General features: G+C 64.7%; 54 protein-coding genes and 1 riboswitch (2 of these 55 only partly in view). Of the genes, 24 read left to right on the forward strand and 30 right to left on the reverse strand.

All coding sequences use genetic code 11. From position 1 onward, the window contains the following. The 4 genes from ACK28C_RS01780 to ACK28C_RS01795 all read left to right on the forward strand — a co-directional run. Positions 1-634: the 3' portion of a carbon-nitrogen family hydrolase gene (locus ACK28C_RS01780; protein ID WP_015555844.1), read on the forward strand. It extends 200 nt beyond the left edge of the window; 634 of the gene's 834 nt are visible here — the last part of the coding sequence; its start codon lies off the left edge, out of view; it ends in the stop codon at positions 632-634. A 111-nt stretch (positions 635-745) separates the two neighbouring features. Then, a complete protein-coding gene (locus tag ACK28C_RS01785) occupies positions 746-1,882 on the forward strand; it encodes a M20 family metallopeptidase (protein ID WP_015555843.1) in 1,137 nt (378 codons plus the stop codon). Positions 1,883-1,924: 42 nt separating this feature from the next. Then, positions 1,925-2,767 (forward strand): serine hydrolase, encoded by an 843-nt coding sequence (locus tag ACK28C_RS01790; RefSeq protein WP_015555842.1) that lies wholly within the window; start codon positions 1,925-1,927, stop codon positions 2,765-2,767. 76 nt (positions 2,768-2,843) lie between these two features. After that, a complete protein-coding gene (locus tag ACK28C_RS01795; protein ID WP_015555841.1) occupies positions 2,844-3,944 on the forward strand; it encodes a mandelate racemase/muconate lactonizing enzyme family protein in 1,101 nt (366 codons plus the stop codon). A gap of 728 nt (positions 3,945-4,672) precedes the next feature. Here ACK28C_RS01795 and ACK28C_RS01800 read toward each other — a convergent pair. The 6 genes from ACK28C_RS01800 to ACK28C_RS01825 form a co-directional block, all read right to left on the reverse strand. Next, the gene (locus ACK28C_RS01800; protein ID WP_015555840.1) at positions 4,673-5,701 is read right to left on the reverse strand and encodes a DnaJ domain-containing protein; all 1,029 of its coding nucleotides are present in this window, start codon (positions 5,699-5,701) and stop codon (positions 4,673-4,675) included. A 70-nt stretch (positions 5,702-5,771) separates the two neighbouring features. Then, entirely contained in the window at positions 5,772-7,319 is a 1,548-nt protein-coding gene (locus ACK28C_RS01805) for an Hsp70 family protein (RefSeq protein ID WP_208872489.1), read from the reverse strand. After that, positions 7,316-8,638: a MiaB/RimO family radical SAM methylthiotransferase gene (locus tag ACK28C_RS01810; RefSeq protein ID WP_208872488.1), complete on the reverse strand. Its 1,323-nt coding sequence runs from the start codon at positions 8,636-8,638 to the stop codon at positions 7,316-7,318. Before ACK28C_RS01810 ends, ACK28C_RS01805 begins: the two co-directional genes overlap by 4 nt. 5 nt (positions 8,639-8,643) lie before the next feature. Next, a complete protein-coding gene (locus ACK28C_RS01815) occupies positions 8,644-9,558 on the reverse strand; it encodes a 50S ribosomal protein L11 methyltransferase (RefSeq protein WP_208872487.1) in 915 nt (304 codons plus the stop codon). Positions 9,559-9,719: 161 nt separating this feature from the next. Beyond that, the gene (locus tag ACK28C_RS01820; RefSeq protein WP_015555838.1) at positions 9,720-10,439 is read right to left on the reverse strand and encodes a phosphatase; all 720 of its coding nucleotides are present in this window, start codon (positions 10,437-10,439) and stop codon (positions 9,720-9,722) included. 232 nt (positions 10,440-10,671) lie between these two features. Continuing rightward, on the reverse strand, positions 10,672-10,959 hold the full coding sequence (locus ACK28C_RS01825; RefSeq protein ID WP_409152372.1) for a hypothetical protein: 288 nt from the start codon (positions 10,957-10,959) through the stop codon (positions 10,672-10,674). Between the two features lie 886 nt (positions 10,960-11,845). On the opposite strand from ACK28C_RS01825, the gene ACK28C_RS01830 reads away from it, so the two are divergent. Then, on the forward strand, positions 11,846-13,369 hold the full coding sequence (locus ACK28C_RS01830; protein ID WP_409152373.1) for a hypothetical protein: 1,524 nt from the start codon (positions 11,846-11,848) through the stop codon (positions 13,367-13,369). A 658-nt stretch (positions 13,370-14,027) separates the two neighbouring features. Here ACK28C_RS01830 and thpR read toward each other — a convergent pair. The 11 genes from thpR to purE form a co-directional block, all read right to left on the reverse strand. Continuing rightward, positions 14,028-14,615, reverse strand: a complete 588-nt coding sequence (thpR, locus tag ACK28C_RS01835) for an RNA 2',3'-cyclic phosphodiesterase (protein ID WP_015555835.1) — start codon at positions 14,613-14,615, stop codon at positions 14,028-14,030. Then, the gene (locus tag ACK28C_RS01840) at positions 14,593-15,270 is read right to left on the reverse strand and encodes an HAD family hydrolase (protein WP_409152374.1); all 678 of its coding nucleotides are present in this window, start codon (positions 15,268-15,270) and stop codon (positions 14,593-14,595) included. The genes thpR and ACK28C_RS01840 overlap by 23 nt, the downstream gene beginning before the upstream one ends. A gap of 75 nt (positions 15,271-15,345) precedes the next feature. Further along, positions 15,346-16,791: an amidophosphoribosyltransferase gene (purF, locus tag ACK28C_RS01845; RefSeq protein WP_208873928.1), complete on the reverse strand. Its 1,446-nt coding sequence runs from the start codon at positions 16,789-16,791 to the stop codon at positions 15,346-15,348. 69 nt (positions 16,792-16,860) lie between these two features. Further along, complete coding sequence (gene purC / locus ACK28C_RS01850) at positions 16,861-17,565, reverse strand: phosphoribosylaminoimidazolesuccinocarboxamide synthase (protein ID WP_015555837.1); 705 nt, start codon at positions 17,563-17,565, stop codon at positions 16,861-16,863. A gap of 122 nt (positions 17,566-17,687) precedes the next feature. After that, a complete protein-coding gene (locus ACK28C_RS01855) occupies positions 17,688-19,358 on the reverse strand; it encodes a phosphoribosylformylglycinamidine synthase subunit PurQ (RefSeq protein ID WP_409152376.1) in 1,671 nt (556 codons plus the stop codon). 35 nt (positions 19,359-19,393) lie between these two features. Beyond that, the gene (locus ACK28C_RS01860) at positions 19,394-21,415 is read right to left on the reverse strand and encodes an AIR synthase-related protein (RefSeq protein ID WP_409152377.1); all 2,022 of its coding nucleotides are present in this window, start codon (positions 21,413-21,415) and stop codon (positions 19,394-19,396) included. A gap of 51 nt (positions 21,416-21,466) precedes the next feature. Then, positions 21,467-22,747, reverse strand: coding sequence for a phosphoribosylamine--glycine ligase (purD, locus tag ACK28C_RS01865; protein WP_409152378.1), 1,281 nt, complete (start codon positions 22,745-22,747; stop codon positions 21,467-21,469). A 57-nt stretch (positions 22,748-22,804) separates the two neighbouring features. Then, positions 22,805-23,992, reverse strand: a complete 1,188-nt coding sequence (locus tag ACK28C_RS01870) for a phosphoribosylaminoimidazolecarboxamide formyltransferase (protein ID WP_409152379.1) — start codon at positions 23,990-23,992, stop codon at positions 22,805-22,807. Further along, positions 23,989-25,302 (reverse strand): phosphoribosylglycinamide formyltransferase, encoded by a 1,314-nt coding sequence (gene purN / locus ACK28C_RS01875; RefSeq protein WP_208873411.1) that lies wholly within the window; start codon positions 25,300-25,302, stop codon positions 23,989-23,991. Before purN ends, ACK28C_RS01870 begins: the two co-directional genes overlap by 4 nt. Continuing rightward, on the reverse strand, positions 25,296-26,321 hold the full coding sequence (purM, locus tag ACK28C_RS01880; RefSeq protein ID WP_409152380.1) for a phosphoribosylformylglycinamidine cyclo-ligase: 1,026 nt from the start codon (positions 26,319-26,321) through the stop codon (positions 25,296-25,298). Before purM ends, purN begins: the two co-directional genes overlap by 7 nt. Further along, complete coding sequence (purE, locus tag ACK28C_RS01885; protein ID WP_409152381.1) at positions 26,318-26,818, reverse strand: 5-(carboxyamino)imidazole ribonucleotide mutase; 501 nt, start codon at positions 26,816-26,818, stop codon at positions 26,318-26,320. The genes purM and purE overlap by 4 nt, the downstream gene beginning before the upstream one ends. A 305-nt stretch (positions 26,819-27,123) precedes the next feature. On the opposite strand from purE, the gene ACK28C_RS01890 reads away from it, so the two are divergent. After that, positions 27,124-27,852, forward strand: a complete 729-nt coding sequence (locus tag ACK28C_RS01890) for a tellurite resistance TerB family protein (RefSeq protein ID WP_409152383.1) — start codon at positions 27,124-27,126, stop codon at positions 27,850-27,852. Between the two features lie 236 nt (positions 27,853-28,088). Here the strand turns inward: ACK28C_RS01890 and ACK28C_RS01895 are convergent, their stop codons facing one another. The 3 genes from ACK28C_RS01895 to ACK28C_RS01905 form a co-directional block, all read right to left on the reverse strand. Continuing rightward, positions 28,089-28,517, reverse strand: coding sequence for a VOC family protein (locus ACK28C_RS01895; RefSeq protein ID WP_208873409.1), 429 nt, complete (start codon positions 28,515-28,517; stop codon positions 28,089-28,091). Between the two features lie 231 nt (positions 28,518-28,748). Further along, positions 28,749-29,363, reverse strand: coding sequence for a 4Fe-4S binding protein (locus tag ACK28C_RS01900; RefSeq protein WP_409152384.1), 615 nt, complete (start codon positions 29,361-29,363; stop codon positions 28,749-28,751). 48 nt (positions 29,364-29,411) lie between these two features. After that, positions 29,412-29,744 carry a winged helix-turn-helix transcriptional regulator gene (locus tag ACK28C_RS01905; protein WP_409152385.1) on the reverse strand — a complete coding sequence of 111 codons (333 nt, stop codon included), beginning with the start codon at positions 29,742-29,744 and terminating at the stop codon, positions 29,412-29,414. A 314-nt stretch (positions 29,745-30,058) separates the two neighbouring features. Between ACK28C_RS01905 and acgA the strand changes: the two genes are divergently transcribed. The 4 genes from acgA to ACK28C_RS01925 all read left to right on the forward strand — a co-directional run bounded on the left by acgA (position 30,059) and on the right by ACK28C_RS01925 (position 33,041). Continuing rightward, positions 30,059-30,271 carry an ACGX-repeat peptide gene (acgA, locus tag ACK28C_RS01910; protein WP_208873403.1) on the forward strand — a complete coding sequence of 71 codons (213 nt, stop codon included), beginning with the start codon at positions 30,059-30,061 and terminating at the stop codon, positions 30,269-30,271. A gap of 111 nt (positions 30,272-30,382) precedes the next feature. After that, entirely contained in the window at positions 30,383-31,459 is a 1,077-nt protein-coding gene (gene acgM / locus ACK28C_RS01915) for a radical SAM/SPASM domain protein, ACGX system (protein ID WP_015556769.1), read from the forward strand. 3 nt (positions 31,460-31,462) lie between these two features. Further along, the gene (locus tag ACK28C_RS01920) at positions 31,463-32,074 is read left to right on the forward strand and encodes a 4Fe-4S binding protein (protein WP_015556768.1); all 612 of its coding nucleotides are present in this window, start codon (positions 31,463-31,465) and stop codon (positions 32,072-32,074) included. Positions 32,075-32,084: 10 nt separating this feature from the next. Beyond that, positions 32,085-33,041, forward strand: coding sequence for an alcohol dehydrogenase catalytic domain-containing protein (locus ACK28C_RS01925; protein ID WP_015556767.1), 957 nt, complete (start codon positions 32,085-32,087; stop codon positions 33,039-33,041). A 159-nt stretch (positions 33,042-33,200) separates the two neighbouring features. On the opposite strand, the gene ACK28C_RS01930 is transcribed toward ACK28C_RS01925, so the two are convergent. Beyond that, positions 33,201-33,488 carry a DUF6506 family protein gene (locus ACK28C_RS01930; RefSeq protein ID WP_015556766.1) on the reverse strand — a complete coding sequence of 96 codons (288 nt, stop codon included), beginning with the start codon at positions 33,486-33,488 and terminating at the stop codon, positions 33,201-33,203. A 276-nt stretch (positions 33,489-33,764) separates the two neighbouring features. On the opposite strand from ACK28C_RS01930, the gene ACK28C_RS01935 reads away from it, so the two are divergent. The 4 genes from ACK28C_RS01935 (at position 33,765) to ACK28C_RS01950 (ending at position 35,453) form a co-directional block, all read left to right on the forward strand. Beyond that, complete coding sequence (locus tag ACK28C_RS01935) at positions 33,765-33,980, forward strand: hypothetical protein (RefSeq protein ID WP_208873401.1); 216 nt, start codon at positions 33,765-33,767, stop codon at positions 33,978-33,980. Positions 33,981-34,053: 73 nt separating this feature from the next. Further along, positions 34,054-34,419, forward strand: a complete 366-nt coding sequence (locus ACK28C_RS01940; protein ID WP_015556765.1) for a nucleotidyltransferase family protein — start codon at positions 34,054-34,056, stop codon at positions 34,417-34,419. Beyond that, on the forward strand, positions 34,406-35,110 hold the full coding sequence (locus ACK28C_RS01945; protein ID WP_015556764.1) for a DUF86 domain-containing protein: 705 nt from the start codon (positions 34,406-34,408) through the stop codon (positions 35,108-35,110). The genes ACK28C_RS01940 and ACK28C_RS01945 overlap by 14 nt, the downstream gene beginning before the upstream one ends. A 4-nt stretch (positions 35,111-35,114) precedes the next feature. Continuing rightward, positions 35,115-35,453 carry a hypothetical protein gene (locus tag ACK28C_RS01950; RefSeq protein ID WP_208873399.1) on the forward strand — a complete coding sequence of 113 codons (339 nt, stop codon included), beginning with the start codon at positions 35,115-35,117 and terminating at the stop codon, positions 35,451-35,453. A 161-nt stretch (positions 35,454-35,614) separates the two neighbouring features. Here the strand turns inward: ACK28C_RS01950 and guaA are convergent, their stop codons facing one another. Continuing rightward, complete coding sequence (guaA, locus tag ACK28C_RS01955; protein WP_208873397.1) at positions 35,615-37,141, reverse strand: glutamine-hydrolyzing GMP synthase; 1,527 nt, start codon at positions 37,139-37,141, stop codon at positions 35,615-35,617. Between the two features lie 384 nt (positions 37,142-37,525). Beyond that, a riboswitch (glycine riboswitch) is annotated at positions 37,526-37,625 on the forward strand. A gap of 88 nt (positions 37,626-37,713) precedes the next feature. Here guaA and ACK28C_RS01960 point away from each other — a divergent pair. From ACK28C_RS01960 to ACK28C_RS02005, 10 genes are all read left to right on the forward strand, one after another. Next, the gene (locus ACK28C_RS01960; protein WP_015556763.1) at positions 37,714-38,160 is read left to right on the forward strand and encodes a GrdX family protein; all 447 of its coding nucleotides are present in this window, start codon (positions 37,714-37,716) and stop codon (positions 38,158-38,160) included. Positions 38,161-38,166: 6 nt separating this feature from the next. Further along, entirely contained in the window at positions 38,167-38,499 is a 333-nt protein-coding gene (locus ACK28C_RS01965; RefSeq protein WP_015556762.1) for a co-chaperone YbbN, read from the forward strand. A 163-nt stretch (positions 38,500-38,662) separates the two neighbouring features. Then, positions 38,663-39,955 carry a glycine/sarcosine/betaine reductase component B subunit gene (locus tag ACK28C_RS01970; RefSeq protein ID WP_015556761.1) on the forward strand — a complete coding sequence of 431 codons (1,293 nt, stop codon included), beginning with the start codon at positions 38,663-38,665 and terminating at the stop codon, positions 39,953-39,955. Positions 39,956-40,021: 66 nt separating this feature from the next. Further along, positions 40,022-40,498 carry a glycine/sarcosine/betaine reductase complex selenoprotein A gene (grdA, locus tag ACK28C_RS01975; RefSeq protein WP_409152386.1) on the forward strand — a complete coding sequence of 159 codons (477 nt, stop codon included), beginning with the start codon at positions 40,022-40,024 and terminating at the stop codon, positions 40,496-40,498. Between the two features lie 123 nt (positions 40,499-40,621). Continuing rightward, positions 40,622-41,098: a glycine/sarcosine/betaine reductase complex selenoprotein A gene (grdA, locus tag ACK28C_RS01980; protein ID WP_409152387.1), complete on the forward strand. Its 477-nt coding sequence runs from the start codon at positions 40,622-40,624 to the stop codon at positions 41,096-41,098. A gap of 89 nt (positions 41,099-41,187) precedes the next feature. Continuing rightward, positions 41,188-42,492: a glycine reductase complex selenoprotein B gene (gene grdB / locus ACK28C_RS01985; RefSeq protein ID WP_208873395.1), complete on the forward strand. Its 1,305-nt coding sequence runs from the start codon at positions 41,188-41,190 to the stop codon at positions 42,490-42,492. 163 nt (positions 42,493-42,655) lie between these two features. Then, positions 42,656-44,197, forward strand: coding sequence for a glycine/sarcosine/betaine reductase complex component C subunit beta (gene grdC, locus ACK28C_RS01990; protein WP_208873393.1), 1,542 nt, complete (start codon positions 42,656-42,658; stop codon positions 44,195-44,197). Positions 44,198-44,210: 13 nt separating this feature from the next. Continuing rightward, on the forward strand, positions 44,211-45,359 hold the full coding sequence (grdD, locus tag ACK28C_RS01995) for a glycine/sarcosine/betaine reductase complex component C subunit alpha (protein WP_015556758.1): 1,149 nt from the start codon (positions 44,211-44,213) through the stop codon (positions 45,357-45,359). Positions 45,360-45,481: 122 nt separating this feature from the next. Beyond that, a complete protein-coding gene (locus ACK28C_RS02000; RefSeq protein WP_208873391.1) occupies positions 45,482-46,597 on the forward strand; it encodes an FAD:protein FMN transferase in 1,116 nt (371 codons plus the stop codon). A 49-nt stretch (positions 46,598-46,646) separates the two neighbouring features. After that, on the forward strand, positions 46,647-47,804 hold the full coding sequence (locus ACK28C_RS02005; RefSeq protein ID WP_015556757.1) for an MFS transporter: 1,158 nt from the start codon (positions 46,647-46,649) through the stop codon (positions 47,802-47,804). Positions 47,805-47,888: 84 nt separating this feature from the next. On the opposite strand, the gene ACK28C_RS02010 is transcribed toward ACK28C_RS02005, so the two are convergent. The 8 genes from ACK28C_RS02010 to ACK28C_RS02045 all read right to left on the reverse strand — a co-directional run. Continuing rightward, positions 47,889-49,280 carry a methyl-accepting chemotaxis protein gene (locus ACK28C_RS02010; RefSeq protein WP_015556756.1) on the reverse strand — a complete coding sequence of 464 codons (1,392 nt, stop codon included), beginning with the start codon at positions 49,278-49,280 and terminating at the stop codon, positions 47,889-47,891. Positions 49,281-49,450: 170 nt separating this feature from the next. Continuing rightward, positions 49,451-50,527 (reverse strand): succinylglutamate desuccinylase/aspartoacylase family protein, encoded by a 1,077-nt coding sequence (locus ACK28C_RS02015; RefSeq protein WP_015556755.1) that lies wholly within the window; start codon positions 50,525-50,527, stop codon positions 49,451-49,453. Position 50,528: 1 nt separating this feature from the next. After that, a complete protein-coding gene (locus ACK28C_RS02020; RefSeq protein ID WP_015556754.1) occupies positions 50,529-51,656 on the reverse strand; it encodes a hypothetical protein in 1,128 nt (375 codons plus the stop codon). A 56-nt stretch (positions 51,657-51,712) separates the two neighbouring features. Next, positions 51,713-53,497 carry a gamma-glutamyltransferase family protein gene (locus tag ACK28C_RS02025; protein ID WP_409152388.1) on the reverse strand — a complete coding sequence of 595 codons (1,785 nt, stop codon included), beginning with the start codon at positions 53,495-53,497 and terminating at the stop codon, positions 51,713-51,715. A gap of 104 nt (positions 53,498-53,601) precedes the next feature. Then, positions 53,602-54,756: a succinylglutamate desuccinylase/aspartoacylase family protein gene (locus ACK28C_RS02030; RefSeq protein WP_015556753.1), complete on the reverse strand. Its 1,155-nt coding sequence runs from the start codon at positions 54,754-54,756 to the stop codon at positions 53,602-53,604. 17 nt (positions 54,757-54,773) lie between these two features. After that, positions 54,774-54,917 (reverse strand): hypothetical protein, encoded by a 144-nt coding sequence (locus ACK28C_RS02035; RefSeq protein WP_015556752.1) that lies wholly within the window; start codon positions 54,915-54,917, stop codon positions 54,774-54,776. A gap of 13 nt (positions 54,918-54,930) precedes the next feature. Beyond that, complete coding sequence (locus ACK28C_RS02040; protein WP_015556751.1) at positions 54,931-56,223, reverse strand: TRAP transporter large permease subunit; 1,293 nt, start codon at positions 56,221-56,223, stop codon at positions 54,931-54,933. A 12-nt stretch (positions 56,224-56,235) separates the two neighbouring features. Further along, positions 56,236-56,611: the 3' portion of a DUF6305 family protein gene (locus ACK28C_RS02045; RefSeq protein ID WP_208873389.1), read on the reverse strand. 170 nt of this gene lie beyond the right edge of the window; only the last 376 of its 546 coding nucleotides appear in the window; the start codon falls outside the window, past its right edge; the stop codon is at positions 56,236-56,238.

Consider the following 56,611-nt stretch of genomic DNA (forward strand, 5'->3'; position numbering starts at 1 on the left):
CCCTACTGTCACAATGTGCAAGGGGTTGGCCAGGGAATACAAGGTCTGGCTCGTTGCCGGCTCGGCAAGCATCCTGCACAGGGATGGCAAGATGCGCAACACCACGTACCTCATCGACCGCGAAGGCGAGATCGTCGGCGATTACAGCAAGATGCACCTTTACAGCGACATGGATGAGGACGTCCCCTTCGAGCACGGAGACAAGATCGAGGTTTACGACACAGAACTTGGCCGCCTTGGAATGATGATATGCTATGACATACGCTTCTGCGAATTGTCGCGCACATACGCGCTCAAGAAAGCCGATGTGCTTGTCGTGGCGTCCGATTTTCCCAATCCACGCGTCAACCACTGGCGCACGCTTCTCATGGCTCGTGCCATTGAGAATCAAATGTTCGTCGTGGCGTGCAACCGCGTAGGGTCGAGCCCGATGGGGACGTACTGCGGACACTCCATCATCATCGACCCATGGGGAGACGTCATCGCTGAGGGCAGCGACGGAGAAGAGATCGTCACAGGGTCCATCGACTACACGAAGACGCGTGAGGTGCGCGACCTCATCCACATGTTCCGCGACCGCCAGCCCCACCTGTACGGCGACACCCTGTTAAGGCCACAGGCTCAACTTCCGTAGAAGAAGGGGCAAAACTTCCATAGTCAACGGCCGTTATGGTGCGGATGGCTGTTCCTTCAGGTCACGGCAGCCATCCGCTTATCTCAAAGCCACGTAAGGGGCGGACTGAACATGAAAACCGACGTCTCCAAGTACCTTACCCTGCGACGCGACATCCATCGCCACCCGGAGCTCAGCAATCATGAGGTGGAGACAACGCGCCGTATCAGGGAATTTCTGGCTCTCGACGGGCTGGAACTTCGTCCGATAGGCGGCCTGAACGGTGGGTTTGTGAACGTCAACACGGGCATGGAAAAAACGCTCTGCATGAGGGCCGATATTGACGCACTGCCGCTACACGAGGAGACGGGCGTATCCTTCGCCTCCGAGAACAACGGCGTAATGCATGCGTGCGGACACGACATGCACACAGCCATAGCCGCTGCCATCGCGTGCGAACTCCACAAGGTCAGGGAGCTGCTGAAGTGCAATATCGTCGTCCTGTTTCAACCGGCAGAGGAGAACAACCCGGATGGTGGCGCAAAACCGGTCGTCGAAGCGGGGTTCCTTGAAGATCAACACGTCGATGAGGTCTACGGACTTCACATGTGGCCACAGCTACCCGTCGGCGACATAGAGGTGTGCCCTGGCCCCATCATGGCAGCCTCCGACAGATTCAGCGTCAGAATAACAGGTCGTACAGCCCACGCCGCCGAGCCGCACCTCGGAGTGGACGCGATCGCAATAGGCATGGACATCTACTGCGCACTCGTGCAGAAACTTCGTCGGGAGGTAAGCCCCTGCGACTCTATGACGATCTCGATCGGATCGTTCAAAACCAGCGGCCGCTACAACATTATATGCCCTGAAGCCGTGCTCGAAGGGACGATACGTACCACGTCGGACGGCACGCGCGCCTTTCTCCCAAAAAGAATCGCCGAGCTTTCGTCCACCATAGCCTCATCTTACGGCGGTAGTGCCGATACAAATGTAAATAGAGGCTATGGTATCGTAGTCAACGACGTCGATTTGTTCAGGCGTTTCTCCACTTGCGCAGTGAAGACGCTCGGGCCGGAACACGTCCACACCAATATACGCCCAAGCCTTATCGCCGAGGACTTTTACTATTACGGCAAACGTGTCCCGTCGCTTTACTTTCACCTCGGCTGTCAGTCCGAGTATTCGCTCCACAGCAATCGCTTCCTCCCGAAAGAAGAAGCGCTGACGGTTGCCGTCGATCTCATGACGGACTATTTCCTATCTCAGTAAGAATGTTACTTCTAGAAGAATTTTGAAAGGAGGCTATCCCGCATGGCGGACAATACCGTCAGAAAAATTCCGTGTCGAGAAATTTACGAACGCATCGCAAAACTGGACGCATTCACGGGACTGTACGTCGAAGCCATAGAATCCGGGGAGGTTGTGGAGATCAATCCCAACCGCGCACTGTGCTCGGCCAGCATCATCAAACTGCCCATCCTGGCGCTTGCGCTTAAAGACGTCGGGGAAGGCAGGCTGGATTGGAAGAAGACGTATCAAATTGCCTCCGCAAACAGGGTCGGGGGCACAGGCGTCCTGCGGGAGCTCGACGAAATTCGGGAGGCCTCGCTTGAAAAGCTGGCTTTCCTGATGATTGCGTTAAGCGATAATATCGCAGCAAATCAGGTCATTGACCTCATCAGCATGGACAGGATAACGCCGTTCTGCCGCAGCCTTGGCTACACGAACACGCGCTGCGAACGCAAACAGCTGGATATGCAGGCCATCAGAGAAGGTCGCAACAATTACACAAGCGCAGGGGATGCCGGCAGGATGCTTTCGGCCGTGGCGCGAGGGGAGCTGGTCAATCCGGTCGCTTCAAGGCTCATCCACAGCATCATGTCAAGGCAGATGTGCCGCAACAAACTCCCAGCCAAGATACCGGCTATCGCATACTGGGCGGTGCAAGATGGCATGACTCTCCCCGCCGGTTCCGTGCTGGCTGCGAACAAGACTGGCGAACTTTTGGACGTCCAGCACGACGCCGGCATCTTCACGCTGCCGGACGGTCGGCGCTACGTCATCGCCATGCTCACCGGCGAGGTCAAAGACGCGAATGACGCCGTTAACGCGATTGCCGACGTATCCAGAATAGTCTACGACGCCATGAAATAGAAAGCCGCCGACTTCCATTGCAAGGGAACAACATGCCCCTCTTTGACATAACTCATTCTGCGAGGAGATGGAAAACATGAGCAAAATCAAGAACGTCAAGGTGAAGGTCGTCAAAGTGCCTCTCAAAACGACTTGGCAGACGTCCCTTTATGCGACCAGCACACGCGCGCACTGCGTTGTCAAAATAGAGACCGAGGACGGCATCGATGGATACGGCGAGGCATCGCCAGCCGCAGCCTTCATGGGTGAAACGGCCTACACAATGGAGGTCATTATCGCAAAGTACTTCAAGCCGATGCTCATAGGCAAGAGCGTGCTGGATATCTCCGGCATAAACGATACGATGGATCGAATTTTCTCCGGCAACACGTCCGCGAAAGCAGCGATCGATATCGCGTTGCACGACGCAGCCGGAAAGGCTCTGAAAGTCCCAGTTTACGTGCTATTAGGCGGCAAGTGCAGGGATAGTTTTGATCTTGCATGGTCCATGGGTTTTAAAGAATTTGACAAGTCAGTTGACGAGGCACGGGAGTACGTAAAAAAGGGCTTCAAGGTGATGAAACTGAAGGTGGGGAAGGGCGTGGAAGAAGATGCCAAACTCGTCGGCAGACTCCGCGAAACGTTCGGCCCCAATGTGCCGATCCGCCTTGACGCCAATCAGGGATTCACGCCAGGCGATGCGATTGCGTTGATGCACCGCGTGGTTGAATTCAATCCGGAATGTTTTGAGCAACCCGTGCCGAAGTGGAATTACGAGGGAATGCGCCACGTACGCGAGCACTCGTGCGGCGTGAGAATCATGGCCGACGAATCCATTTCGTCACTTCATGACGTGATGAACGTCATCAAGAACGGTTGTGCGGATTTTTTCAACATCAAGGTCGGTAAGGTCGGTGGATTGTATCGCGCGTGCCAAGTCGCCGCAGCAGTGGAGGCAGCGGGATTTCAGGCGGCGGCGGGGAGCAATCTTGAACTCGGCATCGGCGAGGCGGCCAGCGCCCACTTCATCACCAGCCAACCCGCGGTGTGCCTGCCCAGCGACGCGTTCTGCGGAACGGGACTCCATACCGAAAACCTCATAAAAACCCCGCTTGCCATGACGCCACAGGGTACGTTCTCATGCAATAACGCACCAGGATTGGGCGTCGAGGTTGATGAGAACATCTTTGAAAAATAAACGACATGGCTTTGCCAATCGAAGGGCTGGATACTGTCACCCCGTGGCAGGCAGGTCTTTTGGTGATACCTGGGTATGAAGCAGGAGCGAGTGGCATTGTCCCAAAATCCACGGGAAAAGTTTTTAATACCAATTCGCGTTTAATATGGATTGCCTCCCCTGAAAGGGGAGGTGCCGCCAAGGGCGGCGGAGGGGTTCAGCCAGACGACACGACTTACGGACGCCGACAGGCGGCCGGCGTCGTGTCGGTCGGCTGAGGGCGAAGGAAGTCCGGGGGACTTCCGCAGCTCGGCCAGACGACGCAACTTACGGACGCCGACAGGCGGCCGGCGTCGTGTCGGTCGGCTGAGGGCGAAGGAAGTCCGGGGGACTTCCGCAGCTCGGCCAGACGACGCAACTTACGGACGCCGACAGGCGGCCGGCGTCGTGTCGGTCGGCTGAGGGCGAAGGAAGTCCGGGGGACTTCCGCAGCTCGGCCAGACGACGCAACTTATGCAATCGCGTCAGCGATTGCAGCGCTGCGTTGGTCGGCTGTGCCGAAGCAAGGCAATGGATTGCCTTGTGGAGGCGTTGGCGGGGAATGTCAGACAGGCGCGTCTTAGGAAAAACACTCGCCGCCCCTCCCCCACTTCGGGGCAGCCCCCCTTGCAGGAGGGCCTTTCTTTCCCTTCTTTAAACGCGAATTGGCCTCAGCGCTTCACAGCCCCGTCCCGGCGTTCCACGCAGAATTAAACTCCCCCCTGAGCCAGGAGGACGCGGCACCACACCCGCACCGCAGGGGCCGGGTGTTCCAGAAGCTCCTCCAATCGCCCCCTGAAGTGGGGCACGGCATGAGGGAAACGCTGCTTCATGGCGGAGAGGAGCGGCACCAGCACCTGCGCGTCCTCCGAGCCCAGCAGGCGGCGCAGCGCCGCATCCGAGGGGGCGCTGTCGTCGGGCCAATAGCGCAGGATCGCGGCGACGCAGTCGGGCCGGACCGAGACGAGGTAACGCTCCATCAAGATCGGGTCCGGCGAGACGTCCCGGCTGCGCAGTGCCAGCAGGCTCATGACCAGCGAGTTTGGGAACTGGTCCGCGCGGGAGGCGACGTCCGCGGCAAGGCGGCGCAGGACCCCGGCCTCCATGGGCAGGGCGCCCACCAACCGGGCCGTCTTCTCGTCCACATCCCACCGACACAAGAGGTCCGACACCGCCTGACGAACCTCGGCACGGTTGATCAACGTCCCCACGCGCCCCAGCGCGAGGCGCCGCACCTCGGCAACGGAGGAGCCGAGGCGCGACAGGACGTCGTTCAGCTGCGCGGCGTCGGCGCTCTTCGACATCCGCTCAAGCCGCCGGCTCAGGCTGCGGTCGTACTGTTCCAGCACGCGATCCACCCGCTCGCTGCGCTCCTCCGCCTGGCGCCGCTCCTCCTCCCGCTCGGCCCGGCGGGCCTCCTCGGCCTCCTGCCGCGCCCGGTCACGGCGGCGGCGATACCAGTCCAGGAACGTGGAGGTGCGGCGCTTGACAAGAGAACGCTGCTGTCGCCAGCCCGCACCGGACAGCTGCCTCAGCTCGTCCGGCGCAAGGCCCTTCAGGAGGGAGTAGGCGCCCGCAATCTGCTGAAAGCGCAGCGCCCCTCCCTGCCCCACCACGTCGGGATGACAGGTCAGAGCAAGGCGGCGGAACGCGGAACGCACGTCCGCCTCCGTCGCCCCCGGCTCCAGCCCAAGGGCCCTCAGGCTGGCCTTGACCTCCCCGAAAAGGTTCATCTCCATCGCAACCAACGACCTCGCTCCGTCAGAAGCTCGACACAACGTGAAACAGGACGCCGCAGCGTCCTACGGGTCAGGATACCGCCCGCTTCAGGTCCTTCACCAGGCCCTCCAGAAGCCCCATCACCTCGGGGTCGGAGGGCGCCCCCTCGGCGCGCCGAAACAAGAGGTGCAGCCGGGCCCGCTGGCTGTCCGACAGCAGCGTCTCGAGGCTGACCAGGGAGAGCTTGAGCTCGCGCAGGCGGCGGTCGTTCTCCGCCTCCGGGCTGCGGCCGGCCTGCGTTCCCTCCAGGACCAGCGGTATGGGCACGCACTCCCCCGTCCCGCGCGTCAGGGATGCCGTGAAGCGGCCCGACGCCGAGAGGAGGCAGGCAAGGCGAAGCTCCTCCCCCGCATCGACCTCCAGGTCCAGTGAGCCCAGGCGAACGCTCTCGTCCCGCAGCTCGTTTCGGGACTGGCGGATCTCGAGCGTCGCGCGCCCCGTCCGCGCCGCCTCCAGGACGACCTCCGCGTGGGCCGGCAGCACCGACTCCGATGGGATGAGCGTCAGCGTCTGCCCGCACCAGAGCGCGTTCAGGTCCCCGGAGAGCGCGTCCAGCAGAAGCCGCTCCCGCCCCGACGCCGTGTAGAGCGCCGCGCCGCGCGCCACCGCGTCCTCCGCGCTGAGGCTGAGCCGCTCCGGCAGCGCCACCTCCCGCTCCAGGATCTCCTGCAGGAGGGGAATGCGGCTCGACCCCCCCACCAGCAGCAGGTGCTCCGGCCCATAGCGGTCCCACAGGCGGCGCACCGTGTGGATCAGGCGCCGGATGGAGAAGCGCATCAGGCGCTCCATATCCTCGCGATAGACGGTGAGCTCAGGCGGCGCCCATCCCCCCAGGGCGAGGGGCGTCCAGTGGACGGACCAGCAGTCGGACAGGGCGATCTTGATCCTCTCCGCCTCCTGGAGCAGCAGCTGCCAGCGCACGTCCCCGGCGTCGAACTTGTCCAGCAGGAGGCTTTCGCGCAGCCACTCCGCCAGGGCCACGTCAAACTCATAGCCCCCGACGGTGTCCGTGCCGACGCTCTCCAGCACCTGCCACACGCCCCCCTCGCTCTCCACCGCGGAGATGTCCGTCGTGCCGGCCCCGAAGTCCAGCACCAGAAACCGCCCCTGGCGCCCAAAGGCGAGGGCCGCGGCCGTCGGCTCCGACACGATGCGCGCGTCAAGCCCCGCGGCGCTTGCCGCACGGATCACGGCCTCTCGCTGGGGCAGGGTGAAGCAGGCGGGCACGGTCAACACGCAGGAGGACACGAAGGACTTGAGGCACACCTCCGCGTCCTCGCGCAGCGCCTCCAGCAGGGGGACCAGGAGGTCCTGAGCCGCGCGCGGGCGTCCGTCGGGGAAGGCCCGGAAGGAGGTCCCCACCTTACGCTTCAGGTCCCACCAGACGCTGCCGCCCCGAAGCCCCAGGCGCACCGCGTCCTCGCCCACGACCCACGCCCCGTCCTCCCAGCCGACGACGGAGTGGGTCGTCGTCGTCCCCCAGCGGTTGGGGATGAGCCTGACGGCGCCGTCCTCGTCCAGGAACGCAACCAGAGCGTTGCGCGTCCCCAGGTCGATTCCGATCGCGGGCGAACTCATGCGAGACATCCCTCGAGCTTTCCCCCCTCCTCAAAGCGCACCGCCACGCGCACCGTCCGGCCTGGCAGGGCACCGCCCTCCCAGGCCGCCTCCAGAAACTGCGGGGTGTAGCCCGCTCCATCCCCCTCCGCCAGGACCTCCAGCGTCCGGCCGACGAAACGCCGTGCGTATCGGCTCAGAAGCTCCATCCCCACCGCAGCGGCCTCCGCGGCACGCTCCGCCCGCACGGAGGGCTCCACCCTTCCGGGCAGGGAGGCCGCCAGCGTGCCGCGCCGCTCGGAGTAGGGGAACACGTGGACCCGCCCCATCCCCACGCGGCGCATCAGGGCCGTCGTTCCGTGGAAGGCCGCGTCGTCCTCCCCAGGGAACCCCACCAGAACGTCGCTTGAGATGTGCAGGTCCGTTCCCAGCCGGCTGCGGGCCGCCTCACAGACGCGGGCGAAATCGTCCGCCGTGTAGCCCCGGCGCATCAGGGACAACACCCCGTCGTCCCCGCTCTGGAGCGGCAGGTGCAGGTGCGGACAGAAGATGGGGCTGTCCGCCAGCGCGTCCAGCAGGGCGCCGTCCAGCGAAAAGGGCTCGAGGGACCCCAGCCGAAGCCGGTCCAGGGCCCCGCACTCCGACACGGCGCGCACCAGCTCAGCCAGGGAGGACCCCCTGTCCCGGCCGTACATGCCGAGGTGGATTCCCGTCAGTACCGCCTCGCGACACCCCCCCTCGGAGACGCGGCGCACCTCCGCCAGGACGTCCGCCAGAGGACGGCTCACCGACCGGCCCCGCAGAAAGGGGATGACGCAGTAGGTGCAGAAGTGGTCGCAGCCCTCCTGGACCTTGATGAAGGCGCGGGAGTGCAGCCGGGGAGCCCCCATGGGGAGCTCCTCCCAGGAACGGTCCGCGCCGAGGTCCGCCCGCAGGTCGCAAAAGGCGCGGCCCTGCCGGAGCGCGGCGTCGAGGGCCTCGGCCAGCAGGGACTTTCGGCGGTTCCCCACCAGAAGGTCAACCCCCAGCCCCCGCGCTGCCTCCGCCTCGACGCCCTGGGCCCAGCAGCCGCACACGGCCACGACGCCCTCCTCCCCCACCGCGCGGCGGGCGCGGCGCACCAGCTGACGGCACTTGCGGTCCGCCTCCGCCGTCACGGAACAGCTGACGAGGACGGCCGCCCGCGCCCCCTCCGGCTCGCGGCGCACCAAGGCGCCCCTGGCCTCCAGGTCCCCGGCCAGAAAGTCGCCCTCGCACAGGTTGGACCGGCACCCCAGCACGTGAAGCCACACCGGGACGCCCCGCAGCCCAAGGGACCCAGGCCCCTCCTTTTCAGTCACGAAGCCTAGCCCCAGGCGAGACGGGCCCGGCAGCCCCACCAGTCGCCGAAGTGAAGCTCCCGTTCCAGCGCAAGCCCGGAGGAGGAGAGGACGGACAGGAACGCCCCGCGCTCATGGTTCGTCATGCCGGAGAAGATGGCGTAGCCCTTTGGCTTCAGGGCGTACTTCACGTCCGGCAGAAGGGCCAGGTTGGGCGCCAGGAGGATGTTGGCCAGGAGGACGTTCCCCTTGTCCTGCACGCCGGAGAGCAGGTCCCCCACAGCCAGGTCGCAGAGGTCCGGGCTCAGGTCGTTCAGCTCCATGTTGCGGCGCACCTCCTCGATCGTCGTCGGGTCCAGGTCGCGGGCGACGGTCCACGACGCGCCGAGCTTCAGGGCCGCGATGAACAGGATGCCCGTGCCCGTGCCGATGTCCAACACCACGTCCCCCCGGTGCACCACATCCTCCATGAGCTCAAGCGCGATGCGGGTGCTCTCGTGGTACCCCGTTCCGAAGGCCATGGCGGGATAGATGTACAGGGGGATGCGCCCCTGCCTCTCCTCGTCCCTGTGCCACGGGGCCATGACCACGAAGGTATGCCCCACGTTGAGGGGCGGGAACGCCTCGAGGTGCTGCGTGCTCCAGGCGCGCTTTTCCGTCTTGCGGCACCCGCCGGCGGACACCCCCGGAAAGGACGGCAGGAGGTCGCTCACCGACCGGCTCAGCTCGTCCGGGTCCCTGGAGCTCAGGTAATCGGCGCGGAGGATCATCCTGTCCCCGTCCTCGACAAGCTCAGAGCCGATAGCACCGGTCATCGAGGCCAGGGTCCAGAGGCGCTCCGCGTCCCACTCCCTGTTCTCGCCAGGGATGAGCTCGTACTCAACGGTCCACCAAAAACCTCCGTCGCCTTCCGCCGTCTGCTCCGGCAAAGGCGCGTTCAACGTATCAGGACACACAAGGAACACCCCCAGATCGATCGTGCCGGGAGCGTGGTCCGCTGCGGCCCAATCTGCCTAATTCTTTTTACCTTATAATTGTACTACGGGAGGAAAGCCGTGAGAGCGCCTTTTTCAGGATGCCTGAAAAAGTCCGTCACGACGGCTCACAGGCGACGCGTACGATTTTGCAGAAAATCAAGGACCCGCTCCGCGGAGAGGTTCAGCACCAGCTCCTCCGGAAAGCCCATCTCCGTGAGCATCTCCGCGGCCTTGGACGTACACCCCACGTCCCACTCGCTGTGGGCGTCCGAGTCCACCGCCACGGTCACCCCCCACCTGGCGCAGGCCTCCGCCAGACGCAGCGCGTTCCGCCTGTTTTTCTGACTCCCTGTGAAGATATGGGCCTCGTTGAACTCCACGACCTTCCCCCGCTCCGCCCAGAGGGGAAGGACGCGGTCCATGTCGAAGGCATACTCCGGCGACTCCGGATGCCCCATCATGTCGACGAAGGGGTCTTCCGCGAGGGCCAGGTAGACGGGGGTGTAGTCCGTTTCCTGACCGGACGGCAGGACGTGTTCGTGGAGGCTCGCGATGATCCAGTCCAGGCGCCTCAGCACCCGCTCCGGCAGGTCCGTCTCCCCCTCCATGTTGCGGACGTTGAGCTCCACCCCCCTCAGGACGGTGACCCCACACACCTCCCGCGGCAGGGTGTGCAGGTTGGCAAAGTGCATCCACCCGCAGGTCTGCGGCATGGACGGGGCATGGTCCGTTATGGCGATCAGGTCAAGGCCCTTCGCCGCGGCGGAGCGCGCCATCTCGCCAACCGTGGAATAGGCGTGCCCGGAGGCTATCGTGTGCGTGTGCAGGTCCGCGCGCAGCATCATCAGAAGATCAACCCTTCACATCGAGATTTATCCGTCCGCAAAAACGCAGCAGACGAAACAGCCTATTATTATAAATGAAACGTCGGTTAAATCAAATCGTTGCCGGGCGATCCACACGGTTCTTCATACCGGTTAAAAAAACGATCCCGGACAAGTTTCCGTCCCAAAAATTTTAAAAGGTGATAAAATAATGACCGGTATAAAAATCATGGGAGCCTCACGAGCGAGGGGCTCAGGCGGAGGAACGCGACATGGCGGATGCGGCACAGGCGGAGAGGGCAACGAAGGAGAAGGCAAAGAGGACGCGAAGCAGGCGGAAGGCCGTCGAGAAGCCGGCGGAACCCTCCGGCAAGGGCTCTGCCCCGTCGGAGCAGGAGCCCGACCGGAAGCCCAAGCCGGCCTCCGCGAAGCGGGAACCCGCCAAGGCCTCCGAAAAGGCCCCCGCAAAGGCCACCTCAACGCGCCCCCGAAAGCCCCGCACGGCCTCGGACGGAACGAAGAGGGCCACGGAGAGCCCCAAGACCGCCCCCCAAAAAACGGAGAAGCCACCCCTAAACCATACCGGTAACAAACAATCAACCACTTCCCCGCATCAGCCCGAAGCCCCGGAGGAGCCATCGGGGGGAGAAAAGCGGAGGAGGGGACGACGCGCCGCCGCCGGCAAGGGCCCGGCTCCCGTTGCGGCGACCGAATTGACGGCGATCGCCGCCGAAAAACGGCAGACGGCGAAGGAGACGCCCTCGGCAGGAGGGCGCGTCGCCATAGAGGCCTCGACGGAGAGCGCGAAGCGCTCAACGGCCCCCGATCGTCAAAAAGACGGAATCAATAACGATACCGGAAATGAAAAGATGACCCTGCACAGCGCCCCCGCGCCCAGAGGAAGGCGCAGGACGGCGAAAACGCGCCCCGAAGAGGCGCCGGACCGCGGCACTGCCCCCGAGGAAGAAAGGTCGCGGCGGAAAAGAGCCAGTGAAAACGTTACCGATATCAAAAACGCTCCCGCCTCAGCGCCTGAGGCCCCGGAGGGCCATCCGGCCAGGGCAGCCCGCACAGCGGAGCCCGGCGAGGGCGGTTCCACCCCCGTGGAGGCGGAACTCGCGGACGCCTCGAAGCGGAAGAGCTCCTCCGCAAAGCCGACGGGGAGGGGGAGAGGACGGCGCGGACGCGGGAAAAATAACGCCGATAACCATACCGGTCCTAAAAACACTTCCGAAGTTGGCGACAAAAAAGCCGAGGGGACGGTCCATAAAGGTAACGTTTCGACTATCGATAACGAAAACATTTCCGTAAAAACCCCTACCGACCATCCAACGGAGGGAGAAGTCGGCGTCGATTCAGAAAATGGGGTCAAAAAAAGTAACAATAACGTTACTGATAACGAAAAAGCTCCTTATGACATCACCATCGTGTCCTCTCCCCTTCGCGAGCTTTCCGTCCCGGAGCGGGCGACCCCGGAGGCCCCGTTTCCTCTGGACGAGCCAGAGGCAGCGGAGCCCCTTACGGGCGTGGCGCCTCTCGAGGAGCTGGACCGCGAGGTGCTGGACGATGGCGAGATCCCCTTCAGCGTGGGGGAGGCCATCGAGTCCGCCGTCTCCGCCTCCGGCCCCGCCAGGAGCGGAGCCTCCCGCCACAGCCGAAACCGCAGAGGCGGCAGGCGGCACAAGCGCACCGCCCCCCAGCCGGAGACCCCGGCGAAGAGCGCCAGGCCGGCGACGCCCCAGGCGCCGCATCCGGTGGAGCGGTCCGACGCGGCGTCGGCTCCAAAGCGGAAGGACGAGAAGGCGCCGGCTCGAAGGAACCCCTACTCCCCGACGGAGTTCAGCAGCGTGGAGATGATGTCCTCCCTGAGGGGCTTCACCCCTTTGGGGACGCTCTTCGTCCTGATGGACGTCCTGAAGGGGCATGAGGAAGGCCTGCTTCACGTCAACCAGCTGGCGCAGGCGCTGGGCATCGGGAAGCCCTCGCTCCTGGCGCAGCTGGACAACCTGGAGGCGGCGGGGTTGATGAGGACCATCTCCAGCTCCCGCGCGGGCCGCCACATCGAGCTCCTGACGCCCAACCTGCTGCCCCACCCGGACCTCTCCGTCTTTCCGGTGGGGGCGTCGGGCGACCTCCTGGCGCCGACGGCAAACGCCCCGGAGCGCGGCGGGCAGTTCTCCCAGAAGCGCCTCGACCTCCTCTACAAGTACCTGAAGGACCACCGGGTGGAGGTCACCTCCATCCCCGACGAGGGGCACCTGCCCAGGGAGGTGCCTCAAATCGCCACGTTCCTCGGCAAGTACCTCGTCTACGTCCGCCCCTTCTATGAGATGATGAAGGCCACCCTGAACGACTGCCGCGAGTTCCGCTACTCTTTGGCGAAGCTGCCGAGCCGGGACATCACCCACACGCTGAACTTCTGCCACATGCTGAGCGCGGCGAAGTTCCTTTCCTCCTTCACCTACCGGCGCGCTCCCCAGTACAGCATCGTGGCCCAGGTGAACCGGACGCCGGCGGCCATCAACTTCCTGACCGGAGGCTGGCTGGAGCACTACATCCGCGACAAGGTGATCTCCATCCTGACGACGCACCCCGCCACGGTCAGCCTGCCCTACGCCTTCATGAAGAACCCCAACATCATCCTCCCCACGGGGGAGAACTTCGAGCTGGACTTCCTGCTCTCCGTGGGGGACAAGATCTTCTGGATCGAGGCCAAGACGGGCGAGTACGAGAACTACCTCGCCAAGTACTCCCGCGTCTCCAGGGTGCTGGGCCTGACCCGCAGCACCTCCATGCTGGTGAGCGTGGAGCCCCTGCCGGCGGAGGACAACCTCACCGTCCGCTACAGCCTCAGTTGCTGCAACCTGGATGAGTTTCCGGACGTGTTTCGCATCAACCTGGTGCGAGAGCTCCAGCAGGAGGCCGTCCAGCGGGCCGCCATGATGGCTTGAGGGCGGGGGGAGACAAAACGCCGTCCGCCGGGGCACCTCAGGGGCCCTAGGGGCAGACGAACGAGGGGCCGCAGACGCGGCCCCTCGTTTCATGCGCTTCATGGCGCTTCGTAGCATTTTATACCAATTCGCGTTTAAAGAAGGGCAAGAAAGGCCCCCCTGCAAGGGGGGCTGCCCCGAAGGGGCTGGGACTGACGGCCCGTGAGCGTCAGCGAACGGCTGCCGGAAGGCTCCCCGAAGGGGAGGGGTGTTTTTCATAAGACGCGCCTGTCTGACATTCCCCGTCAACGCCTCCACAAGGCAATCAATTGCCTTGCTTCGGCACAGCCGACCAACGCAGCGCTGCAATCGCTGACGCGATTGCATAAGTCGTGTCGTCTGGCCGAGCTGCGAAAGTCCCCCGGACTTCCTTCGCCCTCAGCCGACCAACCGGCCGCCGCAATCCTCCCGAAAGATCGGCTTGCGTGAGGCCGGTCGTCTGGCCGAGCTGCGGAAGTCCCCCGGACTTCCTTCGCCCTCAGCCGACCAACCGGCCGCCGCAATCCTCCCGAAAGATCGGCTTGCGTGAGGCCGGTCGTCTGGCCGAACCCCTCCGGTTCGCTGACGCGAACCACCTCCCCTTTCAGGGGAGGCAATCCACATTAGACGCGATTTGGTATTATGGCGCAACCCCCTCAAGGGGGATGGGAGTGTAGATCGCCCCGCGGGGGGTCAGGCGGCTTCGCATCAGCTCGATGCCGCAGCAGGTCCACGAGACGGGAGGCACCTGCTCCAGCGCCCTCAGGAGCGCCGGCGACAGGGGCTCCCCGCTGCAACGGGCCAGCGTCAGGTGGGGAACGAAGGGTCGCCGCTCCCGCGGGATGCCCGCCTCCGCCAGCGCATCCTCCAGGCGGGCGGCGAGGGCTGTCAGCTCCGCCGCGCCCCTCGTGCCGCTGAGCCAGAGCGTGCGGGGACGCTCCAGGCTGGGGAACGCTCCCGCGCGGGAGAGCTCCACCTCGAAGGGCGGGAAGGCGATCGGCGCCAGCGCGCGCCTCACCCTCTCGATCGCGTCGGGCGTCCGCTCCCCCAGAAAGCGCAGCGTGACGTGCAGCTGGGCCCGCGTCACCCACCGCAGCCGGCCCAACGGCACGAGGCGCGTCAGGAGGAGCTCCAGCGTCCGCGCCGCTCCATCGGGGACCGTCACGGCGACGAAGGCGCGGATGAGGGACGCCGTGTCCCGGTCCTCAGCGCTCCGGCCTTCGCTCATCGGCCAGCGCCTCCAGGACGGGGATGACGTCGTTCAGGCTCCCCACCACGCGATAGGTCAGGGCCGCGATCTCAGGCGTCGGCGACAGGAGGTCTGGCACCATCACGGGCATCATGCCGGCGGCGTGGGCGGCCCGAATGCCGTTGTAGGAATCCTCCAGGACGACGCAGCCTGCGGGGTCCGCCCCCAGCTCCAGAGCGGCCTTCAGGAAGATGTCCGGCGCGGGCTTGCCCTGCTCGACGCGATCCCCCGTGAGGATCAGGTCGAAGCACTCGCCCACGTCCGTGTGCTTCAGGTAGAACCCCACGATCCCTCGGTCGCTCGAGGTCGCCATGGCCCGCGGGACCCGCCTCTCGATGAGCCACGCCAGGACCCGGCGGAGGCCAGGCTTCTCCGGCAGGCCGTGCTCCTCGATCCAGCGCTCCGTCCAGCGAATGCGGTCCCCCCGCACCAAGTCGAAGTCGAAAGCCGGGCCGAACCGCTCCTGCATCATGCTGCGCGTCTTCGGCAGGCTCAGGCCGATCTGATCGTGCATGACCTCCGGCGTGATCGCGTACCCGTGTCCTTCCCCCGCCGCCGCCCAGGCCCTCAGGTTCAGCGCCTCCGTGTCGAACATCAGCCCATCCATGTCAAAGAGAACCGCGCTCAGCATCATAAGCTCCCTCCATCTCTGTCCTCTCGCGCCGCGCCTCCGAAACGCGCTCGGCAGCGCCGCGTTCTCCGGCGCTCCCTACGACTCCATGTCCGCCGCGAAGCCCGTCGGCCCGCTCTCCTTGAAAAACCCCGCAGGCCGCGCGGTGGCGGGGACCTCCATGGGGTAGTTCCCGTCGAAGCAGGCCCGACAGTAGAGGTCCTGGTGCCCGCAGGCCTCCGACAGGCAGGCGTCGCTGAGGTAGGTCAGGGAGTCGGCGCCGACGTACTCCAGTATCTCCTGCTGCGTCTTCTGCACGGCGATCAGCTTCTCCCTGTAGGGCGTGTCGATGCCGAAGTAGCAGGAGTAGCACACGGGGGGAGAGGAGACGACCAGGTGGACCTCGCTGGCTCCGGCCGCCCGCAGCAGGCGCACGATGCGGCGGCTGGTCGTCCCCCGCACGATGGAGTCGTCCACCACGATCAGGCGCTTGCCCTCGATGTTGCTGCGGATGGGCGACAGCTTGATGTGGACGGCGGTTTCCCGCATCTCCTGGGTCGGCTGGATGAAGGTGCGCCCGATGTACTTGTTCTTGATCAGTCCCTCGCCGTAGTTGATGCCGGACGCCTCGGCGTAGCCGATGGCCGCCGGGATGCCGGAGTCCGGCACCGCCATCACCAGGTCCGCCTCGATCCGCCGCTGGCGCGCCAGAAGCCGCCCGCACCGGCGGCGGAAGTCGTAGACGCTGATGCCGTCCAGCACGCTGTCCGGCCGCGCGAAGTAGATGAGCTCGAACACGCAGAGGCTCTTGCGGCACCACTGAGCCGGGGGGAGGCTGCGCACCCCCTCCTGGTCGATGAACACGACCTCGCCCGGCTCCACGTCGCGGACGAACTCCGCGTCGATAGCGTCCAGCGCGCAGCTCTCGGAGGCCAATGCCCAGCCGTCCGCAAGCCTGCCCAGGCACAGCGGGTGCAGGCCGTAGGGGTCGCGCACGCCGATCAGCTGGTCCCCCAGCGTGATGACCAGGACGTAGGCCCCCTTGATCAGGCTCATCGCGGTGCGGATGCCCGCCTCCACGCCGCGCTTGTTGCCGTGCTGGCAGATCAGGTTGAGGATGGACTCGCTGTCCGTCGTCGTCTGGAAGATCACGCCCGCGTCCGTCAGCATCTCCTGAATGCTGTCCGCGTTCACCAGGTTGCCGTTGTGCGCCAGGGCGATGTCCCCCATCCCGCAGCGGGCCACCAGGGGCTGGGCGCTGCGGGGGTCCGACCCTCCGGCCGTCGGGTAGCGCACGTGGCCCACGGCGATGTTGCCCTTCAGGCCCGCCAGGGTCTCCCCGCGGAACACCTCCCCCACCAGTCCGGGCCCCTTGACCTGCATGACGGTGCCCCCCCGGTTCGCGGCGATGCCGGCGCTCTCCTGACCGCGGTGCTGAAGGGCGTAAAGCCCGTAATACACAAGGCTCGCGGCGTCCTTTTCCTTCCGATAAACCCCCATGACGCCGCACTCCTCGTGCAGGGCGTCCTCCTCATACCATTCCATCTCCGCCTCCGCGCTCCATTCCAAAGTTCGAGCTTCGGGGGACGTCCGCCCCCCGTCCTCCCCCTGCACCTACTGCGTCACCCTCTTGAACATCTCCTGATACGCGTCCTCCACGTGCCCCAGGTCGCGGCGGAAGCGGTCCTTGTCCAGCTTCTCGTTCGTCCTGGCGTCCCAGAAACGGCAGGTGTCCGGCGAGATCTCGTCCGCCAGAACGATCCGGCCGTCGCAACGGCCCAGCTCGATCTTGAAGTCGATGAGCTTCACGCCGATCTTGAGGAAGTAGTCCTTCAGGAGGTCGTTGACCTTGAAGGCCATCTCGTGCATGGTCCTGAGCTCCTCTTCCGTGGCCAACCCAAGCGCCAGGATGTGAGAATCGTTGATCAGGGGGTCGCCCAGGCTGTCGTCCTTCAGGGAGAACTCCAGCGTGGGGTTCCTCAGCACCCGCCCCTCCTCCACGCCGTAGCGTTTGGAGAAGGAGCCCGCGGCCACGTTGCGGACGATGACCTCGAGGGGCACGATCTCCACGGCCCGCACCAGCGTCTCCCGGTCGCTCAGTTCCTCCACGAAGTGAGTCGGCACGCCGTTCGCCTCGAGCATCCGGAACAGGATGTTGCTCATCCGGTTGTTGACGACGCCCTTGCCGGCAATGGTGCCGCGCTTCTCGCCGTTGAACGCCGTGGCGTCGTCCTTGTACTCGACGACGTAGCGCTTCGGGTCGTCCGTCGCGAATACCTTCTTTGCCTTGCCCTCATAAAGCTGCTCCCGCTTTTCCATCGCATTTGACCTCCCGGCCTCAAAATCAAAAGGCCCCCGCAGGCGGCAGGGGCCTCAGGAAACAAAGAGAAGTATAGAGCATCCGCGCGGTTTGTGCAGGGGGAATTTTCAGTTTTCCCGCGCTACCCCATCAGGAAGTCCATGGCCGACTCGAACATCATCGTGCCCCCCGTGCGCCCCGCGTTCTGGTAGAGGCCATGCCCCACCCGCTCCGCGTGCCCCATGCGGCCGAAGATGCGCCCGTCCGGCGAGAGCAGGCCCTCGACGGCGGCCAGGGAGCCGTTCGGGTTGTACTGGACGTCCATCGTGGGGATCCCCTGCAGATCGACGTACTGCGTCGCGACCTGCCCGGCCTCCGCCAGGCGGCGCAGCAGGGGCACCCCGCAGACGAAGCGGCCTTCGCCGTGGGAGACGGGCATGGCGAACACGTCGCCCACCCGCGTGCGGCTCAGCCACGGAGAGCGGTTCGAGAGGACGCGGGAGTGGACGATCTTCGACTGGTGGCGGCCGATGGCGTTGAAGGTCAGCACGGCTGATCCCTCCCCCAGCTCGTCCGGGTCCACGACGCGTCCGAAGGGCAGGAGCCCCGTGCGCACCAGGGCCTGGAAGCCGTTGCACACCCCCAAAATCAGACCGCCCCGCACCTCCAGGAGCCCCTCCACCGCGGATCGGGCCGCCGGACTCCTCAGGAAGATGGCGATGAACTTGCCGGACCCGTCGGGCTCATCGCCATTGGAGAACCCGCCGGGCAGGAAGAGCGCCTGCGACGCGCTCAGCCGTGCGGCGAACCGGTCCACGGACTCCTTCATGGCCTCCGGCGTCAGCGTCCGGACCACCAGGACCTCCGCCTCCCCTCCCGCTCGCTCCACGGCGCGTGCGGACTCGTACTCGCAGTTCGTCCCCGGGAACACGGGGATGAGGAACCGCGGGCGAGCGGCGCCGTGGAGCGGGCGGGGGACGGCCCGCTCCGCCGGAGCCGGCCATGCGTCGGGCAGCGAGACCAGCTCCCCCGCGTCGCACCTCACGGGGAAGACGTCCTCCAGCGCGCCCTCGTAGAGTTCCTCCAGCTCGTCCATGCCGACGGACTCGCCGCCCAGGGTCGCCCTGCGCGCCTCCAGCACCCAGCCCAGGGCGGTGCAGTCGAACTCCGCACTCTCCAGGTCCGAGACGCCCTCCGCCAGCTCCACCACGAAGGAGCCACGGGCCGGGCCGAAGAGTTCCGCCAGGGCGAGCCCGTCGTCGAACGCGAAGCCGAACCCGTTGCCCATGGCCATCCTCAGGACGAGGGCCGCCGGCCCGCCGAAGGCGGGCGTCCCCACGGCCAGGGCCTCGCCCCTGACGCGCAGGTCCTGAACGCGCGCCAGGAGGGCCAGCAGAGACTTCGGCTCAGGCAACAGGCCCCGGCGCCCTGGGCGCAGCCAGACGACGCGGGACCCTGCGCGCTTGAACTCCGGCGACAGGACGCGGGAGACGTCGGTCATGCCCTGGGCGAAGGAGACGAGGGTCGGGGGGACGTCCAGCCCCTCGAAGGAACCGCTCATGGAGTCCTTGCCACCAATGGCGGCGACGCCGAAGTCCATCTGGGCGTCCAGGGCGCCCAGGAGCGCGGCGGCGGGCAGCCCCCACCGCCGCGGGTCCGCGCCCGGACGGCCGAAGTACTCCTGAAGGCTCAGGTGGCAGGACTCCAGGGGGACGCCCACCGCGGCCAGGCGGCACAGAGACTCCACCACCGCCATGTAGGCGCCGTCGTAGGGCGAGGCCGAGGACAGGAAGGGGTCGAACCCCCAGGCCATGGCGGAGCAGGCGTTCGTGTCGTTTTGGCCACCCGTCAGGGGATCTTCGCCACCATCGTCTGGGCGGGGGTCCGCTGACGCCGGCCGCCGAAGGGGGACAGCACGGAGTTGGCCCCCACGGAGGAGTCGAACCGCTCGCAGAGCCCGCGCCGGGAGCAGGCGTTGAGGTCCGTCGCCACGGCCCGCATCCCGCGGACGAAGCCGTCCGGCGCCTCCGGGGCGTAGGGCCGGGGGGAGGCACAGAGCACCTTCGCATGGCGCTCCGCGCCGTTGCTTTGGATGAAGCTGCGGGGCAGGTCCAGGATGCGCTTCCCGCGCCAGCGCATCGTCACCCGCCCATCCGCCGTGACCTGGGCCACCACGGCGGCCCGCACGTCCTCCGCCTCCGCCAGCTCCCGGACCCGCGCCGCGTCTTTCGCGTCCACCACGATGGCCATGCGCTCCTGGGACTCGCTGATGGCGATCTCCGTGCCGTCCAGGCCCGCATACTTCAGCGGAACGGCATCCAGGTCGATGTCCAGCCCGTCCGCCAGCTCCCCCACGGCCACGGACACGCCGCCCGCGCCAAAGTCGTTGCAGCGCTTGATCATGCGCGTGAACTCCGGGTTTCGGAACAGCCGCTGCAACCTGCGCTCCTCCGGCGCGTTGCCCTTCTGCACCTCCGCGCCGCAGGTCTCGAGGGACCGGGCCGTGTGGGCCCTGGAGGACCCGGAGGCCCCGCCGCACCCGTCACGCCCCGTGCGGCCCCCCAGCAGAAAGACGACGTCCCCCGGCCGGGGCTCCTCGCGCCTCACGTTGGCTTCGGGGACCGCGGCGATCACCGCGCCGATCTCCATGCGCTTGGCCACGTAGCCCTCGTGGTAAATCTCGTCCACGATCCCCGCGGGGATGCCGATCTGGTTGCCGTAGGAGCTGTAGCCCGCCGCCGCCGCGGTGACGATCGTGCGCTGGGGCAGCTTGCCCGGCATCGTCCCGGCGACGGGGCGGCGGGGGTCCCCCGCGCCCGTCACGCGCATGGACTGGTACACGTACCCGCGGCCGGACAACGGGTCGCGGATCGCGCCGCCCACGCAGGTGGCCGCCCCGCCAAAGGGCTCGATCTCCGTGGGGTGGTTGTGCGTCTCGTTCTTGAACAGCAGGAGCCACGGCTCGCCGTTCACCCGGATGCGGACCGTACAGGCGTTGACCTCCGCGGACTCCGACAGGTCCGTCAGCTTTCCCCGCCCCTTGAGCGCCCGCGCGCCGATCGTCGCCATGTCCATCAGCGTGACGGGCCGGTCGCTCCGCCCCGTCTCCTCCCGCAGCTTCAGGTAGCGGCCGTAGGCCTCCCGAACGCGCTCGTCCTCGAACTCGACGGAGTCCAGCGACGTCAGAAAGGTCGAGTGGCGGCAGTGGTCCGACCAGTAGGTATCCAGCACCTTGAGCTCCGTCAGCGTCGGGTCCCGGCCCTCCTCCCTGAAGTGCGCCGCGCAGCAGGCCAGGTCCGCCGCGCTCATGGCGAGGCCGTGGGACTCGATCAGGGCCCTCGCGGCCCCCTCGTCCATCTCCCGAAATCCCGTCAGCACCGGCACGTCGGGGGGCGTCGGGTAGAGGGCCTCCAGGGCGTCGCACTCCGCCAGCTGCGCCTCGCGGCTCTCCACCGGGTTGATGAGGTGCCTCCTCACCGCCGCCAGGTCCGCGTCGCTCAGGACGCCCCAGAGCAGGTAGACACGGGCCGTGCGCACCGTGGGCCGCCTGCGCCCCAGCAGGAGCTCGATGCACTGCTCCGCCGCGTCGGCCCGCTGGTCGTACTGCCCCGGCAGGTACTCCACCGCCAGGACGTGAGGCGCCTCCGGCAGGGCCTCCAGCACGTCGTCCGTGCAGGGGTCCGCGAACACCGCGCCGACGCACGCGGAAAGCGCCTCCGCCTCCAGCCCCTCCACGTCGTAGCGGTTCAGGACGCGAACCCTCTCCAGCCCCGCGATGCCCAGGACGCCGCGGAACTCCGCGCAGAGCGCCTCCGCCTCCCGCGCAAACAGCGGCTTCTTCTCAACGTAAAGCCTGTGAACCCGACCCATCCAGACCGCCTCCCGTCATGGGGCTGCCTCCGCCCCGCAGGGCCGCCCTCGTCAAAAGACCTTCTCGCGCTCCCCGTCCACGCCGCCGATGTCCCCGCGGAACCGCACGCCCTCGAAGCGAATTCGCTTCGCCGCCTCATAGGCCCGCGCGCGCGCCTCTCCGGGCGTCGGCGCCACGGCCGTCACGTCCAGCACGCGACCCCCCGCCGTCAGCAGCCTGTCCCCCTCACGGCGCGTCCCCGCGTGGAACACCTCGACGCCCGGCAGGTCCTCCGCGCCTCCCAGGTCGATCTCGAACCCCGTCCTGCAGGAGCCGGGGTACTCCCGTGAGGCCAGCACGACGCAGCAGGAGGCGTCCTGAGAGAAGCGGACGTCCGCCTCGTCCAGGCGCTCCTCCCGCACGGCCACCATAATCTCCAGGAGGTCCGACCGCAGGAGGGGCAGCACGGCCTGGGCCTCCGGGTCCCCGAAGCGGCAGTTGTACTCGATCACCTGCGGCCCGTCCTCCGTTAGCATCAGCCCGAAGTAGAGGCAGCCCTTGAAGGGGCGCCCCTCCGCCCTCATGGCCTCCACCGTGGGGCGCAGGATGGTCCTCGTGCAGACCTCCATGAGCTCCGGCGTGAGGTGAGGGTTCGGCGCGACGACCCCCATGCCGCCCGTGTTGGGCCCTGCGTCGCCGTCGAAGGCCCGCTTGTGGTCCATGGAGGAGACCATGGGCACGATCGTGCGGCCGTCGGTGAAGGCCAGAAGGGTGACCTCCAGACCGCGGAGTCGCTCCTCGATCAGGACGCGGTCGCCGCTCCGTCCGAAGACGCGGTCCTTCATGATGGAGACGACGGCCGCGGCGGCCTCGTCGGCGTCCTCCGCGACCACCACGCCCTTGCCCCGCGCCAGGCCGTCCGCCTTCACCACCAGCGGGCGATTCGCCGCCGCGATGTAGGCCATGGCACGTTCCGCGTCCTCGAAGACCTCGAAGGGCGCTGTGGGAATGCCGTACTTCCTCATCAGCCCCTTGGCAAAGGCCTTGCTTCCCTCGATGGCCGCCGCAGCCGCGTTGGGGCCGAAGCAGGGAATTCCCCGCTCCTCGAGTCGGTCCACGGCCCCCATCACCAGCGGGTCGTCCGGCGCCACCACCGCAAAGTCGACGCCGCGCTCCACGGCGAACCCCACGATGGCCTCCAGGTCCTCCGACCCGATGGGGACGCACTCGGCGCAGCGCCCGATGCCCCCGTTCCCCGGCAGCACGTAGAGGCGCCCCGCCCTGGGGCTGCGCGCCAGGCGGCTCACGATGGCGTGCTCGCGCCCGCCCCCACCGATCACCATGACGTCCATTCGTCCTCGACCTCCAAAGGATAATGCCTCACAACGGCCAGCCGAAAAGGAGCGCGTTTAATGGTGGAACAGCCGCCGGCCGGTCATCACCATGGCGATGCCGCAGCGGTCACAGGCCTGGACGACGAGGTCGTCCCGGATGGAGCCGCCGGGCTGGGCGATGTAGCTCACGCCACTTCGGCGGGCGCGCTCCACATTGTCCGGAAAGGGGAAGAAGGCGTCGCTGCCCAACGAGACGCCCTCGACGCCCTCCAGCCACTCCCGACGCTCGGCAGGCGTCAGGGGGTCCGGGCGGCGCGTGAAGCAGAGCCGCCAGTCCTCGTCCCGAAGGGGTTCGCCGGGCAGGAGCGACAGCGCCACGTACCGGTCCACGGCGTTGTCCCGAATCGGGCGGGGCAGGTCCTCCCTGAAGGGCAGGGCCAGCACCCTGGGGTGCGCGCGCAGCAGGCGCACGTCCGCCTTGTCCCCCGCCAGGCGGGTACAGTGCAGGCGGGACTGCTGTCCCGCGCCCACACCCAGGGTCTGGCCGCCGGAGGCGAGGCACACGGAGTTCGACTGCGTGTACTTCAGCACGATGAGGGCCAGCGTCAGGTCCCGCCGCGCGGGCTCCGGGACGTCCTTCCGCTTCGTCACCGGCGCGTCGAAGAGGGCGGGGTCGATGACGGGGGCGACGTTTCGGCCCTGCTCGAAGGTGATGCCGAACACCTCCCGCCGCTCCACCTCCGGCGGCTCGTAGTCCGGGTCCACGCGCACGACGGCGTAGCCGCCCTTCCGCTTCGCCCGCAGCAGGGCCAGAGCCTCGTCCGAATAGCCCGGCGCGATGATGCCGTCCGACACCTCGTGCCGGATCACGCGCGCCGTCGCGGCGTCGCAGGGGTCGCTCAGCGCGATCCAGTCCCCGAAGGAGGACAGGCGGTCCGTCCCCCGCGCCCGGGCGTAGGCGCAGGCCAGGGGGGAGTCGTTCACGTCCGGGGCGTCGACGAAGAACAGCCGTCGCTCGTCCTCGCTGAGGGAGAGGCCCAGCGCGGCCCCGGCGGGGCTCACGTGCTTGAAGGACGCCGCCGCAGGGAGCTTCAGCTCCCTTCTGAGCTCGCGGACCAGCTGCCAGCCGTTCAGCGCGTCCAGAAAGTTGATGTAGCCCGGCTGCCCGTTGAGCACCTCAACGGGCAGCCGTCCCTCCGGCACAAAGAGGCGCGCCGGCCTTTGATTGGGGTTGCAGCCGTACTTCAGCCCCAGCTCCTTCAACGCAACTTTGCCTCCTCGCCGTAGCGGTTGACGACCCTGTCCTCGTAGCGGCTCCCGTCGAGGGGGGTGTAGCGGACGTAGAGGGCCACGCGGTTCTCCTCGTCCAGGGCCTCCCAGAGCCCGTTGGTGAAGGCGTCGATGCTCGAAGGGACGTTCACCGTCAGGGGCTCGCCGGCGAAGGACGGCAACACGGCTCCGTCCCCTGCGTAGGTGTGGATGAGGTGCCCCATCCCGGGGATGGGCTCGTACTCGAAGAACTGGCGCTGGCAGCGGCGTCCGGCTCCGGACGCCTTCAGGATGCTGAGCCGGTAGCTGAAGCCCGACTCCGGCAGGGAGATCATGCCGCTGATCCTGGGCGTGAAGTGGGGCGCGTCCGGCTCGTACTCCATCGTGCGCAGAGCCTCCTCAAACCCCTTGCCCCCCTTCAGGGAAGTGCAGATCGTGTCCGTCTGGTCCCCGTTCGCCACCACGATGTGCCGCCCGCACATCCGCAGGGGCGCGTAGAGGATCAATGACGGGTCCTTGACCCCGGACTGGTCCAGCAGGCGGATGACGACGTCGTCCTTCTCCCGTCTGAAGGCGCGGGCCCGGCTCCCCGCGCTTCGCCCCATGATGAAGTACGCCAGGACGGCGCGGCCGTTGGGCCCGCAGCCCAGAATGATGCCCCGGCCGGGATAGCGGTTCCCCCGCAGGCAGAAGTCGGAGGGCGAGGGCGCCAGGCTGTGGCAGAGGTCCTCCACGGCCTGGGGCAGGATGCGCCACTCCGCCTGCTCCATCACGCGGTGCTGCAGGAGCTCCGGGGAGTCGTCCGGCAGCACGTCGACGGCGCGCTGCATCAGGATCGTGCCCTTGTCCGGCTCGGCGGTCACGAGGTGTACCGTGGCCCCCGTCACCTTCAGGCCCGCCTCCAGGACGGCTTCGTGTACCCGAAGGCCGTAGAAGCCCTTCCCGCAGAAGGCCGGAAGCAGGGACGGGTGGACGTTCACGATCCGCCCTTCCCAGCGCGAGACGAAGTCCGCGCTCAGGATCTGCAGGAAGCCGGCCAGGACGATGACGTCCGGCTTCGACTGGGTCAGAAGCTCCATCAGGCGCCGTTCAAAGGCCTCGCGGTTGGGAAACTCGCGATACTCGGCCACGTCGGTGCGGATGCCGGCCTCGTGCGCCCGCTCGATCGCCCGGACGCCCGCCCGGCTTGAGATCACCTGGACCACCTTGCCGCTCCGAAGGACCCCGTTCACCTGGGCGTCCAGCAGGGCCTGAAGGTTCGTCCCACCACCAGAAACCAATATGGAAATACGTGCGTTCAGCACAGCACAACCCCCTCCTCGTCCACGACGCTGCCGATCGGCCGCGCCTCAACGCCGTTCTCGCGCAGAACGCGAAGCGCCACCTCGGCGTCGTCCTCCGCGACCGTCGCGGTCATCCCCACGCCCATGTTGAAGACGTGGAACATCTGCTCCTCGTCAATGCCGCCCTCGCGCATCAAGAACCCGAAGATGGGCGGAACCCAAAGCTCTGCGCGCCGAATGCGCACCCCCATCCCCTCCGGGACGCTGCGCGGGATGTTCTCGTGAAACCCGCCGCCCGTGATGTGGGCGAGGGAGTGGACGTCCACAGCCTCCAGAAGCGCCATTACAGGCTTCACGTAGATGCGCGTGGGCGTCAGGAGCGCCTCTCCGAGGGGGCACCCCAGCTCGTCGACGTGCCGTCGCAGGTCCCGCCGCTCCACGTCCAGAGCCCGGCGGACCAGCGAGAACCCGTTGGAGTGCAGGCCGGAAGACGGCAGGGCGATGAGGACGTCGCCGCTCCGGACGTTCCTCCGATCCAGCATCTTCGCCCGCTCCACAATCCCCACGGCAAAGCCCGCCAGGTCGTACTCCTCCGCCGGGTAGAAGCCCGGCATCTCCGCCGTCTCGCCGCCGATGAGGGCGCAGCCCGCCTGGACGCAGCCCTCCGCCACGCCGGAGACGATGGCCGCCACGCGCTCCGGCACGTTCCTGCCCACCGCCACGTAGTCCAGGAAGAACAGCGGGCGCGCCCCGCAGCAGAGCACGTCGTTGACGCACATGGCCACGCAGTCGATGCCCACCGTGTCGTGGCGGTCCATCAGGAAGGCCAGCTTCAGCTTCGTTCCCACGCCGTCCGTCCCGCTGACCAGGACCGGGTCCCGAAGCCCCCTGGGCAGCTCAAAGGCGCCGCCGAACCCGCCCAGGTCCGTCAGCACGCCCGGCACGCGGGTGCGCGCCACGGAGCTCGCCATGAGCCGCACCGCCTCGTATCCGGCCTCCACGTTCACGCCGCTCCTGGCGTAGGCCTCCCGGTGCGTCACCGCGCTTCCCCCGATCCTTCCTGCAGGGTCCGATCCTTGCGCTCGACGCCCTCGGCCATGCTCGCCGCCTCCTTATCGAGGGCAGCGGCAAGCCCCTCGTCGGCGACGGCCAGGATGCGCGCCGCAAGCCAGGCCGCGTTGGCCCCACCGTCGATGGCCACCGTCGCGACGGGCACGCCGGAGGGCATCTGCACGGTCGCCAACAGCGCGTCCAGCCCCCCCAGGTCGGCGGACCGCACCGGCACACCGATCACGGGGAGCCGCGTCTGCGCCGCGATGAAGCCCGCCAGGTGCGCCGCCTTCCCCGCGATGGCGATGACGGCGCCAAAGCCAGCCTCCCGCGCACCGCGAGAGAAGGCGGCCACGGCCTCAGGCGTCCGGTGCGCGGACATCACCCGGACGGCAAAGGGGACGGCAAGCTTCCTCAGGACCTCCGCCGCCCTCTCCGCGATGGGGAGATCACTGTCGCTCCCCATGACAATGGCAATCCTCTTCATCGTTTTCTCTCCTCCGCTCAGAAAGAATAAGGCCCACGACCTCACGCCCATTATAACCTGAAAGGCCGCCGCAAGACGAGAAAAGTTGAAGATGGGATGGAGAAGTCCCGCGCGGCAGGCGACCCGAGGAAGGCGACGCGCGGACGGCCCTTCATCCCTTCATGAACGAAAGGTGCGGACGCAGGCGTCCACGCCCTGCACGGCCACGACGGACGGCGCTCCTTGACAAATCGACGCGCGTGGCTGAAGATTGACCCGAACGTTCCGAGACGGCAGAACGGCCCTCGGAGGAGAAACGGAGGACGATGATGATGGCGATCAACTTTACGGAGCTCCTGGGCGCGATGACGCAGGGAGGGATGGCCCCCTCCGCGGGCAGCAGGGTGCAGCAGGCGGCCTCGTCCATGGGCGACGGGGTACAGGGCGCCCTCGGCAAATTGCTGAGCGGCGGCCAGGCGGCGGTCAACCGCGCGGGTCAGGCGGTGGGCGGCAAGGACAACCTGGCGGCGGCGGGGGTCGGAGCGCTCCTGGGCGCGCTGTCCTCGGAGCGGGGCACCGTCGCGGGCGGAATCGGAGGAGGCGTGCTGGGGCTCCTCGGCATGATGGCCTTCAAGGCCCTGAAGGGCGCCGGGCAGAATGGGCAGAACGAGCCGGTCGTCAGCGCGGCCCCCTCGGAGGACGACGCAAAGCTCTTGCTCACCGCCATGCTGAACGCGGCCAAGGCGGACGGGCAGGTGGACCAGGAGGAGCTGAACCGCATCACGGCGCGCATCAAGGAGACGGGCGTCGGACCGGAAGGCCTCAGCTACGTCATCACCCAGCTGCAGACCCCCATGTCCACGGACGCCATCGTGCAGGCGGTGCGCGGACAGCCCGACATGGCCGCACAGGTCTACTCCGCCTCCCTGATGGCCATCGAGGTGGACACGGACGCGGAGCGCAGCTACCTGGACGGCCTTGCCAGGGCCATGGGCCTGTCTCCCCAGACCGCGCAAAACATCGAGCAGCTCATGGGCATGGCTCAAGCCCGCTAGAAAGAAAGGCCCCCCTGCAAGGGGGGCTGCCCCGAAGGGGCTGGGGGGTGTTGAGCCTGAGAAACAACCCCTCCGGTTCGCTAACGCGAACCACCTCCCCTTTCAGGGGAGGCAATCCGTATTAAACGCGAATTGGTGTAAGAATTTTGCCTTGCACTGTGCCCTCCAACCTGGATAATGACTCAGGAAACGCTTAAATATCCCTTACCTGGAGCTATTCTTGACTTTCCATGTCACTAAAATTTTAACAGGCCATTTTCATCATATTGAAAATTCGGCCCCCATGCTACTTCCCAATAGTATCCATCCAAATCCGAAAAATACGCATGGTAGCCACCCCAAAACACTTCTTGTGGTTCTTTAACAACGGTGCCACCGGCTTTTCTTACCAGCTCAATAGTGCGATCCACATCTTCTTTATTTTCCACATTATATGCCAATGTAATTCCTGAAAATCCATTTCCTGTTGGCGGGTTGTCTTCATCAATATCCTTCGCCAGTAAATCTAAAGGGAAAAGTTCAAACTTTGTTCCCGGCGTATTAAAAAAACATACGGATGGATTATCTTCTCTGCAATCTGTTTCAAACCCTAGCCCATCCCTGTAGAATTTTAACGCTCTTTCCATGTTTTTAACGCCTAAGCAAATACACGTTATTTTATTCATTCATTTTCCTCCCACAAGTCTATGTGATTGTATTTTATTATTTTTCATCAAAAATTTGTCAACTAACGCCGCGCCCATCATAATAAAGCACATAAAGCACTTGAAGGCGCTTCTGGAGGCCCCCTCGATTGCTGGTTGACTTCATTCGCTCAAAGTCTGCAAGCTACTGTGCTCGTAAGTCGTGACGGTCCTTAGAGGCCGTCCCTCACTCCCCTCCTGATGGTCACGTTGTCACGCTATGCCCCTTCGCTCGATCACGCGGGATGGGCAGGCCGCGGCACAGCGGCCGCAGTGCAGACAGCGCTTCTGGTCGATCAGGGCGCGCCCGCTTGAGAGGTCGATGCACCGTTGAGGGCAGGCGCGCAGGCACCGGCCGCAGCCGATGCAGCCAGAACCCACGAAGTACCCCGTCTCGACGGCCCCTGCCCCACCGATCGTGAAGGAATCCCGTCGGACGCGGGACGGCACGCTGATGTCGAAGTACTCGCCCACGGCCTTGCAGAGGTGGAACACCGCAAGCGCCTCCCGCGTGCGGCCGGGGTAGATCTCCTTCATGTAGGGATTTTTTTCGAAGATCTCGTCCAACCGCTCTCCGCCGATGTCCTGCACCTCACCCCGCAGCGAGATGGAAACCTTGCCCTTGATCCCCGTCAGCGCAACGAACCCCTGCTCCACGAGCTCCGCGTAGAAGGACTTTCCCCGCGCCGTGAGAAAATAAACCCCGTCCTCGTCCCAGAGCATGATGTCGATGGCCCTCAACCTGGGTCGTCCATCCGTCCCCACCGTCGCGACGGCCACCGTGTGGATATCCTCCGCCAAGAGCCGCAGATAATCGCTGCACTCCATCAACAATCCCCCCGGACCTTGTCGTCGCCCTGCCGTCAAAGAATGACGTTAATTTTGTTTCATCCGTGCCTTATAGGCGCTCCCCCATTCGTGCATTGCCGTAAGGACGGGACGCATACTCTCACCAAGCTCTGACAAGGCATACTCAACCCTTGGCGGCACCTCGGGATAAACCGTCCTGGTGAGGATTCCGTCTGCTTCCATCTGGCGGAGGCTGTCGGTCAGCACCTTCTGGCTGAGCCCGTCCAGGTCCTTACGCAACTCGTTGAAACGCCACGAACGCATCAACAGATTCCTTAAAATCAAAAGCTTCCACTTGCTCCCAATCAACCGTACCGTTGTGGCAACCGGACAATCCGGCAGTTCATCCTTTGTTTTCATGGGACACCTCCATTGCTTCATTTTTTCATGTTACATTCAATCATAATGCAACACGCAGCAAAGGTCAATAAGGACGCTTTTGTGCACGGAAGTTCCAGCAGGAGGGGCCACACAACGAACGGGCCAAGTTCACCGGTAGGCCTCGCGGGTCAAAATAAACGCTTTCCAAGCTGCCTTGAATCAAAACTCGGACGCTACGGTTCGCCAGTTACAAAAAAGTGAGTACTTGTAAAAGCTCCCGCCGTTTCATACAATGCAAACGAGGCGCAGAAAGCGCCCCGGCTATCCCGACTATTTTGAAGGAGGAGATACTGATGGCACTTTCCGATCTGTCCGGATGGGGAAAGACGGATAAGGAAGCTTCAACGTCTGCCTGTGGAGCAGCAGACAAACCGGAGAAAAAGCCGGCTGCCTGCGGCTCTGCCTGTGGGGCAGCAGACAAGCCGACTGCCTGCGGGGCAGCAGACAAGCCGGAAGAAAAGCCGACTGCCTGCGGTTCCGCCTGCGGCGCAGCGGACAAGAAGTAATCCCGCTCCAGTTCGAACCGTTCCCGGCGGGGAATATCTTGCCGGGAACATCTTTCATTGCTCAATTTATGCGTTTTCATACAGACAAAACACTGCTCTCAAAGGACGAACATGAAAGAATATTTTTCTTTCCAATGGCATATTACTGACGAGTGCGATCAGCGATGCAGGCATTGCTATATCTTTTCGGGCGATCCCCGTCGAAAACTCGACTCCATGACGTGGAAGCAGTTGCAGGAAACGTTCTATAACTGTCTTGACTTCTGCGATGTCCACGACAGGCTCCCGTATTTTTACCTTACGGGTGGCGATCCCATTTTACATCCCGATTTCTGGCGGCTTTTAAAGCTGTTTCACAAGCACGCCATCCCCTTTACGATCATGGGGAACCCCTTTCATCTGACCGATCGGGTATGCAGGGAGTTGAAGTCCTTAGGCTGTCAGAAGTATCAGCTCTCGCTGGATGGTCTGAGGGAAACTCATGACTGGTTCCGCAAGCGGGGGTCCTTTGACTGCACATTGGAGAAAATAGGCTGTATCAACCAGGCCGGCATTCGCAGCGTCGTTATGACCACCGTTCCCAAGGCAAATCATACGGAGGTCCCCGACATCATCGATGCCGTTGTAAAAGCCAGGGCAAGTGTGTTTGCCTTTTCCCGTTACGTCCCCTCCGGAGGTGAGCTCGACGCAGGCATTACAGCACAGGAATATCGAAGGCTGCTTGCCATCTGCGACCGAAAGTTCACGGAACACGAAACGGAGGGTTGCGAGACTTATTTCAACAAGAAAGACCACCTCTGGACGCTTTACGAGTACGAAACAGGAAAATTCAAGATTCCGTCCTATGCCTGCGATGGAATGATCTACGGTGGATGCAACTGTGGAAACTGTCATCTGACGATTTTGCCCACCGGAGAGATTTACGCCTGTCGCAGGGTGGCGGACAGCAAGGTGGGCAGCGTGTTTGAGGACCGACTTGCTGACGTCTGGGTAACGGGCATGGAGGCCTTCAGAAATTATGACGATTTTTCAAAATGTTCTCGTTGTAAATTAAAGCAATTCTGCCGTGGTTGTCCCGCAGTCGCCAGGGGCACGAACGGCGATTTCTACGGAGACGATCCGCAGTGCTGGGCCAGCGTGGAAAACGGGTTGCTGACGCCTGAAATGTCAAAGGGGGAAAGAGGTTAAATCATGGATATCGAAACCTGTATCAAAAAATTAGGCTACGTCGGTGTACTTGATTTTGCCACCGTTGACGAAAGCGGCGCTCCACAGGTGCGAAACGTCAGCGCTATTCACTATGAGGGAACGAGCCTGTACTTTCTGACGGCCAGGGGGAAATACTTTGCCTCGCAGCTGAAAAACGACGGAAGAGTTCAGATACTCAGCTACACGAAGTACAAAGAGATGATCCGACTTTCCGGCAGAGCCGAAGAAGTCCCGGAGGAGGCTCAGGTCAAGTGGCGGAACGTTCTTTATCAAGAACAGCCCTACCTCGAAAACGTCTACCCCGGGGAGACGAAGAACATTGACACGATCTTCCTGCTGAAGGACTACACGATAGAGTACTTTTGCCTCTCCACCCGCCCGATCACACGGGAGTATTTTGTGGTAGGAAACGCCGAATCGCTAAAAAAGGGATACCACATCATGGAAAACTGTATCGGGTGCGGCACCTGTCAGGCGGTATGTCCACAGGACGCCATCAGCTCAGGAACCCCTTTTGCGATCGATGAAAGCCATTGCCTGCAATGCGGTAACTGCGCTGAAAACTGTCCCGTGAAAGCGATAGAAAGGTATTGAAGCGATCCGGATGAAAACCATGAAAGCAGTCCTCTTGAACGGCGTTACGGAGTCAGGGGATATCGGCCTGTCGGAGGTTCCAATTCCAGAGGTGAGGCCCGGCTGGGTCCTGATAAAGGTCCGGGCTTTCGGCATGAACCATTCGGAACAGATACTTCGCCTGAGCGAGATACGCGCGGAGTACATTCAAAAGCCGATCGTTCCCGGCATCGAGTGCGTGGGAGAGGTTGCCGCCCCCTCCGACAGCGGACTTGCAACAGGCCAAAAGGTCGTTGCCATGATGGGCGGCATGGGCCGCAGCTTCAACGGCAGTTACGCTGAATACGCTCTTTTGCCCGTTCAGCACGTCTTTGCCATCGAAAGCGATTTCGACTGGACGACGCTCGCGGCCGTGCCGGAAACCTATTTTACCGCATGGGGCAGCCTCCTTGAATGTCTCAAGCTGCAACCCGACGACACGCTCCTGATCCGTGGGGCGACCTGCGCGCTGGGCTATGCGGCGATACAGATGGCAAAGGCGATGGGATGCCGTGTGATCGCCACCACCCATAGAGAAAACAAGTTAAAGCTGATCCTCGACGCGGACGAGCAGATCCTGGACCAGGGGAAGCTCACGGGCGTCGTTCAGGGAGTCAGCAAAGCTCTTGAACTTGTCGGTGCAAAAACTGTAAAAGATACGCTGACCGCCGTGGAAAGGGGCGGCATTGTCTGCAATACCGGCGTTCTCGGCGGCGTGTACGCGCTCAACGGATTTGATCCCATCAAGGACGTTCCAAACGGCGTGTACCTTACCGGGTTCCACAGCAACTGGCCCACACAGCAAGTCGTTGACGACATCTTCCGCTTTATTGAGGATAAAAATCTCGTCCCCGTTTACGGAAAAGCGTTCAGCTTCGACGACATACAGGACGCTGTTGCCGCACAGGATGAGGGAAGCGTAAATGGCAAGATCGTTGTAAAGCTCTAAGCAAGAGTGCAGGTTGCGCTCGGACGAGTCGATACACTTGCGCCGGTCCGCTCCACCTCCCTGATGGCCTCAAAGCGGACGGGGGATTCCACGGCACCTGAGCCATAAAATCCCCCGTTCCCAGGTCAAGATGACCTGACGCCGCAAAACTGCACGCCGCTACTTGGAAAACGCGGCGCGATACACCTCGTCCTGTTCCGGGAAATGGACGATATACCCGACCGGGAGCTCGTTTCCCGTCGCTTCAATGACCTCCCTCGCCCCATCTTCTTTAAAAGCGCCGCAGAGCTCTATACAGTCAACCCCTTCACGCTGCAGCCGGCGCGCTTCTTCCTTCGCTTCCTTCAGGTTCGCAACGCCGACGATCTGAGCGTCGCCATCGTGAATCGACGCCCTGTCCGCCTCCACATTGAAATCATCGCCCATGATCAAAAACGCAAACCGCATAGCATCCATCCTCCTGACTTTAGACGAAGCTCGTTTCAAGGCCCGCTTCCACTCGATGAACTCTGATAATAAGGTACAATAAGTTGCGCAAAATGAAAAGAGGATAAAAAGTGACCAGTTATAGTGGTCCCCATCTATAGGACCAGGGGAAGAGTTAGAGTTAATATAGATCAGACCCCAGAAGGGGGGCTTAAAGATGTGTTAGAATGACCGAAAGACTCACTTACAGGAGGCGCAAACCATGTCGAACTTTAAGTCCTCCTTCGTCTCTATACGATGTCCGATGAGCGCCGGAAGGAGATCACGAAACAGGTCATTGCCGCAATGCGGGCTGGTGACGAGGAATTGGCAACCAGGCTGACGAAACAGGTTCCTTTGTCTCCGCCCATGGCTAGAGTTTTGAAAGCGGATTGGGGCATTGAGTTGAGAGATGCTGGGTTTAATCTTGATGATGCGGTGAAAGCTTATGGAAAAGAATGGCTTGAAGCTTGAACGGCAGTGCAGCCCAGTCCAGGCGTCCTTCGAAACATAATAACCTTGATTCTGTTCACAAGGAGGCGGATTTATGTTGCCGTCTATAACATTGGAATCTGAACAAGGGCAACTCACAAAAGAGCATATTGCTGCATTGATTCAGCCTGTTGCCAAGAAGTATGGGATTAAGGCGGTATGGATTTTCGGTTCACGAGCCCGTGGTGATCATCGACCTGATTCTGATGTTGACCTGTTGATTCGTTTAGATGGTGAGACAGTTAATGGGTTCGCTATTGGGGGTATCTATAACGACTTGAATAAGGCTATTCCAAATATCGATGTAGATATGATTGAGGAATCCGCTTTAGAGGACAGATTAAAAAATCTCAGTCGGTCCCACGTAAACTTCAAAAAGAACGTCCTGCGTGAGAGGGTGTTGCTGTATGCTGAAAACTGACCAAGCTCTCCTGGAGGATATCATGGAGCAATGTCGCTGGATCATTAGATATAGTGAGCTTGCAGACGCCCAGTCACCTGGTGAACGGAGCAGAATTGTCAATTCAGGATTCAATGCAGGTGACATCTTTGATATGCTGCATTTCAATGCTGTGGTGATGAATATACAGCAGATCGGCGAATTGGCGAAAAGGTTGAGCCCAGAGTTTGTCTTGCGTACAAAAAATGAAGTTTCATGGTCTGATATCAGAGGAATGCGTAACATCATCGCCCATGATTATGGAAAATTATCGGAGAAGACAGTTCGGGAGATCGAAATTATCGACATACCCAAACTGGCGGCATTTTGTGAAAAGGAGCTCGCAGCGACTCAAGCTCAAGATGACGCTATCCCCGTAGTCGAGGCGGAAGCCCGGAAGCTGGTTGGAGAAGATGGGCAGATATTCCGTCCCAACCCGAAAGGCGACCACTGCTACAGGGGAGAGGTTCTGAAAGTCACAGACACGCACGCCATCCAGAGGTCCTCCGCCCACGCCGTTTACCTTCATGATCTCAGAGATTTTCCAGGCGACAGGAAACCCTCTGTTGGTGACGTCCTTGCAATACGATACAGCAACGCCAGGATCGAGTTCGTTGAGCCCATCCCAGACAAGACACAGGCAAAGGCCAGGCAGCAGGATCTGGGAAGGTGACGCCTTGCTGCTGGCGTCGCAAAGGGACAAAATTTTAACCTCCGCCGCTTTCCTGATCGGCTTCCTCCCCCCGCTCCTGCCTGTGCAATATTTTGCCCTTTGGGGCCTCATGCCCCTCCTCGTCCTTGAGGTAAACAGCCACCCCAGTTCTTTTCTTGTGTCATTCGTCTTCTATCTCGCTCTGTCCCGTGGCATCGTACCCGGTACCTACGCCTTTTTCCGCAGCGGCATGGCGACACGTCGTTTTGCGGAAGAATGTGGGCTGAAGCCGGTCGTTCCGCCCAAGAGCAACACGAAGAAACCCTGGCCGCACAAGGTCCACTGCCTGAAGCGAGATAAGTAAAAAAAAGCCGCCCGGCTTCAAACGAAGTCAGACGGCTCTGCGCTAGCGTTAAGAACGACGTTTCCCAATCGTTTCGACGAGGGGCTGCAATTTAAGCCAACAACTCGATGCTCTCAATGCTCGAAGAGCCCCGCGTTTAAAGGATTCTTCGACCTCTGCGGTCACTCCCACTCGATCGTCGCCGGCGGCTTGGAGGTCACGTCCAACACGACGCGGTTCACGCCGCGCACCTCGTTGCAGATGCGCCTGGCCGTCACGTCCAGGACCTCCGGAGGGATGCGCACCCAGTCGGCCGTCATGGCGTCCTGCGAGTTGACGGCGCGCAGCGCCACCACCTCGCTGTAGGTGCGGCTGTCCCCCATCACGCCCACGGTGCGCACCGGAAGCAGCACGCAGAAGGACTGCCATATCCCGTCGTAGAGCTTCGCGCGCCTGAGCTCCTCCCGGAAGATGGCGTCCGCCTCCCGCAGCGCATCCAGCCGCTCCCGCGTGATCTCCCCCAGACAGCGCACGGCGAGCCCCGGCCCCGGAAAGGGCTGCCGGTCCACAATGTCCTCCGGCACGCCGATGAGGCGCCCTATGGCCCGCACCTCGTCCTTGAAGAGGTCCCGCAGGGGCTCCAGGAGGCGCAACTTCATGTGCTCCGGCAGCCCCCCCACGTTGTGATGGGACTTGATGAGCACCGCACCCTTCCGGCGGCCGCTCTCAATGACGTCCGGGTAGATCGTCCCCTGAAGGAGCCAGTCCACCGCCCCGATCTTCGCCGCCTCCGCGTCGAACACGTCGATGAAGAGCCCCCCGATGATGCGGCGCTTCCTCTCCGGGTCCGTCACGCCGGCCAGCCGATCCAGAAACAGGGCGGAGGCGTCCACGTGGCGCACGGAGAGCCCCATGCCGCTGTAGGAGGCCACGACGTGCTTTGCCTCGTTCAACCGCATCAGGCCGTGGTCCACGAAGATGCAGGTCAGCCTCGACCCGATGGCCCGGTTCACCAGGGCGGCGGCGACGCTCGAGTCCACGCCCCCCGATAGCCCGCACACGACGCGGCCCTCCCCGACCTGGCGCCGTATATCCGCCACGGCGCCCTCCACCCAGTCCTCGAGCCGCCAGTCCCCCGCGCAGCCGCAGATGTCGAACAGAAACCGGCGCAGGACGTCGCGCCCGTGCTCCGTGTGTACGACCTCCGGGTGAAACTGCAGCCCAAAGAAGTGCCCCGCCCGGTCCTCCGTGGCGGCCGTGACGCCTCCCTCCGTGGAGGCCGTGGCCCGAAAGCCTTCGGGCAGGGAGGTCACCCGGTCGCCGTGGCTCATCAACACCTCGAGCTCCTCGGGCAGCCCCTCCAGGAGGCGGGAGTCGCCGCTGCGCCGCACCCGCGTCACGCCGTACTCCGACCGCTCGCCGGAGGCCACCGCCCCTCCCAGGGTCTTCGCCAGAAGCTGCATCCCGTAGCAGATGCCCAGCACCGGCGCCCCCATGTCCAGCACGCGCCGGTCCACGGCGATAGCGTCCGGATCGTTGACGCTGTCCGGCCCGCCCGATATGATGATCCCCTTCGGGTTGAACTCCGCTACGCGCTCCCGCCGCGCGTCCCACGACAGGACGACGCTGTGGATGTTCATCTCACGCACGCGCCGCGCGATCAACTGCGTAAACTGTGAGCCGCAATCAATGATGACCACATTCTCCAACTTTTGCGCTCCCCCTCCCCTGTCCCCAGGACGCGCCGCCCGACCTCCGGGCGAACGCCCGCACCCAAAAACTTGGGAATATTATAACCGCAAGCGCCCCTCCTGGGGGAAGCGCGATCGAAACCGGCAGCCCGCAGATGAATTGACGGTTGCTTGTTGCCGATTCGCACTTCACGATACAACGCAGAATATATTTCGCAGGAGGCGTTCCGGCTGCCCCGTGACGAGACGGGGCGTTTTCCGTCGGGGGCGGGCCACCGCAGGGGGAAGCCCCGCCCGCGAGGGTGTCCGTTTAAGTTTTTTTCCATATTGACGTTTCCGTCGAGTCCGCTATAATCCAGTATAGAGCTGAGTTGATATGGTTCAGCTGTGGCAGCTTCCCGAATGAAGGATGCGAGAGAGATCCCGCCGTGGCGGGACGCCGAAGGGGCAACGCGCCCACGTGACGCTGAAACTCTCAGGCAAAGAGAATCGCATCCGGACGGGAGTCTGGAACCGAGCATAGCTCACACACTCATCGTTCTTTTTGAATGTGCTCAGGTGACAGAACACGGGAGGTCCGGAGGGCGGCAATGAACAAGACCGTGCTCATCACCAACAACAGGGATCTGTGCGCAAGCGTGCGGTGCGGACGCTTCGTCGACGGGTCCTCTTTGGACGTGCTCGTTGCCGTTCGCAACTCCATCCACCTGGGGTCCATCCTCCTCACCCACCCGCTCTGCGGCAACCTGCGTCCCTACCATCAGCCCTTTCGCTCCATCCTGCTCGAAGAACGTCCGGGGGCCCTCGTGGACCTGGAGTCCCTCTCCATGATCGAAAAGGCCGTGGGCGTCTACGAGGCGTGCCGGGAGCGGATGATCGTCCCCTCGGCCCTAGATGAGGGCAGACGTGCGGATTATGCCTTCATCGACTCCGAGTTGATGAAGGAAAGTCTGGAGCGGTACGGGCAGCTCCGCCGGGAGGCGGCGCTGCACCCCGCGTCCCTTTTGCTTCACGGGGAACCCAGCGGAAGGAGGTGAATCAAGATGAGCGCAATTGTTGAACTGACGAAGGAGAACTACGAGGCCGAAATCAAGGAGAGCCCCATCCCTGTGGTGGTGGACTTCTGGGGGCCCAAGTGCGGTCCCTGCATGGCGTTGATGCCGAAGTACCACGAGTTGGCCGACAACCCGAAGTATGAGGGCAAGGTCAAGTTCTGCTCGGTGGATACCTCCAAGAATCGCCGCGTGGCCATCGGCCTGAAGGTCATGGCTCAGCCCACCTTCCTCTTCTGGAAGGGCGGTGCGGAGGTGGCCCGCCTCAGCGGCGACGGCACGTCGATCGAGGGCATCACGGCCGAGGTCGACAAGATGCTCTAAACCGGAGCGTGCGTTCGGGTGAGGCGTCCAGGCCGGCACGGCGGAGTCCGTGGCTGGCGCGGCCCTCACCCATGGTATCGGTTTTCAGGAAGCGCGGGGTCGCCCGAAAGGCGTTCTCGGCTTTCCTGAGAACGACAGGAGCTGGAAAGGAGGAGTACTTTTTATGAGACTGGAACTTCACAAGCTTTTTGTCAAGCAGCTTAAGTTCGGCGACAAGACCGGCTTCTCCGGCGGCACTCTGACCGTGAACAAGAAGGAGTTGCTGGACCTCATCGCCGAGGACCCGCTCCTTGGGAAGAACCTCGACGTCGATCTGGCGATGCCGGGCGAGAGCGTCCGCATCATGCCGGTGAAGGACGTCGTTGAGCCCCGCTGGAAGATCGAGGGCAAGGGGCAGGTGTTCCCCGGCATTCTGGGCGACGTCGAGACCGTCGGCGAGGGCAAGACGCTCGTTCTCTCCGGCGCGGCCGTCGTCACCGCCGGCAAGCTGGTGCGCTTCCAGGAGGGCATCATCGACATGACGGGCCCCGGCGCGGAGTACACGCCCTATTCCGAGACGTGCAACGTCGTCCTGGTCCTGGAGCCGTCGGACCCGGAGATGGACAAGCACGACTACGAGAAGGCCTGCCGCGTGGCTGGGATCAAGGCCGCTGCCTATCTGGCGAAGGCCTGTGCCGACGTCAAGGCGGAGAAGGTGGAGATCTACAACCAGGCTAACATCAAGGAGGCCATGTGGGCCCATCCCGGCCTGCCGAAGGTGGGCTACCTCTACATGCTCCAGACCCAGGGTCTGCTCCACGACACCTACCTCTACGGCGTGGACGTGAAGAAGATCCTGCCGACGGTCCTCTCCCCGCTCGAGGTCATGGACGGCGCCATCGCCTCCGGAAACTGCGTCTCCGCCTGTGACAAGAACAGCACCTACTCCCACCAGAACAACCCCATCATCGCGGACATGCTGAAGCGCCACGGGCGGGATTTCAACTTCGTGACCTGCATCGTCACGAACGAGAACGTCACCCTGGCCGACAAGCGCCGCAGCAGCACCTACGCCACGAAGCTGGCCGCCATGCTGGGTCTGGATGGCGTGGTCATCAGCGAGGAAGGCTTCGGCAACCCGGACGCCGACCTGGTGATGAACTGCTGGAAGGCGGAGCGCCTGGGCATCAAGACCACGCTCATGACGGACGAGTACGCCGGACAGGACGGCGCGAGCCAGTCCCTGGCGGACTCCTGCCCCGAGGGCGACGCCTGCGTCACCGCCGGCAACGCCAACGAGGTCATCGTTCTGCCCCCGATGCAGAAGGTCATCGGCTACGCCGAGGAGGCCAACGTCATCGCGGGTGGCTGGCAGGGCTCCCTGGCCGAGGACGGCACGATCACCGTCGAGCTCCAGGCCATCACGGGCGCCACGAGCGAGCTGGGCTACACGAAGCTGGGCGCCTACACGCTGTAGCCGGACCCGGCCCGATTTTTCAGGAAAATCCTAAGTTAAGGAACTTTAGAAAGGAAGGTGTCAAACATGGGGAAACTGGCAGGCAAGAAGCTTTTGCTTCTCGGTGAGCGCGATGGCGTTCCCGGACCGGCCATGGAAGCATGTTTGAAGGACAGCGGCGCTGAGATACTCTTCTCCGCCACCGAGTGCTTCGTCTGAACCGCCGCAGGAGCGATGGACCTGCAGAACCAGCAGCGCGTCAAGGATGCTGGTGAGAAGTACGGAACCGATTGCATCGTGATTCTGGGTTCCTCCGACGCCGAGGGCGCGGAGATCTACGCAGAGACCGTCAGCAACGGGGACCCGACTTTCGCAGGCCCGCTCGCCGGAGTTTCGTTGAAACTCCCCGTCTATCACGTTTTTGATCCCGTCATTCGTGCCGAGTGCGATCCCCAGGCCTGGGAGGAGCAGATCAGCATGATGGAGATGGTGCTTGATCCGGAGGCATTGGCCGCCGCTGTCAAAGGCATGCGCGACCAGTACAGCGAGGGTGCGATCGACTAGTCGGGCATACGACGCCTCTCAATCACAGCACCAGCCCCCTTGAAGGAAGCCTTCGAGGTTGTCCTTCGCCAAGAGGGCATCGGTTTTTGAAGTTTTTATATCTCAGAAAGGAAGGTGTCAAACATGGGGAAACTGGCAGGCAAGAAGCTTTTGCTTCTCGGTGAGCGCGATGGCGTTCCCGGACCGGCCATGGAAGCATGTTTGAAGGACAGCGGCGCTGAGATCCTCTTCTCCGCCACCGAGTGCTTCGTCTGAACCGCCGCAGGGGCGATGGACCTGCAGAACCAGCAGCGCGTCAAGGATGCTGGTGAGAAGTACGGAACCGATTGCATCGTGATTCTGGGTTCCTCCGACGCCGAGGGCGCGGAGATCTACGCAGAGACCGTCAGCAACGGGGACCCGACTTTCGCAGGCCCGCTCGCCGGAGTTTCGTTGAAACTCCCCGTCTATCACATTTTCGATCCCGTCATTCGTGCCGAGTGTGATCCCAAGGCCTGGGAGGAGCAGATCAGCATGATGGAGATGGTGCTTGATCCGGAGGCATTGGCCGCCGCTGTCAAGGGCATGCGCGACCAGTACAGCGAGGGTGCGATCGATTAATCGACCCGGTGACTGAACTTGCCCGTCTGCGATCAACGCAGACCAGCATATCATCTGATTGGATGCAACTCAGGAAAGGTGGGATTGACATGGCATTTCGCATCGTTCACTACATCAACCAGTTCTACGCTGGCATCGGTGGAGAGGAAAAGGCCGACTACAAGCCCGAAATTCGCGAGGGCGTCGTGGGGCCGGGCACGGCCCTGAAGGGCGCCCTGGGCTCCGAGGCCGAGGTGGTCGCCACGGTCATCTGCGGCGACTCCTACTTCGCCTCCAACATGGAGAAGGCCAGCGCGGACATCATCGAGATGATCAAGAAGTACAAGCCGGATGCCTTCATCGCCGGGCCTGCGTTCAACGCGGGCCGCTACGGCACGGCCTGCGGCGCAATGTGCGCGGCCGTCGCGAAGGAGCTGGGCATCCCCGTGGTCAGCGGCATGTACCCGGAGAACCCCGGCGTGGAGATGTACAAGAAGGCCCTCTACATCGTGGAGACGCCGGACAGCGCCGTCGGCATGAAGAAGGCCGTCCCCGCCATGGCGAAGCTGCTCATGAAGCTCCTGAAGAAGGAGCCCCTGGGCAAGCCGGCGGAGGAGGGTTACATCGAGCGCGGCATCCGCAAGAACAAGTTCTACGAAAAACTCGCCGCCGAGCGCTGCGTCGACATGTTCGTCGCCAAGATGAAGGGGCTTCCCTTCGAGACCGAGTACAAGATGCCGGTCTTCGACCGCGTTCCCCCTCAGCCCCCGGTGAAGGACATGAAGCACGCCACGATCGCCCTGGTGACCTCGGGCGGCATCGTCCCGAAGGGGAACCCGGACCACATCGAGGCCTCGAGCGCCAGCCATTACGGCACCTACGACATCACGGGCGTGATGGACCTGACCACCGACAAGTACCGCACGGCCCACGGCGGCTACGACGCCACCTACGCCGACCAGGACGCGGACCGCGTCCTGCCCGTGGACGTGCTGCGCGATATGGAAAAGGAAGGCGTCATCGGCAAGCTGTACAACAAGTTCTCCACCACCGTTGGAAACGGAACCGCCGTGGCCAACGCCAAGCGCTTCGGCGCGGAGATCGCCAACAAGCTGGTGGCGGACGGGGTTACCGCCGTCATCCTGACCTCCACCTGAGGCACCTGCACTCGTTGCGGTGCAACGATGGTCAAGGAAATTGAGCGCAAGCTGCCGGTCGTTCACATGTGCACGATCGTCCCCATCTCCCTCACGGTCGGTGCGAACCGAATCGTCCCCACGATCGCGATCCCGCACCCGCTTGGCGATCCCACGAGGACGCCGGAGGAGGAAAAGGCTCTGCGCCGTCGCCTCGTCGAGAGGGCCCTGAAGGCGCTTCAGACGGATATCTCAGAGCAGACGGTGTTCACGGAATAGCAGAACGCCATCCTCAAGGGGCCCAGGAGCTGTTCCCGGGCCCCTGCTTTGTACCCACCCACTGCGGCAGCGACGCTACGCCCCTCGCCCGGAAGAATTTTGAGGTATGATATAAGGACCCCCATGGGGGTGATCCGCAAGCTCTTTTTAAGGAGGACTCTGGATGTCCACAGTCGGTATCAAAAGTTACGCTTATTGTTTGAACCACGCGCCCGAGACGGGGAGCTACTACGGCGGCACCCCCTACGAAGCCCGTCACAGCGGCAAGGAGAAGGAGTACGTCGATGCCCTGCCCAAGCACCTGCAGACCTACGAGGAAGCCCTGCAGTATGCGCCCAACCAGGCCTACATCGGCGGCCTGAGCTACGAGGAGTTCGAGGCGGCCAAGGCGCCCTGGATCGACAACCGCCTGAGCGACGCAAAGCGCTACGGCAAGTTCGGCGAGATCATGCCGGAGGACGAGTTCCTGGCGCTGATCTCCGCCTGCGACGAGTTTGAGCTGGTGTGGCTGGAGAAGGGCTTTGCGGCGGCGGCGGCCGAGAAGCTGGGCAAGGACCCCATCATCACGGAGGCCATCGTGAAGCGCGTGCTGCGCACGAAGAACATGCAGGAGCTCTCCGCCATCGAGGAGGAGGTCAAGGACCGCGCCGCGCTGCCCCTCTACTTCGACCATAAGGTCGTGGGCTGCGTCCGCAGCGGGCACCCCACGGACGCCTGCCTCACCGCCCACGTCCTGATGGAGAACCTGGCGGGCAAGGCGTCGGGCGTCCTCGCCCTGCTGCACCTGCTGAAGAACAGCGGCATGGCCCCGACGGACCTCGACTTCGTCATCGAGTGCTCCGAGGAGGGCGCAGGGGACGTTGGGCAGAGGGCGGGCGGCAACTTCGCCAAGGCCATCGCCGAGGTCGCGGGCTGCACCAACGCCTCCGGCTGCGACGTGCGCGGCTTCTGCGCCGGCCCCGTCAACGCGATGATCGCAGCGGCCTCGCAGGTGGCCGCAGGCGCGCGCAGGAACATCGCGGTGGTCGCGGGCGGGTCCATCCCCAAGCTCTACATGAACAGCCGCGACCACGTCAAAAAGGGCCTCAAGGCCTTGGAGGACTGCGTGGGCAGCTTCGCCGTGCTGCTGGTCCCCGACGACGGCACCAACCCCGTCATGCGACTGGACGTCCTGGGCAAGCACACCGTCGGCGCAGGGGGCGCCCCTCAGGCCGTCACCTCCGCCCTGACCTTCGAGCCGCTCCAGGCCGCGGGACTGACCTTCGCGGACGTCGATCGCTTCGCCCCCGAACTGCAGAACCACGAGATCACGATGCCGGCCGGCGCGGGCGACGTGCCCCTGGCCAACATCAAGATGATCGCGGCCCTCGCCGTCATGAAGAAGGCCATCGAGAAGGCCGACATGGAGTCCTTCATCAAAGAGCACGGGACGGTGGGCTACGCCCCCACGCAGGGGCACATCCCCGCAGGAGCGCCCTTCATCGGCCCGGCCTGCGAGGGCATCCGGGCGGGCAAGATGAAGCGCGTCATGATCATCGGCAAGGGCAGCCTCTTCCTGGCGCGCCTGACCAACCTGGCGGACGGCGCCTCCTTCCTCATCGAGGCCCCCACCGGCGGCGGGGCATCGGGAGCGGCCGTCAGCAAGGAGGACGTGAAGGCCCTGATCCTGGAGGCGCTCTCCGAAGTCGCGGAGAAGCTGAATTAGGGGGGCACGGGCTATGTCTGATGCGATCAAAAAATTAGTCGGCACGGCCCTGGCAGAGCTCGTGGAATCCGCCAGGAGCGGAGGCCCCAAGGTCCGCGTCGGCCTGATGGCCGCCGGCAGCGAGCATGGGCCGGAGGAGATCGCGCGCGGCGCGCGCCTCGCCATGCAGAACTACCACAACGTCAAGCCCGTCATGATCGGGCCGCGCCTGCCCGGCTACGAGGACCTGGAGTACATCGAGTGCGCGGCGGAGGACGTCCCCGAAACGCTCGAGGCCGCCGTGAAGGAGGGGCGCGTGGAGGGCGCGGTGGCGATGCACTTCCCCTTCCCCCTGGGCGTCACCACCATCGGCCGGGTCCTGACCCCCGGCAGGGGCACCCCCATGATCCTGGCCTCCACCACCGGCACCTCCTCCACCGTGCGCGGCGAGGCCATGCTGCGCAACGCGATCTACGGCATCGCCACGGCGAAGGCACTGGGCCTGAAGAACCCGACGGTGGGCATCCTGAACGTGGACACGGCGCAGCCGGTCTTCCGCTCCCTGTCCCACATGAAGGAAAAGGGCTACGACATCACCTTCGGCCAGTCCACCCGGGCGGACGGCGGCAGCGTGCTTCGGGGCAACGACATCCTGAGCGGTGCCGTGGACGTCTGCGTGACGGACACCCTGACCGGCAACGTGCTGTGCAAGATGTTCAGCTCCTTCACCACGGGCGGCTCCTTCGAGGCCACGGGCTGGGGCTACGGTCCTTCCTGCGGCGAGGGCTGGAAGAACGTCGTCTCCATCGTCTCCCGCGCGTCGGGCGCGCCGGTCATCGCGAACGCCATGGGCTTCACGGCGGCCGTCGTGGCGGCAGGCCTTCCGGCCCTGGTGGCGGAGGAACTGGCCGCGGCCCGCAAGGCCGGGCTGGACGATGAGATCGCGGCCCTGACGCCCAGGGCCGCGGCAGCGGAGGAGGACGTGAAGGCCCCCGCCGCGGAGCCCACGGACGACGAGCTGCACGGCATCGACGTCCTGGAGATCGACAACGCCGTCAAGGTCCTCTGGAAGGCGAACATCTACGCCGAATCCGCCATGGGCTGCACCGGCCCCGTCATCAAGATGCCGGCCCGCCACATGGACAAGGCCAGAGAGCTCTTGAAGCAGAACGGATACCTGTAGGCAGAACGCCGGAACGTCGGGCGGGCTCTCCCCCTGGGGAGGGCCCGCCCTTTGTCGTCAAGACCCCTCGGATGCTGCACGCGAGGGCGAAAAACGCTATAATGCGTTGGGAGGTGTCGAACGTGTCCGTCATACGAAAGGAAAGCTTAAAGGGTGTCCTGTGGGCCGCTGCCCTGGCGCTCCTGCTGGGGCTTGTCGCGCTTTGGCCTCAGGAGCGCCCTGTGGGGGCACGGCGCGACGGCCTGGCCATGAACACGGTGATCCGGCTCCGCGTCGCAGGACTTCCCAGGGCGGAGGCCGAGGCCGCGCTGGACTGGGCCTTCGCCCTCCTGACAAGCCTGGACCACGAGCTCTCGATCTACGACGAGGGCTCCGACCTGTCGCGGGTCAACCGCAGCGCCGGAGGAAGCCCCGTGGCCGTTCCTCCGGACGTCTTCGCCGCCGTCTCGCGGGCCGCCGAGGCCTGCCGCACGACGGAGGGCGTCTTCAACCCGCTGATCGGCCCCGTCACGAAGCTCTGGCGGATCAACCGGCGTCAGGCAGACCCCGGAAGCCAGGCCTTTGTCCTGCCTCAGCAGGCAAGCCTGGACGCCCTGCTGCCCCTCACGGATCCGGAGGGGCTTGAGCTCCTCCCCGGCCCCCCGCCCGCCATCCGCTTGAAGCGGGCCGGCGCGGTGCTGGACCTCAGCGGCATCGCCAAGGGCTACGCCTCGGCACGGATCGCGGAGGGGCTGAGCCGGCGCGGCGTCCCCGCGGCCCTGATCGACCTGGGGGGCAACGTCCAGCTCCTGGGGGGCAGGAACGGCAGCCCATGGAACATCGGCATCCGCGACCCCCTGTCGGACGGGGGCGGGCCGCTTTTGGCCCTGGCGGTGAGGGACACGGCGGTCATCACCTCCGGCGCCTACGAGCGTTACAAGGTCATCGACGGCGTGCGCTACTCCCACTTCTTCGACCCGCGCACGGGCCATCCCGTGCGGAACGACATGCTCTCGGCCACCCTGGTCACCCCGGACGGGGCCCTGGGGGACGCCCTGGCCACCAGCTTCATGATCATGGGCTCAGCCCGCTCCATGGAGTTCCTGAGGGCGCACCCGGAGCTGGGCGCCGTGCTGGTCCGGCGCAGGGGCGGCCTCGCGGTGGAGGAGGGGCTGACCCTCCGGGACGTGGAGGTCCTGGTCACGGAGAACCTGCGGCGCTGCGTGAGCGAAAGCCGGGTCGTGGTCGAATACTTTTAGTGGCGACGCCCCGAAGGGCGTTTCGCCCGGTCGCGAAAGGACGGTCTTGATGAACAAGAGCCTGCTGGCATTGGCGCTGGGGACCTTCGAATTCGGCATAACGGAGTACGTGATGATGAGCATCCTGGAGCCCGCTGCGGCGGCGCTTGGAGTCAGCGTGCCCACCGCCGGGATCCTGATCTCGGCCTACGCCCTGGGCGTGTGCGCCGGCGCGCCCCTGGTGGTGCTCGTAGCGCGGCGGCAGCCGCTGAAGCGCATCATGCTGGCCCTGGCGTGCCTCTGCACGGCGGGAGGCCTGACGGCGTCGCTGGCTCCCTCCTTTTACGTGCTGCTGGCCGCCCGATTCATCTCAGGGCTGCCCCACGGGGCGTGGTTCGGCGTGGGGTCCATCATCGCCCAGCGCACGGCCCGGGCGGGGCGCGAGGCCTCCGCGGTGTCCGCGATGGTCGCGGGGATGACCGTGGCCAACATGGCGGGGGTCCCCCTGTGCACGCTGGCGGCAAACTTCGTCTCCTGGCGCGCGCCCTTCATCGCCACCGTCGTCCTGGGCGCCCTCATGATCCTTGCCGTCCGCTTCTGGATCCCCTATCAGGAGCCGCTCCCGGATCGGGGGTTCAGGGGACAGTTCCGGTTCCTGAAGGACGCGAAGCCCTGGCTGCTGCTGCTTGGGATCGCGCTGAGCAACGGCGGGGTGTTCTGCTGGTACAGCTACATCAATCCCCTGATAACCCAAACGGCGGGCTTCTCCCCCCACTCGATGACGCTCATCGCGGCCTGGGCCGGGCTGGGCATGGTGATGGGCAACCTGCTGGGCGGCCGCCTGTCGGACCGCTTCGCCCCGACCAAGGTCATCTTCGCCCTCCAGGGCTCGATCCTGTTCCTGCTGACGGGAATCTTCTTCCTCTTCGCCAACCGCTGGGCCGCCCTGGGGCTGACGTTCCTGGGGACGGGGGTGCTCTTCGCCCTCTCCGCGCCGCAGCAACTCCTGGCCATCCGGTTTTCGCCGGGCGGCGAGATGCTGGGGGCAGCCTGCGCGCAGGTGGGCTTCAACCTGGGCAACGCCATCGGCGCCTGGGCCGGCGCTCTGCCCGTGCGAGAGCTGGGCCTGAGCTATCCCTACACGGCTCTGATGGGGGTGCCCTTCGCCCTGGCGGGCTTCCTCGTGATGCTGTCGCTGCACCGAAGGGCGACGAGAACGGCGGCGTAGGGCTCGAAGGAACAAAGGACTGCGGCCCTGCGGGGCGGTCCGCAAAGGACCGTTCCGCAGGGCCGCAGCCGATTCAGCGGGCCACTACACGCGCAGCGCCTTGATGGCGTCCAGCGCCCGAAGGACCTCCTTTGAAAGGCTGATGATGCCGGGGACCATGGCGCTGGCCTTCTCCTTTTTGCCGCTGCTGTAGGCGCGGATGGCGTCGGCGCAGGCGCGGTGGAACCTCTCGTGGCAGCCGCCCAGGTCGCGATAGGGCTGAGTGCTACCGTACCTCTTCCTGCCCTCGCCGGCGTACCACTTGCCGAGGCGGCAGTTCGCGTAGTCCGCCGCTGCGTCGGGGTCCGGGTCCAGGTTGCCCCACATCATCTGATTGACGCGGGCCAGCCACAGCATGTGGTCCGTCTTGGCCAGGTCGATGATGTCGTTGGACTGAAGGGGCAGGTCGTACTTCAGGAGTCCGGCGCGCATGTCGTTGATCTTGCGCAGGCTGTTGAAGATCGCGTCGTTGCATCCCCTGGTGTCCTCGTTGACGGCCTGGATGTTCTCCACTGTATCGTGCAGGGAGGCGCTGATCCCCTCAAAGGAGGCGGCCTGCTTCTCCGCGACGGGGGCAAGGCCGTTCATGGCCTCTCCGATATCCCCGAACACGCCGGTGAGGCCGTCCGCGTCCTCCGTCGTCTTGTCGATACTCTCCGTGTTCTTCGCGTAGCCGTCGGACAGCTGGGCAAACTTCTCGCCCAACGTCATGACGTCCGTGCGGATGCCGTTGAGGTGGTCGCCGATCTGGGCGACGGAGCGCTTGGACTCCTCGGCCAGCTGGCGGACGTTTTCCGCCACGACGGCGAACCCCCTGCCGGCGTCGCCGGCCCGCGCGGCCTCGATGGATGCGTTGAGGGACAGCAGATTCGTCTGCACCGCGATGCCGTTGATGATGTTGACCAGGTTGTCGATGTCGGCCATGGAGTCGCTCAGGTGCCTCATGCTCTCCGTCATGGCCTGAAGGTTCTCGCCGGCCGCCTGGTTGCCCGCGGCGAGGGCGTGGATGTCCGTCTTGGCCTGCTCCATGGTCGCGCCGCCCTGCGTCGTCTGCTCCGCGGTCCTCGATATCATGCTCGACATGCCGCTCACGTCGGAGGTCAGTTCGTCCACGGTCCTCAGGTCCTCCCGGACGCCCGCCGATATCTTCTGGTACTTCTCCGCCAGGCCGGCCAGGACCTCCGAGGCCTTCGTCGCGCTCAACAGCACGTCGTTGATGTCCTGCGTCATCTTCAGGTACTCGTCCGCGTGGGCACAGAGCAGGCCCCCCAGCGCGGCGCTGAGGTTCCTCAGCCGCGGGTCCTCGAACTCCGGGGCCTCGCTCTCGAAGTCCCCCCGACGCAGCGCGGCGATGAACGCCTCCAGCTCCCGCAGCTCGTCCGGCGTCATACGGACGCCCTCGTCCTTCTTTTTCCCATTGCTCCCTCCAAAAAACATAAAAAACCGAACCTCCCTCAGGATCGTCTCAAATGCCACACCACGGTACTCAATGTTGAACTATTATAGTGCATTTGAAACGTCCCTGCACGTCCGTTCACAACTTACAGGGGTCAGCCTCCGCCGCGGAGGACGCCGGACGAAGGGAGAGGTCCCTGCCCGCGGTGCCTCTAATTCAGCCAGCCCCTCAGGCCGTCGCGCTGGACCTCACCCCGCGTCGGCAGCCCCTCGACCACAATCTTTCGCTCGGAGCGGTCGTTGTACGCCGCGCACAGCGCGCGGAATACCTCGACGGCGATCCCCACGCGCTCCGCGATGGGGTACCCCCGCAGCCCCAGCGGATCAGGGCTGGCGCTCCACTCGTTCATGCCGGGGTTGGGCGTCTCCGACAGGAACGCCAGACAGTCCGTGTTCTCCCCGATCTCGTAGTGGCAGATGCCTCGGTAGCCCGGCGCGGACTGTTCCAGCTTCATCGACGTCCCCCGCTCCTCCAGCAGGAACAGCGCCTCCGCCGCAAGGTCCAGCGCCCTGGGGTGGGCGATGAGCGAGTTCGCCAGCAGGCTGTTCTTGCCCACCTTGCCGGTCTTGGGGTTCATCGCGTCCTCAAAGGTCCGCGCCTCGTGCATGTCCAGGCTGAAGGCCACGCCCTCCCGCCGGATCAGCTCCATGACGGCGAAGGTCACCCGCTCCGCCGGCGTGCCATCGGCCCTGCCGGGGTAGTTCCGGTTGATGTTGCGCCACTCCGCGCCGTTCTTCAGCACGAAGCCCGACGGGTGACGAAACGCTTCAGGGTCCTTCTCTCCGGGGCGCAGCGGAATGTACCGGTCGCCCCATGGCAGGAAGCGCGCCCCGCTCCGGCCCGCCACTTCGAGCACGCGGGGGCGGTTCCCCAGGCTGTCCGGCACGGACATGCCCGCGGCGTTGACGCACGGCACGACGAAGAGCCGCCCCTCCCGGACGCGGGCGTTCTCCACCATCAGGGTCGCCGCCGCGACGCCCGCGATCTCCCTCGCATGGACCCCGCCCATCACCAGCGCCGTGGCGCCCGGCCTGTCCCCGCTCAGGAGGTAGACCGGCGTGTCGTAGTCGCTCCCCCGCAGGTTCGCGTTGTAGTCGGAGAGCCACAGCATCCGCGTAAGCCCGTAGCCCGGCCGCACGTCCAGGCGGAACGCGGCCTGTGAGGAGGACGCGCAGGACAGGGCAAGCGCCAGCAGAAGACAGGCCGCCCGCCTCAGCGCCGTCGCCATGTCAGTTCAGCCACGCGCCGACGTCCTGTTCCATCAGCGTCCTGTAGTCCGGCAGACCCTCGATCACGAGGTGCCTGTCGTGGCCGGCGTTGTAGACGTTGACGAGCTCCTGAAACACCTGCTGCTGAAGGCCCACCCGGTGCTTCAGCGGGAAGCGGACGTCGCGGATGATGTCGGGCGCCTCGCGCCAGTCGTCCTGCCCCGGGTTCGGCGTCTCGAAGAGGAAGGAGAGGCAGGGCGTCGCGTCGCCGATCTCGAGGTGGCTCAGGCCGCGGAACTTCCGGTTCGACTGCTCGATCTTCAGGGGGAAGCCCACGGCGTCGCCGACGTTCACCACGACCTCGGCGCCGATCTCCATGGCCTCCGGCCTGGGGTTGCAGATCAGCATGTAGGCCAGCCGCCCGCCCTGCCGCGTCTCGCCCGTCCTGGGGTCCAGGCACCAGCTGGGGGTGTCCGCCTCGTGCATGTCCACCTCCAGGACCACGTCCTCGCTTCGCACCAGCTGCACGACGGCGTAAGCCACCTGCTGGGTGGGCGTCCCGTCCGGAAGGCCGGGGTAGGCGCGGTTGATGTTGCGCGTCTCGGCCCCGTCGCCGCCCTTCGAGCCGGGGATGACCTCGCCGGACTGATGGCGGTACTGGTCCGGGTCCGGCTGACCCTGGTCCACCACGTCGACGCGCCGATCCCCCAGCGGGAGCAGGCGCGCGCCGCTCCGCGTCTCGATCCTGTGGCTTCGTGGGAGGTTCGTCGCCTTGTCGTGCAGGCCGTAGCCGCTGGCGTTGAGCGCTGGGACGACGATGAGGCGGCCCTCCAGGACGCGCGCGTTCTCGACGGCGACGAGGGCCGCCGTGTGCCCCGCGATCTCACGGGGGTGCGTGCCGCCGAGGATCAGCATCGTCGCGCCGGGCTTCGCCCCCTCCATGAAGTAGACGGGCGCGTCCAGGTTCGTCCCCTTCAGAGGGGCACAGTAGTCGGAGAGCCAGCCGATCTTCGTCACGCCGTATCCGGGTCGGACGTCGGGGCGAAAGAAGGCCGCCTCCGCACCGGCGGGGGCACGGACGAGGCACAGCGCCATGAGCGCAGCGAGAGCGGCTGCACGCCGCAGTTTCGCATAAGACATGAAAGACATGAAAAGACCTCCCAAGACAAAAAATGGAGGACGGCCTCTCTCAAAGAGGCCGTCGCCTACCGGTCCGGCGCGGCGGCTGCGCCCCCGCGGCGCACGGAGCCCACGCCGGTCAGGCGGCCGTCGAACAGGCCGCGCTCAACGGCGTTGGGACCGCCGAAGTACAGGTCAGGAAACTTCTTGATCTCGACCTTGTGGCCAAAGCCCTGCTCCAGGGCCCTGATGGTCCCCTCGGAGTAGCCGCTCTCCATCTCCATCAGGGAGACTCCCTCCCCGGAGTTGAAGGAGCTCATGATCTTCGGGCTGTTGATGCTCTCCTCCAGCGACATGTTGAAGTCGATCAGGTCGATCAGCATCTGGCACAGCGTCGGGACGATGCGTCCCGCGCCCGGCGTGCCCAGCACCCAGCGCACCTTGCCGGCGCGGTCCACGATCATGGGGGAGATCGTGGTGCGCACGCGCTTGCCGGGCTGGATGTCGCTGACGCCGTTCCCTTCGGGGCTCGGCCTGCTCCAGAAGTTGCCCATCTCGTTGTTCATGAAGAAGCCGTCCAGCCAGTACCCCGTTCCGAAGAAGCCGGAGATGGTCTGAGTCCAGGCCACCGCGTTGCCCCAGCGGTCCACAACGGAGAAGTGCGTCGTGGAGACGGACTCGAACTGCTCCTGCGCGGGCAGGGCCGCAGCCGCAGGCAGGGTCAGGTAATCGCTCAGGCCCATCCCCTCCTCGAACGCGGGGGCATCCCCGGCTCTGCTCTTGCCCGCTGCCCAGTCCTCGGAGGTCGTGGCGCCGCTCAATTTGACGCTCATCAGGCGCAGCTTTGCGTACTCCTTGTTCGCCATGCCGCGCTCAGCCGTCCTGCTGAACGCCGGATCGCCGACGTAGGCGCTCAGGTCCGAAGCCGTCAGCAGGAACACCTCCTGCATGATGTGCAGCCTCAGCGGGTCATCCCAACCCATGGCGGCAAAGTTGAAGTTCTCGAAGAGGTTCATGTTCTCGATCAGGCGCGGGCCGCCGACGGGAAGCCCCGCCACGGTGATGGTGTAGCCCTTGTACCGGCCCTGCAGCGGGGTGCGCTCGACGGCGCGGTAGGCCTGCAGGTCCTCCTTGCGGACCCAGCCGCCCCTCTCCTTCATGAAGGCGTCGATGTCGTCGGCGACGCCGCCCCGATAGAAGTCGTCCAGGCCCTTCTCCGCCAGGCGGCGCAGCGTCGCAGCCAGCTTCGGGTTCTTGAATGTCTCCCCCGACTCCCAGGCAAGGCCCTCGTTCAAAAAGTCGGGCGCGTTCTCGCTGAGCGTCTTGAAGTTGTCCTTGCAGATCTGCGAAAACGTTCGGTTGACCTCGAAGCCGTCCTCGGCGTATCGAATGGCAGGGGCCGCCAGGTCCGTCAGGGGTTTTGTCGCCCCCCTGCTCATGACCTCCCGGATGCCCGCCGGAAGTCCGGGGACGCAGGCGCCCTGCAGTTTCAGCTTCATGTCGCCCGTCGTCTTAAAGCCCTCCTGGGCCATCTGCTCGTAACTGGCCATAGCGGGCGCACAACTGCGGAAGTCGATGGACCAGGTGCGCCCGTCCGCCATGCGCGCCACCATGTAACCCTCCCCGAAGAGGCTGGAGGCGTAGGGCTCCACCACCCCCAGCGCAAGGCTCGTCGCGACGGCCGCGTCGATGGCGTTGCCGCCCGCCTCCAGGACCTCCGCTCCGGCCTCGGCGGCCAGGGGGTGCGCGGCGGCCACGATGCCCTTGTCGGAGCTCAGCACCTTTCCGACGGTGACGGCCGACGCCGGCGCAGCCGCGGTCAGGGCGACGACGAGGCTCAGCCCCAACAGCCTTTTGAACCTTCCGTTCATGAGAATACCTCCTCCTTACCACGCAATCACTTCATAGACGAAGTGGGCAAAAACAACGAGGGAGCCGTGCTGACCGGCATTGGAATCAACCTCTGGAACCCCTGTCACAGGCCGGGTAGAGGGTTCAGCCAATGTCCGACGTCGTGCGACACGACCTCCTCAAACCCCGGAATGCCGGACACGGCGACCGCCCTGTCCGGATACAGCTCCTCCATCGCGCTCAACACGGCCTGGATAGCGGCCAGATGACGGCCCACGCGCAGCTGGATGGGCTGGCTGCCGTCGTAGGGGACGAAGAGGCGGCCCAGGGCGGCGGCGCGCACGTAGGCCTTGTCCGCGCCCGTCAGGAACAGGGCTTCGTCCGTACGCCCCCTCAGACGTCCCTGCCCCGGGTTCGCCGCCTCCATCAGGATGGGCAGCAGCGTCGGGATGCTGTCGCCCCACTCGCGGTGACTGAGCCCGTGCAGGTTCTTCGGCGACGGCTCAAGGCGCATGGGGAGGCCCATCATCTCAAGCTCCATCGCCGCCACGGCCGCAAGCTCCATCGAGTTCTCGTGGGCCACCATGGCGTTGACGACGGGATACTCCGGAGCGGCCTCGTGCAGGTCGAAGGCCAGGTCCACCCTCTCCGCCCGCAGCATCTCCGTGATGGCGTACCCGACCCGCTGCGTCAGCCCCTCGTTCAGCGTGCCGGGAAACGCGCGGTTCTGGTTTGCCCGCGAGGTGCCGTCCAGCTCCTGCCCCGACGGAAAGTGAACGTAGGTGTTCGGGTTGGGCCACTGGTGGATGGGGTTCGTGGCCCGCGAACCGCACCGGAAGCTCCGCACCGTGCCATCGTCCCGCGTGAAGCGGAGGCGCTGCGGCGCGGCGTCCTGGGGCGAGTTGTGCGTCAACGCGGACAGGTTGGAGAAGGGCATCACGATCAGCCGCCCACGCTCCACCTGCGCTCGCTCAAGGCACACGACGGCCGCCATGTACCCCGCCGGCTCGTTGGCATGGATGCCGCCCATGATGAAGATCGTCCCTCCCGGCTCTCTCCCCTGCTGGATGAAGACGGGGGTGTCGCCCGGCGACCCCGAAAGCGACGGCTCCCACTCCGAGAGCCTGTGCCGCTCAAACCCCGGCGCGGGGGCCAGAGCGTCCAGCTCCCACATCGACATGAACGATCGTGCCGCGGCCCAGGAGGTCAGGCCAACCCCGACGCAGAGGAGGAGCGCCGTCAGCGCGCTGCCGCGTTCCTTTGCGAAAAACCCCTTCATCCGGACGCCCTCCCCCCTCACTTGATCATCAGGATGCGCAGGATCATGGGGATCAGGACCAGCGCATCGGCGAACTGCCGCCAGAAGGAACGCTCCCGAAACATGGAGCGAAGGACGAGGATCGTCATCAAGGCCAGGATTCCCCTGTAGAAAAGCGTCATCGTATTCCCTCCTCTACCGGATGTGGCGCGCAATGGCGTCGCTCATCAGGATGACGGCGAGGCACCACAGCGCCACGGTCACGCCCGGCCACAGGCAGCGGCGCGCGATCCTGAAGCGGTCCTCCACGCCCAGCGCACGGGCCGCGAAGAACGGCGACAGCGTTCCGGGCGGCATGAGGTCTCCCAGCGACGCGAGCATCCCCAGCGCGGAGGCAACGATCACGACGTCGTGCCCTGAAAGCGCCAAAAGGAACGGCACCCCCAGCACGGAGGCCGATCCGTAGGCGGAGATCGCGCCGAAGAGCGGCATGGCGATCAGAACGCTTGCCAAGAGCCCCCAGGACGGCAGCGACAGCGCCGAGACGACGACGAAGCCCTCCGCGCCGACCAGGGTCATGACCTGAATGAACATGCCCACGCCCATCAGGACGCTCATGATGGGGAGGGAGTCATCGATGGCCTCGGCTGCGGCCTCCATGGGGTTCCACCGAACCCCCGTCAGGAGGGCCGATGCGGCGGCGATCAGGAAGATGGCGGGCATCCCCAGGAAGTGCCAGTATCGGGACCCGCTCAGGAACTGCTCGGCGGCGATCAGTGCGGCGAGGACCAGGACGGGCAGCGACAGCCGAAGCGTCAGCGGCCGCGCGTTCATCCTTTCGAGTTGGGCCTCCAGCGCCCCCTCGTCCTCGAAGCGTCGTATGGCGGGATAGACCATCGCCAGGGCGAAGAGCGCCGCCAGCGGCAGGGTGCAGATCAGGAGCGGGACGGTGAAGCCGACGTAGGGGATATCGACGCCGGCGCAGATGATCATGGCGGGGATGCTGACCGGCGGCGCGACCATGCCCAGAAGCGCCCCCATGGAGATGACGGCCCCCGCGCGCTCCGGCTCCAGGCCAAGCGTGACGAGCACCGGCGCCACAAGCGCTCCGGTCGTCAGGACGGAGGCGATGGACGACCCCGTGATCATCCCCGGCGCCATGATGAGCAGCAGGATGCCGAGGCTCAAGAACGCCGGCATACGGCGGAACCTGCGGATGATCCAGACCGCGAAAGCGTCCAGGAAGCCCGTCCTCTGCGCGGCCTTCATGAAGATCATGGCCGAGGCGATGACCATGATCGTGTCGAGGTAGCCGAATTCCCCCTCCACGAGGTGCCTCAGGGGAATCCCCTCGCCTGCTGCCGCCGCGCCGGCGAGGGAGGCGAAGACCATGGCGACCGCGATGGGAAGTTCGAGCCAGAACGTCACCGCGAAGAAGACGGCGACCATCAGGAGGGCGTAGAAGCCCTCCGGCCAGAACCAGGACATCCCCCGTCGGGCTTACAGGACGCCCCAGCCCTTCAACAGGGTCGAAAGCGGCTCCTTCGTGCCCTTGACGTTGGGGGCGGAGAGGAGCTCCACCTTGCGGGACTCGGCCAACTTCGTGAAGATGCCGTCGTCGTTCCCGCCCTCCACGACGATGAAGCCGTCCGCGTAGGCCCCCGCCGTCTCGATGAATTTGTTGGAGAGGTCGCCCCGGCGCCCATCGCCGCCCACGTGCATCACGAGGACCTTCATCCCCCTGCCCGCGGCGGCCTCACAGAGCGCCTTCGCACGCGCCAGCTCGTCGTCCTGATTGATGCCCGCCGCCCCCATCCCCTTGGAGCTTGCTCCCACGACAGCGATGAGCACCTTCTGGTCGGACAGCGCCTCCGGC

Origin of the sequence: Fretibacterium fastidiosum (assembly GCF_964642095.1) — a bacterium.
Taxonomy (GTDB): Bacteria; Synergistota; Synergistia; order Synergistales; family Aminobacteriaceae; genus Fretibacterium; species Fretibacterium fastidiosum.

Bases quoted from the DNA above. Each gene is read 5' to 3' on its own strand.
- ACK28C_RS01785 (WP_015555843.1), top strand. From the start codon at position 746: ATGAAAACCGACGTCTCCAAGTACCTTACCCTGCGACGCGACATCCAT.
- ACK28C_RS01790 (WP_015555842.1), top strand. From the start codon at position 1,925: ATGGCGGACAATACCGTCAGAAAAATTCCGTGTCGAGAAATTTACGAA.
- ACK28C_RS01795 (WP_015555841.1), top strand. From the start codon at position 2,844: ATGAGCAAAATCAAGAACGTCAAGGTGAAGGTCGTCAAAGTGCCTCTC.
- ACK28C_RS01800 (WP_015555840.1), bottom strand. From the start codon at position 5,701: ATGGAGATGAACCTTTTCGGGGAGGTCAAGGCCAGCCTGAGGGCCCTT.
- ACK28C_RS01805 (WP_208872489.1), bottom strand. From the start codon at position 7,319: ATGAGTTCGCCCGCGATCGGAATCGACCTGGGGACGCGCAACGCTCTG.
- ACK28C_RS01820 (WP_015555838.1), bottom strand. From the start codon at position 10,439: ATGATGCTGCGCGCGGACCTGCACACGCACACGATAGCCTCCGGGCAC.
- thpR (WP_015555835.1), bottom strand. From the start codon at position 14,615: ATGAGCGAAGGCCGGAGCGCTGAGGACCGGGACACGGCGTCCCTCATC.
- ACK28C_RS01840 (WP_409152374.1), bottom strand. From the start codon at position 15,270: ATGATGCTGAGCGCGGTTCTCTTTGACATGGATGGGCTGATGTTCGAC.
- purF (WP_208873928.1), bottom strand. From the start codon at position 16,791: ATGGAATGGTATGAGGAGGACGCCCTGCACGAGGAGTGCGGCGTCATG.
- purC (WP_015555837.1), bottom strand. From the start codon at position 17,565: ATGGAAAAGCGGGAGCAGCTTTATGAGGGCAAGGCAAAGAAGGTATTC.
- ACK28C_RS01855 (WP_409152376.1), bottom strand. From the start codon at position 19,358: ATGGCCTGGGGGTTCGACCCCTTCCTGTCCTCGGCCTCGCCCTACGAC.
- ACK28C_RS01860 (WP_409152377.1), bottom strand. From the start codon at position 21,415: ATGGGTCGGGTTCACAGGCTTTACGTTGAGAAGAAGCCGCTGTTTGCG.
- purD (WP_409152378.1), bottom strand. From the start codon at position 22,747: ATGGACGTCATGGTGATCGGTGGGGGCGGGCGCGAGCACGCCATCGTG.
- purE (WP_409152381.1), bottom strand. From the start codon at position 26,818: ATGAAGAGGATTGCCATTGTCATGGGGAGCGACAGTGATCTCCCCATC.
- ACK28C_RS01890 (WP_409152383.1), top strand. From the start codon at position 27,124: ATGATGATGGCGATCAACTTTACGGAGCTCCTGGGCGCGATGACGCAG.
- ACK28C_RS01895 (WP_208873409.1), bottom strand. From the start codon at position 28,517: ATGAATAAAATAACGTGTATTTGCTTAGGCGTTAAAAACATGGAAAGA.
- ACK28C_RS01900 (WP_409152384.1), bottom strand. From the start codon at position 29,363: ATGGAGTGCAGCGATTATCTGCGGCTCTTGGCGGAGGATATCCACACG.
- ACK28C_RS01905 (WP_409152385.1), bottom strand. From the start codon at position 29,744: ATGAAAACAAAGGATGAACTGCCGGATTGTCCGGTTGCCACAACGGTA.
- acgA (WP_208873403.1), top strand. From the start codon at position 30,059: ATGGCACTTTCCGATCTGTCCGGATGGGGAAAGACGGATAAGGAAGCT.
- acgM (WP_015556769.1), top strand. From the start codon at position 30,383: ATGAAAGAATATTTTTCTTTCCAATGGCATATTACTGACGAGTGCGAT.
- ACK28C_RS01920 (WP_015556768.1), top strand. From the start codon at position 31,463: ATGGATATCGAAACCTGTATCAAAAAATTAGGCTACGTCGGTGTACTT.
- ACK28C_RS01925 (WP_015556767.1), top strand. From the start codon at position 32,085: ATGAAAACCATGAAAGCAGTCCTCTTGAACGGCGTTACGGAGTCAGGG.
- ACK28C_RS01930 (WP_015556766.1), bottom strand. From the start codon at position 33,488: ATGCGGTTTGCGTTTTTGATCATGGGCGATGATTTCAATGTGGAGGCG.
- ACK28C_RS01935 (WP_208873401.1), top strand. From the start codon at position 33,765: ATGTCCGATGAGCGCCGGAAGGAGATCACGAAACAGGTCATTGCCGCA.
- ACK28C_RS01940 (WP_015556765.1), top strand. From the start codon at position 34,054: ATGTTGCCGTCTATAACATTGGAATCTGAACAAGGGCAACTCACAAAA.
- ACK28C_RS01945 (WP_015556764.1), top strand. From the start codon at position 34,406: ATGCTGAAAACTGACCAAGCTCTCCTGGAGGATATCATGGAGCAATGT.
- ACK28C_RS01960 (WP_015556763.1), top strand. From the start codon at position 37,714: ATGAACAAGACCGTGCTCATCACCAACAACAGGGATCTGTGCGCAAGC.
- ACK28C_RS01965 (WP_015556762.1), top strand. From the start codon at position 38,167: ATGAGCGCAATTGTTGAACTGACGAAGGAGAACTACGAGGCCGAAATC.
- ACK28C_RS01970 (WP_015556761.1), top strand. From the start codon at position 38,663: ATGAGACTGGAACTTCACAAGCTTTTTGTCAAGCAGCTTAAGTTCGGC.
- grdC (WP_208873393.1), top strand. From the start codon at position 42,656: ATGTCCACAGTCGGTATCAAAAGTTACGCTTATTGTTTGAACCACGCG.
- grdD (WP_015556758.1), top strand. From the start codon at position 44,211: ATGTCTGATGCGATCAAAAAATTAGTCGGCACGGCCCTGGCAGAGCTC.
- ACK28C_RS02005 (WP_015556757.1), top strand. From the start codon at position 46,647: ATGAACAAGAGCCTGCTGGCATTGGCGCTGGGGACCTTCGAATTCGGC.
- ACK28C_RS02010 (WP_015556756.1), bottom strand. From the start codon at position 49,280: ATGTTTTTTGGAGGGAGCAATGGGAAAAAGAAGGACGAGGGCGTCCGT.
- ACK28C_RS02015 (WP_015556755.1), bottom strand. From the start codon at position 50,527: ATGGCGACGGCGCTGAGGCGGGCGGCCTGTCTTCTGCTGGCGCTTGCC.
- ACK28C_RS02020 (WP_015556754.1), bottom strand. From the start codon at position 51,656: ATGTCTTTCATGTCTTATGCGAAACTGCGGCGTGCAGCCGCTCTCGCT.
- ACK28C_RS02025 (WP_409152388.1), bottom strand. From the start codon at position 53,497: ATGAACGGAAGGTTCAAAAGGCTGTTGGGGCTGAGCCTCGTCGTCGCC.
- ACK28C_RS02030 (WP_015556753.1), bottom strand. From the start codon at position 54,756: ATGAAGGGGTTTTTCGCAAAGGAACGCGGCAGCGCGCTGACGGCGCTC.
- ACK28C_RS02035 (WP_015556752.1), bottom strand. From the start codon at position 54,917: ATGACGCTTTTCTACAGGGGAATCCTGGCCTTGATGACGATCCTCGTC.
- ACK28C_RS02040 (WP_015556751.1), bottom strand. From the start codon at position 56,223: ATGTCCTGGTTCTGGCCGGAGGGCTTCTACGCCCTCCTGATGGTCGCC.